Below are 52533 nucleotides of genomic sequence, written 5' to 3'. Positions count from 1 at the left end.
CAAATCTTTAGCGTTACGGTGAAGCCCAAGGTATTTAAGAAGTTGGAAGATGCACAGGCTAATTATCCGCAGTGGGTAGCGGCGATCGCTGGCAAGATGGGTGAAGCTACTGCGACAGGATTTGTTTTGCTTGAGCCAAATATTCAAGTATTTGAGAAAAAGCCCAAAGAAGCTAAACCTGTGGAGTAGTCATTGTGAAAAAAGCAATATCGTAAATATTGCTTTTTTGTAATCTAAAGGCTAAAAAAACTCTGATATAGTGAATTTACCTTGTAATGGGTTCTTCATGGCTGATATTTTAGAAGCAGGACAAATTGTTAGAGTGCGATCGCGCCAATATTTAGTCGAAGAAGTGACTGCGCCTGATCCTGCTCATCCGCAGGGAGATACCACAGTTAGACTCGCTTGCTTAGATGATGATGCTCAGGGGCAAGAATTACAGGTATTTTGGGATAGGGAGATTGATGCTGAGGTCATAGGAGCATCGACATGGGATATTGTGGCGCGTCGGGGTTTTGATGAAGCGAAAAAATTCTCGGCATATCTGCATACATTGCGTTGGAATTGTGTGACATCGACTGACCCGAAATTATTTCAAGCGCCCTATCGTGCGGGTATAGAGGTGAAGTCCTATCAGCTTGAGCCACTACGCAAGGCTCTGTTAATGCCCCGCGTGTCTCTTTTTATTGCCGATGATGTCGGCTTGGGCAAAACCATTGAAGCAGGTTTGATTTTGCGTGAGATGCTGATGCGTCAGAAGGTACGCCGAGTCGTGATTGCTTGTCCGCCTTCGGTGGTGTTGCAGTGGCAAGAAGAAATGGAAAAGCGCTTTGGTCTAATCTTTACGGTTTACGATCGCGATTTTGTGGCAACGAAGCGGCGGGAACGCGGCTATGGGATTAATCCTTGGCAATTGCATAATCGGTTTATTATTTCCCATTCTTTGCTGCGGGATGAAAACTATACGATGGGCTTGCGGGAGTGGTTGGGGGATTTTAACCCAGCGAGCATGTTGATTTTGGATGAAGCGCATAATGTGGCTCCTGCTAGTAGCTCTCGCTATGCGATCGACTCACAACTTACAAAAGTATTGCGTGATATTGCTCCCCGTTTTGAGCATAAGTTGTTTTTATCAGCAACGCCCCATAATGGTCACTCCAATAGTTTTGCGGCACTTTTAGAAATGCTCGATCCACAGCGTTTTTGTCGAGGTGTGTCGGTTAGTGGTAAAAGCGGCAAAAAGTTACTGGATGCAGTGATGGTACGGCGGCTAAAAAAAGATCTGCGTGAAATTGGCGAAACTGATTTCCCAAAGCGTCATGTACTGCCGATCGCTGTGGATAATTTGCCAGAGAATGCGCCAGAATTAGAGCTATCGCGTTTGTTGCAGGAATATCGGACTTGTCGCGAACAAAGGCTCAAGGATGCCAAGAAGTCAGAACAGCGATCGGCAATGCTGGTGATGATCTCGTTGCAAAAGCGGTTACTGTCTTCGATTGAGGCTTTTGCGCGGACGCTCAAAGTACATCGGCAAGGCATTGAGAAAAGTATTGAGAAAAGGGCATCTAAGAAAAGTTCATTGAATGATGATTTTTCGTTGCTTGGTGATTCGCTGAATTATGATGATGATCGCGCTGAACTATCAGAAACAGAAGTGATGGCGGAAGAAGATGCTCAAATGTTGGCGGCGACCGCGATCGCCATTGCAGATAATATTTCGGCACGAGAATTAGAATTACTCGATCGCATGACTGCTATTGCCGAGCGAGAGCGCTATGAGCCTGATGGCAGAATTAAAAAATTAATTGCTTGGATACGCGATAATCTCTGTCCTGATCTGGGACAAGCAGGGGCAAAGTGGAACAATTGCCGCGTTTTAATCTTTACGGAATATACGGATACAAAGCGCTATTTAGAGGAACAGATTAGGTCGGCGATCGATGGCTCCGATCTTGCTCATAAAAGAGTTGATACTTTTCATGGCGGTATGGGTGACGATCGCCGCGAAGCGATAAAAGCAGCTTTCAATCATGATCCTGCCGATGCTCCTTTGCGAATTTTGATTGCCACTGATGCGGCTAGAGAAGGGATTAATTTACAGAACTACTGTGCAGATTTATTCCATTTTGATATTCCTTGGAATCCGAGTCGGATGGAGCAGCGCAATGGGCGGATCGATCGCAAATTGCAACGGGAAGCTGAGGTGCGTTGTCATTATTTTGTACTGCCCCAACGTCCTGAAGATCGGGTTTTAGCGGTGCTAGTCCAAAAAACGGAGACAATCCAAGCTGAATTGGGTAGCCTATCGCCTGTGATTGAAAAAAATATTTCTAAGCTCTTAGAAGGTGGGATTTGGACAAAGGATGCTAAAGCTGAAACCTCGATTAAAGAGGCGATCGCTAAGGCAGATAGTAGTGATGAGCAGAGTCAAACTAAAAAAGCTGCCATTATTGAAGAGTTAGAAATTAGTCGTCCTGAGTTGCAACAACTACGCCAGCAAAAGGAAGATTTAGAAAATATGCTCAAAAAAGCGCGAGAATGGCTGACTCTCGATGATCGCCATTTTCGCGAAACCCTATCCGCATCTTTAGAAATATTGGGCGCACAGCCGCTAGGCGCAGTTAATGCCGAAGATGCGCTCAAGTCGCCTGATACTGCCCGTTGGTATTTTCCTGAAGATGCTGCCAATGCTGACCCTACATGGTTAGCAGCTTTAGATAGTTTGCGATCGCCACGTCAAAAAGGACAAAAACTCTGGGAATGGCGCAATGAGTCACCAATCCGCCCGATTGTGTTCCGCGATCCGCAATCCCTTGATGGTGAGGTGGTGCATTTGCATCTAGAGCATCGACTGGTACAGCGTTTGCTAGGGCGATTCCTATCCCAAGGATTTTTGCATGATGAGTTAACTCGCGCTTGTGTTTGCCATACCAGAGAGACAATTCCCAAAGTGATTGCGCTTGGTCGGTTGTCGCTTTATGGCGATCGCGCCACGAGGCTCCATGATGAAATTGTGGCAGTGGCGGCGGAATGGAATGATCCTGCTCTGCGCGGTCGGGCAAAGTTGCGCCCGCTTGGAGAAAGCGATAAAAAGGATGTTTTGCGAGAACTTGAGGATGTTTTAGCCACACCTTCGTTATGTAATGTTTCGCAGTCTCATCAAGATCAATTCAAGGCTTATGCGGCGAGAGATGTGGAAGAGTTAATTCCTCATCTAGAAAATCGTGCTGAGACTTTGACGGATAGGGCAAAGCGGCTCTTAACGAAACGTGGTGACGATGAGGCGGCGGATATGCAGAAATTGTTAGAAGAACAACGCGATCGCATCCTCATGCAACAGTCTCAATACAAAACTCAGCAGCTTTCGCTATTTAGTGCGGAGGAACAGAGACAACTGGATGCTGATTTGAAGCATTGGCAAAAGCGATTGCTGCAATTAGAGCAGGAAATCATTGCTGAACCGCAACGGATTCAAAAAGTCTATGAGGTGAAAGCGAGTCGCATTGAGCCTGTGGGCTTGGTTTATTTGTATCCAATAACAAGTTAATTTTGAGTTGTATGATTTTTGATTAAGAGGATTTATGAATAATGTTGTTTTCTCAGATCATGCTCGAAAGGAAATGCTGAGAAGAAATATTACCCAGTTACAAATTGAGGAGGTTTTGCAAAGTCCTGAGCAAATAATATCTGTAAATGAGGAACGGAATATTTATCAATCTCGGTTTGAGCTTAACCAGAAACAATATTTATTGAGGGTAGTTGGAGATATTCGAGGTGATTTGCTGACTGTGGTTACAATATACAAAACTAGTAAAGTCAAAAAATATTGGAGTGAACAATGAAAGTAATTTACGATCCTGTGGTTGATGTTCTGCGAATCTTATTGTCAGAAGTTCCGATTGAAGAGAGTGATGAACAGAGTGAGGGTGTAATTTTAGATTTTGATGTGGCAGGAAAGGTTGTTGGTATTGAGATTTTAGATGCCTCTAAACGTACTGATAATCCCTTTTCCTTAGAATTTTTGATTGATCAACCAGTGGCAGTATAAAACCGTAAAAACATGACAGACGATCTCGAATTATTTGTACATAGGGAATGGTTGGGGCTGATTCAGCCTGTGGGGTTGGTGGTGACGGCGCGATCGCTGGCTAGGGCAGAGGCGACACCAGATCGGGCGGATGGCACAAGGTTGCAGCCGATTTTGCGGGAGTTATTGGATAAAGATGGATTGCTGTCGGACTTGCGGGCTTTGATGGAGCAGATTTTGGAGTGGGATGCTCAAGATTTAGTAGCTGCGCCTGAAGGGGTTGAGTATTATTTAGAGAACTATGGCGAGACTTTGAAGCCTAGCTATGTTGTGATAAACAGAGATGAATTAGGGGTGGAAAATTACGAATTAGGAATTACGAATTACGAGTCAGGATCGCCAATTCGTAATTCGCAATTCGTAATTATGATGTTGGTGCAGGAAGTCGAGGCAGGAACGGGGCTAGATGATAAGGCTAGTTCGCAGGGGTGGGAGGTGACACCGCAGCAAAAGTTTGAGCGATTATTGCGCGGGCTAAAAATCCCGATGGGATTGCTGACCAATGGTAAGGAATTACGGCTAGTCTATGCGCCAGAGGGTGAGTCTTCGGGATATTTGACTTTTTCTTTTGCGGCGATGGCGGAGGTGGCGGGGCGATCGCTACTGAGTGCTTTTTATATGTTGCTGTCTAGTTATCGCGTCTTTCAGGCAAATGTGATGGGGGACGATCGCCGCCTGTGTAAAATCCTTGAGAATAGCCGTCTGTCACAAAATGAGGTGTCTGAGCGTTTAGCCGATCAGGTTTTGGATGCTCTCTGGGAATTGTTAGCAGGATTTCAAGCGGCGGATGCTGCCGTCAATGGCAAGATTCTTACTCCCCTCTCCCCCACTGGGAGAGGGGCTGGGGGTGAGGGTCTTATGCAGCATATTTATGGCGGATTGGTAACGGTTCTAATGCGGTTGGTGTTTCTGCTTTATGCCGAAGAACGGGACGTGATGCCTGATGATGCGATGTATCAGGGTAACTATGCAGTAACGGGGCTTTATGACAGGTTGCGGGATGATGCGAGTAACTATCCCGACACGATGGAGCAGCGTTTTGGGGCTTGGGCTTGGTTGTTGAGTTTGTTTCGCCTTGTCTATGATGGCGGTGGGGCGACTGAGGACTATTTACCCGCTAGAAAAGGGCAGTTATTCAAACCTGATGAATATCCATTTCTAGAGGGGTATGGTGAGGGCGTTCCCCGTGTGTCTGATGGGACGATTTTTCGGGTTTTAGATAAATTATTGATTTTGGAGGGCGATCGCCTGTCCTATCGATCGCTAGATGTGGAAAATATTGGCTCGGTCTATGAGGGCATCATGGGCTATCGGGTGGAACGGGCTGAGAGTGTGTCCCTCGGTGTGACTAGCAAGCCGAAAGGCTCTAAGATTTCGACTACGGTGGTGGTTGATATGCAGGCTTTGTTGGTGGCGAAGGGGAGCGATCGCGCTGGTTTGTTAAAGACTTGGGCGAATTGTGAGGTGACGGGAAATGCTTTAAAGGAACTGAAGGAGGCGAAGACTTTAGAGGGAATTGCGGCGGCTTTGGGGCGTAAGGTGTCGCATCGGACGCAAAATCTTTTGGCGGTGGGGGCTTTGTTTTTGCAACCGACGGAGGAACGGCGGCGCAGTGGGTCGCACTATACGCCGCGCAAGTTGACGGAACCGATTGTGCGGAAGACTTTGGAGCCAATTTTTGCGGGTTTGGGGTCAGCACCGACTGCGGCGCAAGTTTTGAGCTTAAAGGTGTGCGATCTGGCAATGGGTTCGGGGGCGTTTTTGGTGGAGGCTTGTCGGCAGTTGGCGGATGCGGTGGTGGCTGCATGGGAACGGGACGGGATGCCTGATGATTTACCGAAGTCGGAGGAGCCGATTTTGATTGCGCGGCGGTTGGTGGCGCAGCGTTGCATTTATGGTGTGGATAAGAATCCCTTTGCGGTGAATTTGGCAAAGTTGTCGCTGTGGTTGGCAACTTTAGCGAAAAATTACCCTTTTACGTTTATTGACCATGCTTTGAAATGTGGTGATTCTTTAGTGGGTTTGACTAGTCGTGAGATTGGGGCGTTTGAGAGCAATACGCAATTATCACTATTTCGCCCGATCGCCGATCTCGTTAAGGATGTTGTTAGTAAGCGTTTAGAGATTCAGTCACAGGATACCCTGAGCGATCGCGATGCGGATGTGAAGCATGATAAGTTAATGGCGATCGATGCGGATTTGTCACCGAGTCGGCGGTCGGCGGATGCTAAGATTGCGGCGTTTTTTGATGGTAAAAATGCGAAGGATCGGACTAATCGGGAGCAGGAATATAAGCAACTATTAGCCCAAGGGACTAAGGAAGAATTAGAGAAGTTATCCCAAAATTTACGCAGTGGCGATCGCGGCATCATTCCCTTTAACTGGGAAATCGAATTTCCCGAAGTCTTTACTCGCCAGAATAGCGGCTTTGATGCGATCGTTGGTAATCCTCCATTTTTGGGTGGTAAACGAATTAGTACTGTTTTGGGTGATGAGTATCGGTATTGGTTGCCAGAGATTCATCCTGAAACTCATAGCAATGGCGATTTGGTTGCTCATTTCTTTAGACGTGCTTTTAATTTATTGAGAAAGAATGGAACTTTTGGACTTATTGCGACAAATAGCATTGCTCAAGGTGATACTCGTACAACAGGATTACGCTTTATTTGTGAAAACGGCGGCACGATTTACAATGCTCAAAAACGGGTGAAGTGGGCAGGTGATGCGGCAGTTATTGTCAGTGTTTTAAATGTAATTAAAGGTGTTTATACAGGAATAAAAAAACTAGATGGAAAAGACGTTCCACTTATTTCAGCATTCCTCTTTTATAAAGGTGGAAATCAAGACCCAAAGCGCCTACTGGCAAACTCAGGAAAAAGTTTTCAGGGCAGCATTGTATTAGGTATGGGGTTTACATTTGATGATTCTAATCCTGATGCGACAAGTATCGAAGAGATGCACCGCTTGATCGAAAAAGATCCTAAAAATTCTGAGAGAATCTTTCCCTATATTGGCGGCGAAGAAGTAAATACTAGCCCAACCCATTCCCATCATCGTTATGTGATTAACTTTGGGGAAATGACTGAACAAGAGGCTAAAGATTATCCTGATTTATACAAAATAGTTAGAGATAAAGTATATCCTGACCGAAAAGATAAGCCAGGCAGTTATAGCAGACAATGGTGGCTTTTTGGTAGACGAAATCAAGAGGGGACAAAAGCGATCGCCCCCCTAGAGCGAGTATTGGTTATCTCGCGTATAAGCAAATCATGTGCATTTACTTTTCTCCCTAAAGGAATGGTATATAACGAGAAAATAGTAGTTTTTACCTTTGATAAATATTCAGCATTTTTAGTTTTGCAATCCCGCATTCATGAGATATGGACAAGATTCTTTAGCTCCACACTAAAAGATGATTTGCAATACACTCCCTCAGATTGTTTTGAAACCTTCCCCTTCCCAACAAACTGGGAAAACAACCCACAACTAGAAGCCATAGGAAAAGAATATTACGAATACCGCGCTCAGTTAATGATTTCCAACAATCAAGGACTCACCGCCACCTACAACCGCTTCCACGATCCCGACGAATACGATCAAGACATTCTCAAACTGCGCGACCTCCATAATCAAATGGATAGAGCCGTCCTCGATGCTTACGGCTGGACAGACCTTCAGCCCACTTGTGAGTTTCTGCTCGATTATGAAGACGAAGAAGAAACCCTCACCCCCGACCCCTCTCCCACAGGGCGAGGGGAGAAAAGGCAAAAGAAAAAGCCCTATCGTTATCGTTGGGCAGACGAGATCCGCGATGAAGTCCTAGCGCGACTCCTTGCCCTCAATGAAGAGCGTTATCAAGAAGAAGTGCTGCGGGGCGACAGGTCGGAAGGAAAAAGTAAAAAGGCAAAAGGAAAAACCAAGGGTAAGCAATCTGCGGCGAATAATCCAGAATTGCCCTTTGCGTAGGGGCATAGCATTCCCGCCCCAATCTCTAAATTCTAAGACGCGCTCAAAATGGTAATGCTTTGCCCAGACACTAAAAGCGATCAATGATTTTCTGCCAACCGAGGCAAGGGTTCAGCATTTGCCAATAGAAATTTTGTTGAGGAGGCGATCGGCGATCGCGCAAATGCTAAACCCCTACAAAATCTACAAAATCAATATGGACTGTAACTGATAACTATTCTCAGTCTACAAATTTAGCTGTGCAAGAGTTTGATTTGTCCAATCCTCAAGATCATTTTCTTTAAGGACTATTGCTCCTAAGTCTTCATACTTTTCAATAGCAGTTTCATAAGCTTTTGTTAATTCTCTTAACTCTCTTTTAGGGGGTAATAGCAGTACACCAAAAGGCAAGCCTTGATAGGAATTTTTAACATCAACAATTGCCCACGACAAAGCATCCAGAACACTCTTAGGAGAATGCACTTCAAATGATAATCCATGAACCGCAAGATAAGGTTTACCGTTAGCTACGACTGCATCTAATTTATGACCTTCATGTTTGCCTGCTAGAGAAGTTTTAAAATATTCTTGTGCCTGTTCACCTTTCAGTTCTTTTAAGACCTGTTTAACTGTTTTGTTTGCTATTTTCGATGCAACCTTTCGATCTCGCGGGAATATTTTTTTAGGCAAATTATCTTCAATATTCTCAATCTCTATAAGATAAGTCTCAGCAGCATCTTCCAAAAGGCTATCCACATCTAATAAAGAGCCACAAGGTTCTGTGAACTGGATACTATTCATCCAGCCTCGCGCAACCTTAATGATTTGCTGATGTTTAGGAATATCCTTCGAGACATCCTCTAAAAAGAAACTACCCCTCGCAGCACTTTCTTCCATGCGATCGGCAAACTCACGTAAAAAGCTAACATCTTCATTGCCAAACTGCTTTACACGCTTCCAGTTCTGTAAAAAATGTACACGCACAACCTGATCGTTAAAAGCAAGCACACCAATATTTATCCGTTCGTCTGCGATCGGATTTGGGACATACTGAATTACGCTGTATTGGCTAGCCATAGACAATGCTTTTAACACAAATTTGTAAAAACTGCCATTATTTGTTTTTGCCTACTCATCAAGTATTCAACCAGAGCGAGGCGATCGTCAATAGTCAGCCCCCAATCAGTCGGTGGTGCAGCCACTGCCTCTAAAATTTGCGCTTCTGTCACAGCAAGACAAGCATTGACAGCAGACTCAAGTTCTTGGCACGTCAGCTTACAAGTCTCAAGCAATAAGCGATCAAGTTGTACATCAGTTGTCCTAGTCAGACGCTCGATATTCCAGTCGGGTCCACCTATAAAAAAATGACCATGATCCACAGAATGGACTAGATTCGGCTTCAACTTCCTGTAAATAAACTGGTGATCTCTCGCGTAAACCCAACCATATAAAACACAGAGAAGCGCAAAGCGATCGCGATTAGCAGGTTCCTTGGTATGTAAAAACAACTCGCGATCGTCAGAGCAGTCTTTAATAAATTCAGTAGCATGGGCAGTCCCAGCAAAAATGTATGAGTGCAGTGGTGATAGCTCAATTAAGTCAGTTGATATTTCAACCAGAGATGGCTTGGCTACTGGAGCATTCATCATGACCCCAAGCCTAGCAACAACCTGATCGTTGACCATTTGCCGCTCAATATTCCGATCTGCCTGTCGAGCTTTCACAACATACTCGCACTGATCAGCCCCTCTAGCTATAAAAGGACGAGATGCCGAAGGCCATATTTTCGGTCTTAAAGTCAAAATTAGTGTTGGTTCAATCGGTTCAGCTAATAATGCTTCGAGAGATTCTCGCCATCTTGTTTTAGTAACATCATCGAACCCTAGATTATTCACACAGCAATGGTAGAATTTCGGTAATTGATCATAGACTATATACTTTTAACAGAGTAATGCAAAGAGATCAATCTATTGAGAAGTTGACTCCGCGATCGCCTTACGCAGTAATCACTATTTCGTTTATTGCGTTTAATATGTTAAACTTTGAGCAAAATTCAAACAATATCAAGCAATCTAAACACAAAACTATCTGAGGTTGCCCAATGATTGCCCTAACCCAGTCTCTACATATTCCCACCGAAGAAGAAACCGAAATTTCTAAAGAAAGCAGCCGTATTTTCGCCTCGCATATTAGCGAAGGTGTCCGTCATCTCAAAATCGTAGAAGCCGATGGCAGTGAAGAGATAGCCGCAATCCCTGCCGCCGCCTATCGCCTATTTATAGACATTTTAACCCAGATGTCCCAAGGCAACGCCGTAACGATCATCCCCATCCATGCCGAACTCACCACCCAAGAAGCCGCAGACTTAATCAACGTCTCGCGTCCCTTCCTAATCAAACAATTAGAAGAAGGCATAATTCCCTATTACAAAGTTGGTAAGCATCGCCGCATCCGCTTTACCGACTTAATGGAATATAAAACTAACATTGATGCCGCCAGAAGCAAAGTTTTGGATGAATTGGTTGAAGAGTCACAAAAATTAGGGTTTTATGATTAATGGCTAGTCAACCAACTATTTTGTATGACGCTTGCGTTCTTTATCCTGCTCCACTGCGAGATTTATTAGTTCAGATTGCAACTTCTGATATTTGCAAAGCACGATGGACTAATTTAATTCACGATGAATGGATACGCAATGTCCTTAAAAATCGTCCTGATTTGACTCTGGAACAACTTACAAGAACCAGAGATAAGATGAATAGTCATGTTAGAGGCTGCTTAGTTACCGATTTTGAATGGTTAGTACCCTCTCTCGAACTTCCCGATTTGGACGATCGCCATATTCTCGCAGCCGCGATCGCTTGCGAAGCTAGTCAAATCATTACGTTTAATCTTAGAGACTTCCCTAAAACTATTCTTGATAGTTACAAAATTGTAGCTTTGCATCCTGATGAATTTATTGCCAGCCTGATCGAGCTAAAGCCGATCACAATGCTTTACCAAGTAGAAACAGTCAGAAAACGCCTGTTATATCCGCCCAAAAATTTTGATGAATACCTAGAAATTTTGTTAAAGCAGGGGCTACCGCTTTCGGTGTCAATGCTAAAAGAACTCCAAAACGCTCAAAACATCATGTAAGCAAGTTGTTAAAAACCCTGTAAAAAACAAGGAAATACTATGACATCAACCTCCGCCGAAGTGCGATCGCAACTCATCAAAGCCCTAGAAATGGATCTCATCGGTGCAAAGCCTGATGAAATCCTGCCCGAAGCGCCGACAAAATGGTATTTGTCAGGATTTCTCGCGCCCTATGGTGTGCCACAAAGCGATCGCTCCGATGACTTTGGCGATGATGAAATAGATGAAGCCAGTCGCACGGGTGCAGGTGATGATGAGAAAGCCCCTGAAGCTGCGGCAGCCCGTAAAGCATTTTTCCCATCTTCAATGGGCGTAAGTTTCCTGATTGCCGATGGAGTGACCAAATTAAAGGCGATCGCCTCATGGGGCGACTACGAAATCATTCCCGAAGAAGAAACTAATGCTGAAGGTAAAACCAAACAAAAGAGCGCCAGTCAATGTAAATGGCAACGCCTACCCCAACAGCAAACCCTAGAAATCAACCTTGCCGAAATTACCAAATCTTCTCAACAAATCCCCATACCCCATAGCAACGGACTATTTCTATCGATTTCCCTTCGCAACATTACCGACTCACAACTAAAAGCGATATTACCCATCGGCACAAGAGCTATATCAATCTTCTTAGTCAACGATCGCGCCCCTGCTGCTGACTCCGAACGCGATCGCGCCTTCATCTTCCAAGCCAATTTAGAGATTCAATCTGAAATTCCATTTGTTCCTCGTCCAGATCCGCGAATCAGTAACAATGACCCAGACGAAAGACTTGCAGACTTGCAATATCGCCATGATTTTGAATATGCCACAGGGCATAACGTCTCAGCAGATTATGAACTCGATGAATCGGGACAATGTAAAAGGCTATTCACCACATGGATACCCAAAACCGATGTTGAGAAAGTGATTGCCAGTCAAGTGGCAGGGGAATATGCGATCGAGACATTAGCTCAAGCCTCTGATGTCAGCAGTTTAAAATCAATGCTCGATCCGATGGTCGATGCTTATCAAAATTGGATTTTGCAACAAAAAACTGCTCTTACTACCCTCTCTCTAGGAGGTGAAGGCAGTCAACGTAATGATACCGCTAATACCTTATTACATAATGCGGATAAGACTAATGAACGCATTCGCAAAGGTATCAATGCGATGGATGATCCACAAGTATTTCAAGCTTTTAAACTTGCCAATCAAGCGATCGCCATTTCCATCCGTCAAAGAAATTCCCACAATAGCGAGAAAACACCCCAAGAAGTTGAAGCTCCCAAATGGCGACCTTTCCAGCTTGCCTTTATTTTGAACAATATTGCGGGTATTGCTAACCCATTAGACGGCGATCGCGAAATCGTCGATCTGCTCTTCTTCCCCACAGGTGGCGGTAAAACTGAGGCATATTTAGGCTTAGCCGCTTTTACATTAATTTTGCGCCGTCTGCGTGACCCCAAAGCCGAAGGCAGTGCAGGGCTATCGGTATTGATGCGCTATACCTTGCGCCTACTCACCCTTGACCAACTCGGACGCGCCGCCACACTCATCTGCGCCCTCGAAACTATCCGTCAAGAGAATGTCAATATTCTAGGCAAACATCGCTTTGAGATCGGTTTATGGGTCGGACAAACTGCCACACCAAACCGTATGGGAGCGAAGGGTGATAAAAATCCTGACTCAGCCCGTCAAAGAACGATTAATTTTAAAACAGACAGTAATCGCTTCCCTTCGCCAATTCCCCTCGAAAACTGTCCTTGGTGCGGGGAAAGATTTGATAAAAATTCCTTCAGTCTTTACCCTAGTGCGGATAATCCCACCGATTTAGTCATCACTTGCAATAACCGTAAAACCTATAGCGATCGCAAGCCCGTTTGTACTTTTAAAGGAGCTAATCCTTTACCAATTATTGCAGTAGATGACCAGATCTATCGCAAGTTACCCGCCTTCATGATTGCAACCGTTGATAAATTTGCCAACCTGCCTTGGGTGGGAGAGACAGGCAAACTCTTCGGCAAAGTGTCTCACTATGACGACAAAACTGGAAACTTTTATAGCGAAGCTGACCAACATAAGGCAGGTAAAGCACTTCAGAACTATTTACCACCACCTGATTTAATCATTCAAGATGAACTGCACTTAATTTCGGGTCCTCTCGGTACGATGGTCGGGCTATATGAAACAGCGATCGCTGCCCTTTGTAGTAGAACCCTCACCCCCAGCCCCTCTCCCATTGAGGGCGAGGGGAGCAAGATAGTTAGACCCAAAATTGTCGCATCTACTGCAACTGTGCGCCGCGCCACACAGCAAATTAAAGCCCTATTTGCCCGTGAAAATGTCCATATCTTCCCGCCGCCAAGTCCCGATCGCCGTGATTCTTTTTTTGCAAAGACCGTCACCACCAGCGAAGCCAATGGGCGAACCTATCTGGGCATTGCCGCGCAAGGGAGAAGTTTAAAAGTTGTGTTGTTAAGAACTTATCTAGCCCTATTATCAGCCGCTCAAAGGGAATGGAAAGCCAATGGCGGCAAGGATAATCCCAAAAATCCTGCTGACCCCTATATGACTCTGCTGGGCTATTTCAACTCATTACGCGAACTGGGCGGCAGTCGGCGCATTGTTGAAGATGAAGTTAGCACCAAGTTACAGAAATTTAGCGATCGCCGCCGCATTAGTGACAGCGATAAGTCTCGCAATCAAGACTTTAGCGATCGCACAATCCGCGCCCCTTTAGAACTAACTTCGCGGGTGAGTACCAGTGAGGTTGCCGATACTAAGCGCCGCTTAGAGTTAGGCTTTGCTGAAAAAGACAGTAAGGATAGCGTCGATGTTGCCCTTGCTACGAATATGATTTCCGTTGGTTTAGACATCACCCGCCTCGGTTTGATGGTTGTCCTCGGTCAGCCCAAAACCGCCGCCGAATATATCCAAGCTACTAGCCGTGTTGGTCGTGATGACAAGCGCCCTGGGTTGGTAATTACTTTGCTCAATGTGCATCGACCTCGCGATCGTTCCCATTACGAACGCTTCAAGCATTGGCATACCATCTTCTATCGGGCAGTTGAAGCCACCAGTGTTACACCTTTTTCACCCCGCGCCGTTGATCGCGGACTCGCTGGCATTACCGTCGCCTTAGCCAGACATCACTATAAAGATCTGACAACACCTTTAGGAGCTTTCAAGATTCTTAATCACAATCATGATGATTTGGATTTTGTGATTGATACGATTTCTCAACGAGCTGAGTGTCATGGCAATTTCCCTAGTGATGAAGCGGAGGCAATGCGTAAAAAGTTGCGCGATCGCATAGTGGATTTACTCGATACATGGAAAGTAATAGCTAATGAACGCGGTAATTTGCAATATCAAAAGGAAGAGGGAGTAGCGCCAAGGTTGCTTTACGATCCACTCGATCCTGATTTGATGCGCCAAAAGCCTAATTACCGTAAGTTCAAAGCACAGCGCAGCTTACGCGATGTGGAGAAGTCGGTGAATCTGTGGATTCGTAATCCTGATGGTATTGATGTAGAGGATGAATAATTATGAACCCTAAGAAAAAAATTCCACCCGCAGGCGAAATTCGTCAAAGCCAAATCATCACCACCTTTGGTGCAGGCTCAATGGTCGATCTACCCAATAAATCCGTCATCATCGGCGGACTCAATCATTGGACAGAAAAAGACTGCAAAACTATTAAGGAAGAAAGACTCGCCCAATATGTCCAAAAAGTCCTCGGCGTTGCCTCCATTCAACTCAAAACTCCACCCATTGACGAAGAAGAAATAGGCGATCGCCGCATCGGTATCACAGCTTTCACCTTTCCCCATTGGTTTCTCGCGCAGGTCGATCAAACCATCGAAATTCATGGCAAAAAATATCGCACCCGTCCGCTTATACCTTGGGGACAACTCGTTAAAGGTAAATATCTCAACGAAGATCGCAAATCTATCGCTGTTGTGCCTGTGCGCTTTGTCCAAGCCTGTCCCAATGGTCATATCAGCGACATAAACTGGCATGGCTTTGTAAGGCACGAACTAAGCTGCACTAACAAAACAGGAAGACTCTGGTTTGATGAAGGTACGGCAAGTAATGACTTCTCAGAAATATACGTGCGATGTGATCGCTGCTACGCTCGCCGCCAACTCAAAGATGCCACGATCCCCAACGCGAGAAATCTTGGATATTGCGAAGGTCATCGTCCTTGGCTCGGTTTAGATGCAATTACCCAAGAGCAATGTGTATCGCTAAAAGAGCATTCTCAAGGGAACCCTGAAGCTAATCGCCTCTTAGTGCGATCGGCAAGTAATGCTTACTTCGCCCAAGTTGTTAGTGCTATCTCCATTCCTGATAGTGATGAGAAGTTGCGTACTGCCGTCGATGAAATCTATGAGGACTTCTTGCAATATGCCGAAGATGTCGATGATATCAAACGCGATCGGCGCAAACAAAAAGTTGCCAATGCCCTTGAAGGGTTTAACGATGAAATAGTTTGGCAAGAAGTTCAACGCCGCAAAAGTGATCAATCTGTTGCAGATAAAAGTCTCAAGCAACTTGAAATCGAAACTCTGTTAGCACAACCCGAAGGCGATATTGACGGCGATCTGCCTGATTCAGATTTCTATGCTCGTGCGCGGAATCTTGATCAGCTTGCCCCAATTTATCAAGAAATTTTCGGTGATTGCATTGATCGGATTGTCCTAGTCCATCGCCTCCGCGAAGTAGTTGCCCAAGTTGGATTTACGCGCTTTGAGCCAACCCTAATTACCACTGACGGTGAACTCGACTTAGGGGTTAATCTTGCGCCTCTCGGTCTAGAAACTGATTGGGTTCCCGCCTACGAAAATCGAGGTGAAGGCGTATTTATCTCTTTTAAACCTGAAGCGATCGCAACATGGCTGCAAAAAACTACCGTCAAAAAAAGAGGTCAAGAACTTCTACTTGGCTATGACAAATGGAAAAAGCATAAAGGCATCAAGAGTGACTGGCTCCCATCTTTACCTTACATCATGCTGCATTCCCTCTCCCATCTATTAATTACCGCCATCTCCCTAGAATGCGGCTATTCCGCTAGTGCAATTCGCGAACGTATTTATGCCAGCGAAGCAGGTTATGGCATCCTTCTTCATACTGGCTCATCTGGCTCAGAAGGAACCTTAGGTGGACTAATCGAAGTTGGCAAACAGATTGAGCGCTATCTTAAAACTGCCTTAGAAATGGGACACCTATGCTCTAATGATCCTGTTTGTTCTCAACACAAGCCCGCCGATAGTCAAGAAGATCGCTATCTGCATGGTGCGGCTTGTCACGGATGCCTTCTGATTGCTGAGACTTCCTGTGAACGCAGAAATGAACTTCTCGATCGGGCATTAGTTGTTAGAACTGTAGATGCGATCGGTGCAGAATTTTTCCTTGATCTCACAACCCTATGACCTCAGTCCTTAGACAATTGAGTTTGCCCAATTTGATTAGCTTAGCCAATGCGATCGCTGATAGTAGATTTGCGTTACCTCTGACGAATATGGCTCTAATTGGTCATGTACCTGACACCCTAGCCAATGCCATCAATTCAGAAGTAAATCAACTACTGATGAGTGGATTTACCTCTTCGCAAATTGCTTATACTTTAAGACTCCTTGCCGAAGAACGCGCTGAATCTCAAAAATTACGCGATCGCGTCGATCTGGTGTGGACTGGACAAGAGTTTGTCGGCTCAACTAGCCGTGATACGCATATTGTCGTCCAAGAGCTATTTGCCGCCGCTAAACATAGTGTGCTGATATCCAGTTATGCCCTAGATAAATCACCTTCCACTCGTGCTTTGTTTCAAACTCTCGCCCAGCAAATGTCAACTTTTCCAGACTTGCAAGTGCAGATCTTTGTCAATGTTCATCGATTGTATCAAGACAAAACCCCAGATAGTGTTCTATTGCGGCAACTTGCTGAGTCATTCCGCAAAGAGATTTGGACTGGCAAAAAAATGCCTGAGTTATTTCACGATCCGCGATCGCTATCTATGGAAATAAATAAGAAAGCTTGTCTCCATGCCAAATGTGTTGTTGTTGATCAAGAAAAAGTATTAGTCACTTCCGCCAACTTCACCGAAGCTGCCCATGAGCGAAATATTGAGGCAGGCATTTTCGTAACAGACACGGCGATCGCCCATGCAATTATTAATCAATTTCATACATTAACCAAACGCGGTATTTTGTGCCAAATTGCTTTATAATCTCCCATCAATCAATATGATGAACATAACTCAACCACCCTTCCCCAAACCCCAACTAGAGCCGACTGGCATCAACTTCGAGCAGTACGACGAATTTACGCCCCAAAAACTAGAACTATGGGACGGGTTCTATAACTATGGCGATCAAGACATGACAGGCTTTCACCTTGCAGTATTAACCAATATGGGGCTACGCGCCGCCGTTAGCCATGTGCCAATGTCCCAATGGTTAGCCGCCATTCAAGAGGTCGCCTTGCAAAATCCCAAGCTTGATGATGCCCAGCGCGATCGCTTATTGAAGGCAATGGACGAGTTGAATGCCGTGGCAGAGTGCTTGGAGGACTAAAAATGAAATTACTGTTTAATTTGATTGGCACAATCTTGAAGCTGGGAATCTATGCTTGTATTTATGCCACACCCGTTCTAGGAGTCTGGCTTGCATCGTCCCTTGCCGCATTCTCTAACCGTTCCACCTTGCTATCAGTCATCGCAGGAGTGTTTCTGTTTCCAGTCTTGCCTCTACTATGGGAGCTATGGTCAAGCTACAAACGGCGCAAATTGGGTAAGTTAGGAGAAGAAACATTAACTTGGGGCGATCGCCTAACTCTACGGACTCTGCTCATCAACCTAATCGCAATCATAGGACTATTGGCATGGCAACCAAGTAATAGCTTCATAGCCCTTTCCACAAGAGGGGATTGGATGCTAGAAGGAATGCAGGGAGAAGCCGCAGAAGTCACCCGCCAAAGCCTCTTCAAAATCGCAGGGGGATTAGAAGGGCTTTACAACGCCTTCAACAAAAATCCTTTTGAACAGTATGACGATGGCAGTTCCAAAATTAGACCAGATCCACAACCTGAAAGAATTGCCAGAAATCCTTTTGAAGAACTACCTAAGCCAACTAATAGTTCTAGCACTACAAAACCTCAACCCTCGGCAAAACCTCAAGCAAATACTGCAAAGCCCAAGCCCACTACTGAGAAACCAAAACCAGCCGAATCAAAGCCAATCAAAAATGCATGGGCATGGGAAGGACAGGGATTACACCCAGCGATCGCCAATATGCCAGCCAATGTCGAAACAAGCATTGAGTCTGTCGCCAAATACATTGTCAGTAAAGAATCTAATCCTGTTTTGCGAGTGAAAGCCTTACATGACTACGTTGCTGATCGCATTGCCTATGATGCCGAGTCATACTTTGCTGGTGCATATCCACCACAGGATGCCGAGACAGTGTTTCGCACTCGTAAAGCAGTTTGTGCGGGTTATGCCAAGTTACTAGAGGCATTAGGCAAAGAAGCAGAAATAGAGATTGTTTATGTGTCAGGTAAATCTCGCTCTCAGGTCAGTGAGTTAAGTGGTCGAGGTCATGCTTGGAATGGAGTCAAGGTTAATGGTCAATGGCACTTAATCGATCCGACTTGGGATAGTGGCTATGTTAACGATCCGCAATCTGGGTTTGTTAAAAGATATAGTACTGAATATCTAATGCCTCCACCAGAAGTAATTGGCATCTCTCATTTTCCAAAAGATCCAGCGTGGCAATTACGCTCTAATCCAATTGATCAAGGTGAGTTTCTACGTCAGCCGATGATGCGACCTAAATTCTTTGCTGATGGACTGTCATTGATTAGTCCGCAGCGATCGCAAGTTGATACTAGTAACAACGCGGTGATTAACCTTGCTAACCCTCAGAAACAGTGGATCTTGGCTAGTTACAGTCCTAAAGGTAGCAATAGTTCTCAGAACTGCGGTCAGCCTGTGCAAGATAGCCAAATTTCTTGCCCACTTCCTAGCTCTGGAAGTTATGAAGTAAGTTTATTTACCTCATCTGAAGGTCAAGGAAATTTTGATTACGTTGGGAGATTAGAGTTCAATAAAACTTAGAAATAGCAAAAATATTTCTCAACCTTAATCTACTCAATCTAACTGACGCTCGCGCTAGTAGAACAATGATAAGCATATAGACTTACCTGTAAAACCAAATGACCGACAATCGCCAATATGCCCCCGCTACCCAGCGTAACCGAGAAGTAATCCTAGAAACACTTCTGCAAATATTGCCACCCCAAGGCACAGTATTAGAGATCGCCAGTGGCACAGGCGAACACTCAGTATATTTCGCCCCACACCTCCAACCGCGCCAGTGGATACCATCAGATCCAAACCCAAGCGCGATCGCCAGCATTACCGACTGGCAAAAGTATCATCCATCAAACAACCTAGCCGCTCCCCTACAGATTGACGTAACCGCAGCAGATTGGCATCAGCACTTAGTTAACCAAGATATACAGGCGATCGTCAACATCAACATGATTCATATTGCCCCATGGCAAGCTTGCTTAGGTCTAATGACAGGAGCCAGAAAACTATTACCAGCCCAAGGAATCTTATATTTGTATGGACCATTCAAGCGCAACGGCAAACACACCAGCGAAAGCAACGCCGAATTTGATGCAAATTTGCGCTATCAAAACCCTGAGTGGGGAGTAAGAGATTTGGAGGATGTGATTGCGATCGCCACTGCTCAAAATCTAATACTCAAAGAAATTAAATCCATGCCAGCCAACAACCTATCCATCATTTTCGAGGTAGAGGCTCAATAGCCTTGAACTGCCACAGTGATCATGCATTAGTAAAATTTCATAAACGACACCAGTAAAACTAGCGCAATTAACTAACTTGTCATAGAAACATCTTAGGACAAATAATGATCATTTATATGCCATTAGATTTAAACGAATAAGTATTTATGCTTAGTACAGCTAACGTGTTTTCAAGGTTTTAGGGCTTTGCTCCGCGCGTTGCGTTATATTGAAGGGGTATCTGCCTGTTAGTTAGTTGTCGTTATGTAAACGGGATACTCGTAAAAAACTGTAAGACAGCCGCTAAAGCTATATGTAGAGCTGTTTTAACATATTTTGCTGCTGCTTCAACGAAGCCAGAGAATTAGCCAAAATCTCGCCACTGGCGGCAACCGCAGGTAAGCCGATACCAGGAAAAGTGGAATCACCACAACAATACAAACTTGATAAGGGAGTATTTGCATTTGGAAATATCCCCTGTCCTGCGGCGATCGCTGGACCATAACTGCCGCGATCTCTTCTCAGGAATCTGGCATGGGTTAGGGGCGTGCCAATTAGGGTAACTTCGCAACGAGTTCTCACATCGGGAATATAACGCTCTATGCCTTGCCATAGGACTTCGGCTCGTTCTAGTTTCAATTGGTGATAAGCTTCAGACTTACGGTCTAAGCCTGACCATAGCTCAAAGGGTTCCGTTGCAGGTGTATAGGCATGAATTGTATGCTTGCCTGCTGGCGAGAGAGATGGATCTAAGACGGAAGGCATGGATACGGCAACTACATTTTGTGGGGCTGCCACTCCGATTTCCCAGTCATTTACAACTAGCCAGTGACAGGGTAAATCTTTGGGTAAATCCGATGCTTCTATGCCTAGGTGTAAATGCATAAAGCTGGGACAGGCGGCGATGTCCTGCCGCTCTTTATGTAATTGATGCAGTTTTTTAGGCGATCGCTCGGTTAGGGGTAATAATTTTAAGGTGTCCCAAATCGATGCTCCTGAGACTACGGCTCGCGCTTGGATTGTCTCCCCGTTGGTTAACCTCACTCCAACCGCTTTTTCTCCATTGAGGATAATTTCCTGTACATGGGTATTGAGCCGTAATGATCCTCCATGCTTTTGGAATCCCCTTACCAATGCATCGACTACGGTTCCGACGCCACCTTTGGGATAGTCAAGTTGGACATCAGGGCGATACCAATCGGCAAACATAAAGGCAATTTCGGCGGTGAGAGTACCATTGGCGGGTAGTCCAGACAGCATGAAGCAAAGTAAGTTCATCCAGTTCCAGATAAATGGGTCGCTCACTTCTGCTTCTAGGATCTTGGAAAAGGGCTGGGTCAGCTTTGGGAGTTGTGGTAATTCTCTCAGCATTTTCCAGAGGTATTTACCTGCTGATAGGGCTACCTGCCAGTCATTACGCAGAGCGATCGGCGGTAAAGCGGTAGCGGCTTTCCCCAGTGGCAACATGACTTTTTGTAATCTTTGCCATTCTTGAACTGCCTGTTTGCTTCTCAGGTTGGTCAAGATTTCGCTAAATGAGTCGTTACCAACGGCGGCAAAAAATTGACCTTCGGGCATGGCACAGCCCCAGCCATCGTAGGTTAACCAATCAACTTTCTCTTCTAAAGCATCAAGTACATGGGTTAGGGGATTAGTGGAAGGACGGGTGGACATTCCTGAAAACAGTGATGGACCTGAATCGAAGGTATAACCTTGGCGACTAAAGCTATGGGCGGCTCCTCCTGCGATGCTATGGCTTTCACAAATGATGACTTTGTGTCCATATTTCGCCAATAGCCCCGCACAGCATAGCCCACCGATACCACTGCCTATTACTACTATGTCTGTTTCTTGATTCATGGTTGCGATTGGTTAATCAAGGCTTTATTGCTTGGGCTATCTGGAGGCCTATGTAATCAGGATACGAGTAAAACAATGGCACGAAATGTTGAAGCATACGGAGAAAGCCCCTAGTTACTTTTTTGACGAAGTAGTTCGATTTCCTCTTTGGTTAATGACCAACCCAACGCTCCAGCGTTTTGTTTCGCTTGATTTGCATTCTTTGCCCCAGGGATCGGAATCACGTTTCCTTGAGATATTAACCAATTCAAAGAAATTTGGGCAGGGGTTTTGTCGTATTTTTCCGAAAGCTCTTTTAAGGTTGAGAATAGAGGCTCAAGCTTTTGTAAACCTTGGGGACTAAATCGGGGATCAATACGCCGCGCACCTTGCAAGGTCTTCAAGTTCTCTGGCGTATATTTACCAGTGAGTAAACCTTGAGCAAGGGGACTATAGGCGAGAATCGTTATACCCAATTGTTGCGATTTTTGGAGAACTCCATTTTGTTCAATTTGTTTGTTTAGGAGAGAATAGGGAACTTGATTTACCGCGAGAGGAATTCCCTTTTCAGAGAGATATTGATGGGCAAGAGTCATCTGTGCTGCGGAGTAATTACTTACACCTACTGATTGGATGCGTCCTTTTTTAACTTCATCAGCTAAGACTTCCATAAAGTCTTTGGTCTTGAGGATAAATTCTAAGGGCCAGTGGATTTGATAAAGACTAATTTGTGAAGTCTGTAAGCGCTCTAGGCTAGAGGTCAGAGCGTCAACTATTGAAGACCTACTCCAGCGCCAAGGCAGGGGGAAATATTTAGTCGCGATTTGGAGCGGTTGTGAAGTTTGCTTACTAAACTTGCCGATCAAACGTTCTGATTCCCCTAAGCCATAAACTTCAGCAGTATCAAAAAAAGTGACTCCTGCATCTATTGAAGCTTGAAAAGCCTCCTCTACATCCTTTGCGCCAAAGTCTTTGCCATAAGCCCAAAAGAGGGTATCTCCCCATGCCCATGTTCCCACGCCCAGCGCTGTTACAGTTGGTCCATTGGAACCTAGTTTAGTGGTTTGCATTTTTTTTACTAAATCTTTTTTGTCCATTATAGCTATACCCGATTGCGATTGTGTACAACCTTCCTACCCAAAACGCCGCACTGCTGAGTTTTAGAGTAAGATTTTGCTTCTATGGTATAAACCAGTTAGCCCTGTGAAATTTGATCCGACTAATGCAAAACCTTGAACAACTAATCGCCCAAGAACTTTCGCTACGCCCTGAGCAGATCAAAAATGCCCTAGAGCTATTTGCCGAAGGTGCAACTATACCTTTTGTCGCTCGCTATCGCAAAGAACGCACGGGTGAAATGAACGAGATTCAATTAAGGGATTTGCAAGATCGTTATGCCTATCTCACAGAACTGCGCGATCGCCAAGCTGTCATCTTGCAAGCGATCGCGGATCAAGGCAAACTAACCGATGTTCTCAAAGCTAAAATTGAAGCCAGCACTCAAAAAACAGAATTAGAAGATCTATATCTGCCCTATCGTCCTAAGCGGAGAACGAGAGCGGCGATCGCTAGAGAGAAAGGGCTAGAGCCACTTGCTGAAGCCATAAAATCTTTTAATCAACCACATATTCATACCGCATCATTGACCGAGGCAGCCAGCAAATATTTATCGGAACAGGTAAAAACAGTTGAAGAAGCGATCAAGGGCGCGTCAGATATTCTCGCGGAAGAAGTTGGTGAAAATGCCGAATATCGCGCCTATATTCGCGATTATTTGATGCATTCGGGAGCCTTTGGCTCACAAATTAAAGCGACCCATGCCATTGGTACAACTAAGTTTGAGATGTATCGCGACTATCAAGCCAAAGTGAAGGCGATCGCCCCTCACAATCTGTTGGCTCTGTTGCGGGGTGAAGCCGATGATGTTCTCGTTTTAACTCTCCATTTTGATGAAACCCTTGTGTTAAGTTACTTGGAATCGCAGCAAATTCGAGCAAAAGACTTAACTATTAAGCAATTTTACCAAAATATGCTCAAAGATGCCTTTAGCCGTTTGATCAAAGCTTCAGCGATCGCCTCGGTAATTGCAGATAAGAAAGCTTGGGCAGATGCGGAGTCGATCAAAACCTTTGAAACTAACCTACGCGACCTATTGCTATCGGCTCCCGCAGGCATGAAGCCCACCCTTGCGATCGACCCTGGTTTTCGGACAGGTTGTAAAACGGCGGTAATTAGTGAGACGGGCAAGTTTCTAGAATATCAAACCATCTTTCCGCATCAGGCGATCGCCCAAAGAGAACAGGCTGCGGTTACGGTGAGACATTTGATCAAAAAGTATCAGATTCAATTAATTGCGATCGGCAATGGCACGGCAGGAAGGGAAACCGATGCTTTTGTGATGGAAGTAATCCAAGGGCTAGACAAACCACCGATCAAAGTCATGGTCAATGAGTCGGGCGCTTCGGTGTATTCGGCTAGTGAAGTTGCTATCAGCGAGTTTCCCGAATTGGACTTGACGGTGCGTGGTGCAATCAGCATTGGGAGACGACTGCAAGATCCCCTAGCGGAACTAGTCAAAATCGATCCTAAGTCCATTGGTGTGGGACAGTATCAGCATGATGTCGATCAGAAATTGCTGAAGAAGAAGCTCGAAGAAACCGTGGAAAGTTGCGTTAATTTCGTCGGTGTTGATTTGAACACGGCTTCCAAAGAACTGCTAACTTTTGTGTCAGGGCTGAGTGCCACTGTCGCCAATAATATCATTACCTATCGCAATCAAAATGGTGCTTTTCGCGATCGCCGCCATTTGCTAAAAGTACCTAAATTAGGGGCTAAAGCCTTTGAGCAAGCCGCAGGATTTTTACGGATTCGGGGTGGCGATCATCCCTTAGACAATACTGCCGTGCATCCTGAAAGCTATAAAGTGGTCGAAGCGATCGCCCGTGATTTAGATGTGCCACTATCAGAAATTTCGCAAGCGGCGGATAAGCTGAAAACAGTCAATCTCAAGCAATATGTGACCAGTGCGATCGGTGAGCCAACCCTGCGTGACATCCTGCGGGAACTGGAAAAAGCAGGACGCGATCCTCGTGCAGAATTCAAATATGCTACCTTTAGCGATGCGATTCAGAAGATATCCGATCTAGAAGTGGGTATGGAGATAGAAGGAATTATTACCAATGTGGCTAATTTTGGGGCATTTGTCGATATTGGTGTGCATCAAGATGGGTTAATCCATATTTCCCAATTAGCCGATCGCTTTGTCAGTGATCCGAAGCAAATTGTTAAGGTTGGGCAGGTGGTAAAGGTGCGTGTTTTGGAAGTAAATGCATCTCTAAAACGGATTAGTTTATCGATGCGACGATGAACGTGGAACCCTCACCCCCCAGCCCCCTCTCCCATTAAGGGCGAGGGGGAGTAAGACTAATTTCTTGTTCCCCTCGCCCCTTTTGGGAGAGGGGCTAGGGGTGAGGGTCTTGCAAACTTTCGCGCAGTTTGGGCATATTTCCTGACCGTTTCATAGGGCATATCCAGATCGATCGCGATCGCCTTTAAGCTTTCGCCTAGTTCGTACCGCGCTAAGATGGTTGCCCAGAGGGTGGCGGTGTTTTGAGCGCGATCGCCGCCTTGTCGCTTTTTGGTTTGCAGAAATAGAGCCGTTAGTTCCGCAATTCTCTTAATTAGGTGTTCTTGAATTGGGGTTGTGGGAATTATCGGCTCTTCATTCTTCCTATTTCTCACTTCATTTTCGCTAATCAGTCTTGTTTGTCCTAAGCCAAAGGTGGTTTTATGTCCTGTGCTGCAATAGGGAGCGAGTTGGACGAGAGCTTGTAATAGTCTTTCAAAGTCTGCATTGTGGCGGGATTGGCGATCGATTCCAAATTCAACTTTACCGATGAAGCCAGTAACATATCCCTGTTTGGCAACTGCTACTTTGGTGCAGCTAAGTTGGTAGTCTGTGACATAGACAATTTTTTCAATCCATTCTAGAAATTCATCTAGAGGAAATGCTTCGGGGGCAAAGTTATTCCATCGGCGCAGATAACTATGGAAGATGTTTTTGGGGATTGGTAGGGGTAGATGATGCTGTTGTTGGCGAAATGAGGTGGGTGTGAGAAAGATGAGGCTAAAGTTGGCTGTGGGCAAAGGCGAGGCTGACCAAAGGGCGTTGTAGTTGGTGGCGGGAATGGTGATGGCTATCTGGGCGATCGCTAGTTTACCTGAGTAAAGATCGAGGGTGGCAGGTGGGCGAGCGCACCATGTTTTTAGCCAGTTACATAATGGTTTGGAGAGGGCGGTGATTGTCCATGTGTATTCGTGGTTGGCTTTGGCGATGAGGTTTTGATTTTGGGGTTCGAGTTTGCCGTTGAGGGGGGAGATGGTAAAGGCTTTTTCGGTTTGTTCGTCATGGAGGTGTTTGGAGAGTGCGGGGTTGCTGTCTCTAACTTGATGTAAGAACCATGCGTGCAGTCCTGTGGTGTAGTTGGGTTGCAGGGTGATGTCTGTGAGTGGTTTTAAGGTCAGGGTGATGCCGATTAGTTCGGTGTTGGCTGTCCAAGGTGTTGTGTTTTGGGGTGACATTCTTTGTTTACTTTGCCGATGGATGGCTAGACCTAAAATTCATAACCCTTGTCTACCCAATATTTCCAGTCGGCGATCGCGCCTGTTTTTTTGTTTGTTTTTTTCCATTTAGCAAGAAATGGGAAGCTGATTTTGTCTGCGAGGTAGTAGTACCAGCCAATTGCTCTTTCTTCTGCATCGTAAGCATCGACTACTATTTCATAGTCAATTCTCTTTTCTCTGATGGGGTCTTTTTCTTGTTTAGTCATGATTTTGTTTTTGGCAGTAATGGGATTGGCGACACTTTATGTTGATTTTAATTCACGCTTACACTGTCAATAATTCTTGCTTTGGTATGGGCTGAATATGACAATCCTTGGCTTCATCACTGGCGATGAATTTGTTATATGCTTCGCGATCGCCGCCAAACGAATCAAGGGAAACAATCCGTTTACCAAAGGCTTTCCATTCTGGGGTAATGGGATCATATTCACAAGAACAAACCACGATTTCATCGTAGATGTTGCCAACGGGGATGTCTGGTACAAATACGTCAACTTTGGTGACTACCCAATCACCGTCACGGTAATGTGTCGAGCCTTTACCATCTTCAGATTTATATTCTGATGGTCGATAACCAACTTCGGGCGGCTCTGAGCCTGTGCAATCGTAATGTGTGCAAAGAATATTAGTTAATGAGTTGGTGTGAGAAAATTTGCGCTCTTCCCATCCATGCTCATCACCTGCTGCCAAAAACATTACTAATCGTTTATTACTCATCGTTGTCACCATCGTAAAAGTTTTCTGGAAATTCTGTCTTGCCTTCAAATACGCAGTCAACCTTGAGAATTGCGGGATCACTGCCAATTATTTCTACATCTTTCAATCGCCATTTCTGGCGATTTGCCATTTTTTCGCAGTCTTTACGGTCTGCTGCTGCGTGGCGTGATTCATCCTTATCCTTGTCGTACCGTGGCTTTGCCATTGTTTGTTTTTATTTAATTTATCCTACTATACTTTTTGTTTTTTGCTTCCTGATGATTGATTACAGGAAACATAGTAAAGGCGATCGCCTATAAAAAAATCGTCACAAAAATCACTTCAAATGCTCAGCTATGCAATGTTTAAGCTTGAAACGGTCAAGGTCTATCTGCACTTTGCCCACAGCGATCGCGTTTTCAGTACTGCTCAGGCATTCGTCAGTATGTGTATGGTATGTCGTCAAAAAACAACCCTATGCGTTTCCGTCCCCTTGCGGGGTAAAGGTTGGGATGAACTCGGAATCATACACAGGCTAAAGTTAACAATGTCCTTTCCAATTTGGTTTAATCTATTTCTTACTTTAAACGCATTTGAATATCATTTTGAATAGCTTGCTCATCGTGAATAGTTGTCTTTTGATCGTTTCTCAAACTACCGTAATATAACCTTCCTAAATTAAGGCATAAGGTTTTAAGGTGTATGTGATAGGAGTTTGATTCCAAAAGTTCTAGTGCAATGTTATAAATTTGAGCATAGTCGTACCTGTGATAAGACTTTCCTGCCATTAATAACGATGGAATAATTCGTGCATATTCACTGTCACTAGGATTTTTGTACAAAGGATCTAGTATGTTTTCTGCACGATAACTATCTATTTTCTTAGCAGCTAAATATGATTGTAAAAATGCTAAAACGATTAATACTAAAATTATCCAAAACCAAATAATTGTCATAAGTATTTTTAATTTAATATTTGTCTTAGAGAAATTTAAAAAAGCTAGATGGTATGCCTTTTGTTAAATATACATGCATACTCATTGCACCACAGTACACAATGGGCGATCGCGTAATAGACTACTTTCTAAAAGCACGATGTCAAGCCCAGAATAAATTGCGTTAGCATCCTTTGAAATCACGGCTTTACATCAAGTGCTATACTCGCCAGTCATGTAAAGCGATCGCCTATAAAAAAATCGCGTAGTGTTGATCGTTTATGAGCCTATAGCGGTGTTTGAGCGGTCTTTCGATACTTGAGACTGTTTATTTTTGAGAGCAGACATATTTAAGTACGTCATAACCTATGGATCCTGGGGGATAAGAAATTAAATTTCGTGGTTTAAGATCTTGTTCTCCAGAAATTTGGTCGTAAAACCTCTGCCATCGGGATGCAATATTTACGCAATCTCCCGATTGATCTACAATATAATGCTCTTCGAGACGACCATCCGTACCGTAGAGAACCATTTCCTCTCTCCACCAAACAATATTTCTATTTTTACGGATTGAGTCTCTCCAAACATAAACTTTTGCTCCAGTGCGGGAACTCTCCGCTACTTCAACTAAATCTCTAGCAGATACTTCTAGGGGATAGGCGATCGCAATTAAGCCAAGCATTAGCAGTAATTTTTTCATGGTTAAGTTGTGTGAATTTAGAACTATTTTACAAGGCATCTCATAAATTTTATGATGACTAGTTATTTAAGTTGACTCGGATCTTGGAGAATAATCTGTGGATTACCTTTGTACTCATTGACAATTCCAGAGATTTGAACAGTCTCCCCTATCAGTTTTTCTAAATCACCAAACTGACTGCGATCGTCTGCAAATATCACTGCTGAAAAAGGGCATGAGCGATAATCCTTGCAAAAATTGATGAAGGTCGTGTTTGTTTTGGAGACAAAAATATGATTGACCTTACCTGAAATAATAACTTGCTCACCGATGTGATTAGGCGCATCGGTGTAGTTAATCGAGTTGCTTTGGGCGATCGCAGACTGTTGAGATAGGTTAGAACTTCTATTTATTTCAGGAGATGGAGCAAAGCAACTGGTACAAAACAACAAAATGCCAGTGCTTACGATAATTGGTGTAAGTTTCATAAAAAGTATTCCTTGTAAAGTTTTCGTCCCCCTACGGAATTAAACAGCTAACCCTCGCGGGCGCTCAACTGCTAGTTTCCGTCCCCTTGCGGGGTAAAGGTTGTGGCTAATTCGCCGCAGAGATTGACGACATCGCAGAGATCATCAAGTTTCCGTCCCCTTGCGGGGTAAAGGTTGTGGCTAATCCGCCCAGGGGCAAACCTTGATTATTTTCGCTTTGTGTTTCCATCCCCTTGCGGGGTAAAGGTTGTGGCTAATTCGCAAAATCGAAGATATCAAAGATTTGCTCATGGCGATTGACTTGTTTCCGTCCCCTTGCGGGGTAAAGGTTGTGGCTAATTGCAGAGTACGCTTGCATCCCAATGCCATTAGTGGCAGTTTCCGTCCCCTTGCGGGGTAAAGGTTGTGGCAAATGACAATACTCGCAAGCGCTTTTTGAGCGTCCGTATCGGTGTTTCCGTCCCCTTGCGGGGTAAAGGTTGTGGCAAATAAACATAAACCGCATCATAAGCTTTACTCACAACAGGAGTTTCCGTCCCCTTGCGGGGTAAAGGTTGTGGCTAATGATTGGGTTCACAATGTTTTACATTGGCTATTACCTAAGGTTTCCGTCCCCTTGCGGGGTAAAGGTTGTGGCTAATCAAGATTTTGAAGATGTGTTCTACACACTTGATGCTGCAAGTTTCCGTCCCCTTGCGGGGTAAAGGTTGTGGCTAATGAACAAGAATGGCAACAATGGCTGGACAATAGTAAGTCTTTTGGTTTCCGTCCCCTTGCGGGGTAAAGGTTGTGGCTAATAAAGCCACATTATTGACCTTCTACCACTTGCGTTGGGGTTTCCGTCCCCTTGCGGGGTAAAGGTTGTGGCTAATTTAACAACATATACACTTAAAGCCCAAGGTGCTTTTTGTTTCCGTCCCCTTGCGGGGTAAAGGTTGTGGCTAATAGTTCGCGCTGGTGAGGACTTGCACCAAACCAATGCGTTTCCGTCCCCTTGCGGGGTAAAGGTTGTGGCTAATATCCAAGGGCTAAGAAGATGGCGATCGCTGCTAATCGTTTCCGTCCCCTTGCGGGGTAAAGGTTGTGGCTAATTAGTACTAGAGGATCATCTACTGTAGTTGTAACTAATATGTTTCCGTCCCCTTGCGGGGTAAAGGTTGTGGCTAATATTGAAACTCCTCTTCAGAAAGTGGCTGCAAAGTCCAGTTTCCGTCCCCTTGCGGGGTAAAGGTTGTGGCTAATTACCTCATCCCAGTACATAACAAGACTACCTATAGTAGGTTTCCGTCCCCTTGCGGGGTAAAGGTTGTGGCTAATACCCAACCACTAGCAATAAAATCAGCCGCCAATAATGTTTCCGTCCCCTTGCGGGGTAAAGGTTGTGGCTAATCAGAATGAGTTCGATCCGCAAACGGGGCGGGTGATACTGTTTCCGTCCCCTTGCGGGGTAAAGGTTGTGGCTAATCTTGGGAAAAACTAGAAGAATGGATGCAAGCATCTAGATGTTTCCGTCCCCTTGCGGGGTAAAGGTTGTGGCTAATGCTGCGTTAGGCGCTGATTATCAGGGTGCAGGGGTGCTTTGTTTCCGTCCCCTTGCGGGGTAAAGGTTGTGGCTAATACATGTTTATTGTGCTTGACCACAGCCCAAAATTGGTTGGGTTTCCGTCCCCTTGCGGGGTAAAGGTTGTGGCTAATCTCTCTGAACCTACCCGTTATGGATGGGACAGTGAGGTGGTTTCCGTCCCCTTGCGGGGTAAAGGTTGTGGCTAATTTTTGGTGTGGTTCTGGACTTGATGACATCACACGTCAACTGTTTCCGTCCCCTTGCGGGGTAAAGGTTGTGGCTAATGTTGTGTTTCACGCGCTGACAAAGGCTCATCAACAGTGTTTCCGTCCCCTTGCGGGGTAAAGGTTGTGGCTAATAGGTATTTTATTACGTGCTGTCCGCGCCTCGCTTAAACAGTTTCCGTCCCCTTGCGGGGTAAAGGTTGTGGCTAATCCAGTGCGTTGCCATTGATGGCAACGTGGCACATTTGTTTCCGTCCCCTTGCGGGGTAAAGGTTGTGGCTAATGGTAAAGGAGTGATTGGCTCTGAATCTGGCAATACCTGGTTTCCGTCCCCTTGCGGGGTAAAGGTTGTGGCTAATATTAGTAAGAGCTAGTTGTACTACCTGTGCCTTAGTGTTTCCGTCCCCTTGCGGGGTAAAGGTTGTGGCTAATCATGACTACTACTGTTACCACCACCAAGGGCCAAGCTGTTTCCGTCCCCTTGCGGGGTAAAGGTTGTGGCTAATTTACTAGAGAGCTATTAATATTTAATTGGGCCTATTCTGTTTCCGTCCCCTTGCGGGGTAAAGGTTGTGGCTAATGATGCTAAAGCTGCTGAAGACAAGAAATTGTCTGATGCGTTTCCGTCCCCTTGCGGGGTAAAGGTTGTGGCTAATTCACTGTGGTATCATTCAGGAGGCCTACTCTGATGCATGTTTCCGTCCCCTTGCGGGGTAAAGGTTGTGGCTAATGCAAAGAGGATGCGTGGAAGCTAGATACTTCCATGGTTTCCGTCCCCTTGCGGGGTAAAGGTTGTGGCTAATTTAGTAAGTATTAAAGTTATTAGAGCTACAACAAGAGTTTCCGTCCCCTTGCGGGGTAAAGGTTGTGGCTAATAAGTAGTTTTTCTTCAATCTACATTGGATGGATGAGTTTCCGTCCCCTTGCGGGGTAAAGGTTGTGGCTAATATCATCAATAAACTGCCAACATTCAATCTCTTCAACTGCGTTTCCGTCCCCTTGCGGGGTAAAGGTTGTGGCTAATCTTTTGCTAACGCTAGTTGGTTTAGCTACCACAAACAAGTTTCCGTCCCCTTGCGGGGTAAAGGTTGTGGCTAATACATAATATGATTCCAATAATACAAGAAGATGTAACTACGTTTCCGTCCCCTTGCGGGGTAAAGGTTGTGGCTAATAACAGAGATCATATTACACACTACATTGAACTTATTGACGTTTCCGTCCCCTTGCGGGGTAAAGGTTGTGGCTAATCTTAGAGTTGTTAAAGATAATAATACTAACTTACATGACGTTTCCGTCCCCTTGCGGGGTAAAGGTTGTGGCTAATTGGGAGTTACCCCTCACTACTTACAGTTTGAATGCTTGTAAGTGTTTCCGTCCCCTTGCGGGGTAAAGGTTGTGGCTAATGTAGATTGTGTGGAGTATAAAGCAGCCCATTCTGCTGCTTCGTTTCCGTCCCCTTGCGGGGTAAAGGTTGTGGCTAATTAGCATCAGCCTCAGCTTTTACAGCAGCAACCTTAGCTTCTTGGTTTCCGTCCCCTTGCGGGGTAAAGGTTGTGGCTAATAAAATCATGTCTACACTAACACCTGCTGCTCTTCTTGTTTCCGTCCCCTTGCGGGGTAAAGGTTGTGGCTAATCATTATTGGAATCAAAGTGGTGAAGCACCACCATTCCATAGCTGGAGTTTCCGTCCCCTTGCGGGGTAAAGGTTGTGGCTAATGATTAACACCCTCACCGCGTTCGCCACTGAGTTCGCCGGTTTCCGTCCCCTTGCGGGGTAAAGGTTGTGGCTAATCAGGTAGGATGTCTAGTAGTAGTAATATTATAGTTGGTGAGTTTCCGTCCCCTTGCGGGGTAAAGGTTGTGGCTAATATAAATGTTATCACCTCTTATACTTATAACTAAGTATATCGTTTCCGTCCCCTTGCGGGGTAAAGGTTGTGGCTAATAACAATACTAATACACAATCACAACAACCTCAATATAGTTTCCGTCCCCTTGCGGGGTAAAGGTTGTGGCTAATACTGGTGACAAGTATTTATTAAAGTTCTTTGCTGGTAAGTTTCCGTCCCCTTGCGGGGTAAAGGTTGTGGCTAATACAAGTTGCTAAGTCTTGGGGCGTTGACTTACCTAATACAGTTTCCGTCCCCTTGCGGGGTAAAGGTTGTGGCTAATCTCTAGCAGCAGAACAGCTTGAACTTGAAAAGGTTCAAGAAAGTTTCCGTCCCCTTGCGGGGTAAAGGTTGTGGCTAATATGAAATGGGCCAATACAGTAAACTCCCTAGTAGTGTTTCCGTCCCCTTGCGGGGTAAAGGTTGTGGCTAATGAGACAATATACTACTAACTGATCACAGTCCGAGGAGAGTTTCCGTCCCCTTGCGGGGTAAAGGTTGTGGCTAATTATTTGGAGATTGTTATGTGGAATGTAATTAGTCCTGGTTTCCGTCCCCTTGCGGGGTAAAGGTTGTGGCTAATGTAGTTAATCATCCTACTAATGGTTTTTCAAAAGAATTTAATGATTTAGGTTTCCGTCCCCTTGCGGGGTAAAGGTTGTGGCTAATTTCATCCAAAGCTGCCTTGACATCATCCATGTCAACCTTCGTTTCCGTCCCCTTGCGGGGTAAAGGTTGTGGCTAATAATGGTGATGTTTTTATACATACTTCTACTGTTGTAGTTTCCGTCCCCTTGCGGGGTAAAGGTTGTGGCTAATTCTGCACCAGCAGCTATTCAGCTTATGACCAATACTGTTTCCGTCCCCTTGCGGGGTAAAGGTTGTGGCTAATTAAATTTAGGGAGCGCCTTAAATAGTAATTCTATTAGTTTCCGTCCCCTTGCGGGGTAAAGGTTGTGGCTAATCTTTGTCCTCAATCATCCAATCAATTGCTGCTTTAATTATAGTTTCCGTCCCCTTGCGGGGTAAAGGTTGTGGCTAATTGCAGGTCTTGTTGTTAGTCTTATAGGTAACATGAAGTTTCCGTCCCCTTGCGGGGTAAAGGTTGTGGCTAATCTTCTGAGTAGCTACCAATTGATCTACCAGGTGCTGTAGGTTTCCGTCCCCTTGCGGGGTAAAGGTTGTGGCTAATATCAAAGTGCCAAAAACCTTGGTTGGTTTCTACAATTCGGTTTCCGTCCCCTTGCGGGGTAAAGGTTGTGGCTAATACATTATTACCAACTACATTATCTATTGTTTTCCAAGTAGTTTCCGTCCCCTTGCGGGGTAAAGGTTGTGGCTAATTATTAACTTAGCCCTTTTATTTAGGAGCAGGGTAATACCTTGTTTCCGTCCCCTTGCGGGGTAAAGGTTGTGGCTAATAATGTAACATCAAGTAACAACATTGTTACTCTATAGTTATGTTTCCGTCCCCTTGCGGGGTAAAGGTTGTGGCTAATTGCTTTCAACTACAAACACTTCAGCATCAGCCTTAGCCTTGTTTCCGTCCCCTTGCGGGGTAAAGGTTGTGGCTAATAACTAAACTCTGCTGCTGTTGTGTCTAACACTATTGGGTTTCCGTCCCCTTGCGGGGTAAAGGTTGTGGCTAATTTTATATACTATTAAGACATAAATAAAAGGGGCTTATTGTTTCCGTCCCCTTGCGGGGTAAAGGTTGTGGCTAATTTATTTAGTTATTTGGTTATTAAGTATGTCTATAAGTTTCCGTCCCCTTGCGGGGTAAAGGTTGTGGCTAATTGCCAATAATCCTCATGATCTTCTGACCAATCAGGAGTTTCCGTCCCCTTGCGGGGTAAAGGTTGTGGCTAATACAATTACAGTTCTTAGCAATGTCTAACATTGTTTTGGTTTCCGTCCCCTTGCGGGGTAAAGGTTGTGGCTAATTAAAAATAGCAAACAGGAGACTCGAACTCCTTCCCAAGTTTCCGTCCCCTTGCGGGGTAAAGGTTGTGGCTAATATAGTAATAAACCCATATATTATTTAACAATAACTAATGTTTCCGTCCCCTTGCGGGGTAAAGGTTGTGGCTAATAATATTAATACAGGACTATATAAATGAGTTTGTATCGTTTCCGTCCCCTTGCGGGGTAAAGGTTGTGGCTAATTTTTAGGTTCAGAAGGTGGATACCAATTAGGAGTAATTTGGTTTCCGTCCCCTTGCGGGGTAAAGGTTGTGGCTAATTTGTAAGATCCTAAAGACATTCTAATACCCCAAACCTGGTTTCCGTCCCCTTGCGGGGTAAAGGTTGTGGCTAATAAGTGAATACCCGTAACACCAACATCAAAGGTTACAAGTGTTTCCGTCCCCTTGCGGGGTAAAGGTTGTGGCTAATCTCTTGTAACTCTTCATTAGTAGTAATGTAGGAATAGTTAGTTTCCGTCCCCTTGCGGGGTAAAGGTTGTGGCTAATTCTCTAATAAATAAAGGGGTCAATTAAGACCCTTTTATTTAGTTTCCGTCCCCTTGCGGGGTAAAGGTTGTGGCTAATAGTTTGAATAGCTTGACTTAAACTATTACCAGTCCAGTTTCCGTCCCCTTGCGGGGTAAAGGTTGTGGCTAATCTTAGGAAGGAAGGCGAGTCTGGCAAGGCTGAGTTGGGTTTCCGTCCCCTTGCGGGGTAAAGGTTGTGGCTAATGCGCGTGTTCTTCAAGTCAGTTAGCGCTGACCTCAAGGGTTTCCGTCCCCTTGCGGGGTAAAGGTTGTGGCTAATAGTAATAATCATCATCACTATCCTCATATGAATAATCTTCAGTTTCCGTCCCCTTGCGGGGTAAAGGTTGTGGCTAATCCATACTTAGAAGACCATTCAATGTTAAATTGTTCAGGTTTCCGTCCCCTTGCGGGGTAAAGGTTGTGGCTAATAAACATCTTTACAAGGCCAGGTAAAAGACAATGACAGTATCGTTTCCGTCCCCTTGCGGGGTAAAGGTTGTGGCTAATAAAGGAAGTCAAGTGGTTAAGAAAAGCCACTTGTAAAGTTTCCGTCCCCTTGCGGGGTAAAGGTTGTGGCTAATTATCTACAATGTTAACCAGCCCTCTAACAGAGAATCAACTGTTTCCGTCCCCTTGCGGGGTAAAGGTTGTGGCTAATCTTGTTTGGCTTGAGAAAGAGAAAGGCTTAACAATTGATGTATTAGGTTTCCGTCCCCTTGCGGGGTAAAGGTTGTGGCTAATGACCATCCCTGTAGTGATGGATGTCCTCTTTCGGTTTAGGGTTTCCGTCCCCTTGCGGGGTAAAGGTTGTGGCTAATTCACATATCCATTATGCTGTACAACAGATACAATACCGTTTCCGTCCCCTTGCGGGGTAAAGGTTGTGGCTAATACAACATCCTTCAACAACTCCACTCTCAGCGTGATGGTGTTTCCGTCCCCTTGCGGGGTAAAGGTTGTGGCTAATGCCTTTAGGCAAGGAACCCACACGCAATATATCTGTTGGTTTCCGTCCCCTTGCGGGGTAAAGGTTGTGGCTAATTTGGGGTCCTATCTCATGGGCTGATGTTGAAGCCTATGTTTCCGTCCCCTTGCGGGGTAAAGGTTGTGGCTAATGCTGTTAAACCAAGAAGAGAACATTAATCCATCTTGACCTAGTTTCCGTCCCCTTGCGGGGTAAAGGTTGTGGCTAATATTAGTTAAGAGGCTCCCTAAGTTTATAAATATGTATATGTTTCCGTCCCCTTGCGGGGTAAAGGTTGTGGCTAATCACCCTAGCAAGAGTTACGAGCAGCTTCAAATGGGGTATGTTTCCGTCCCCTTGCGGGGTAAAGGTTGTGGCTAATTCCATTACTCGTTACTTCAAGCAACTAGTGGAGCTAAGTTTCCGTCCCCTTGCGGGGTAAAGGTTGTGGCTAATCTTCCATTGTACGCTGGAATTTCTCATTAACAAACTGTTTCCGTCCCCTTGCGGGGTAAAGGTTGTGGCTAATTTCTAAGGGCAAAACCTATGTAACTATCTTCCTAAGTGGAGGTTTCCGTCCCCTTGCGGGGTAAAGGTTGTGGCTAATATTCTCCTAAGTTGTTTTGGAAGCATGGACAATGGCAGTTTCCGTCCCCTTGCGGGGTAAAGGTTGTGGCTAATAGCTCTTAGCCTAGGTGAGTCCTTACTTGCCTAGGCTTTGTTTCCGTCCCCTTGCGGGGTAAAGGTTGTGGCTAATATGGTTCAATTGCTATTGAATTGCCTGATAACACAAGAAGTTTCCGTCCCCTTGCGGGGTAAAGGTTGTGGCTAATAACTTTATTGACTAACAAATATATAGTTTTATCATTGTTTCCGTCCCCTTGCGGGGTAAAGGTTGTGGCTAATGGTGGTAGTGCAACTCATACTCATACTATTACAGGTAGTTTCCGTCCCCTTGCGGGGTAAAGGTTGTGGCTAATGAAAGTATGCTTTAATAGATGCTCTTAAACAACTTAAGTGTTTCCGTCCCCTTGCGGGGTAAAGGTTGTGGCTAATTTATGTATACATTGCCTTTTATAACAATTGCTAGTCCTGTTTCCGTCCCCTTGCGGGGTAAAGGTTGTGGCTAATGCTTTTGTATTAATACACCTTTAAAATCAAACTTATGTTTCCGTCCCCTTGCGGGGTAAAGGTTGTGGCTAATAATTTGGCCCTTTTTATTAGGAGTACTGCATAAACAGTTTCCGTCCCCTTGCGGGGTAAAGGTTGTGGCTAATTCTTCTAAGTATGGCCAAGAAGTAACCATCAATGGGTATACAGTGTTTCCGTCCCCTTGCGGGGTAAAGGTTGTGGCTAATGATGGTGTCCATTACTCGTTACTTCAAGCGACATCAGGGTTTCCGTCCCCTTGCGGGGTAAAGGTTGTGGCTAATTGATTTTGTAGATGAGGAAGAGGAGGTTTTTATTAATGCGTTTCCGTCCCCTTGCGGGGTAAAGGTTGTGGCTAATGGTCGCCATCAAAATCCATCGTACACAACGATGCAGTCTGGTTTCCGTCCCCTTGCGGGGTAAAGGTTGTGGCTAATTCTTCCATGAACAGAAACGCACTTTGGAGATGTTTCCTGGTTTCCGTCCCCTTGCGGGGTAAAGGTTGTGGCTAATTATTGATCATTGCAGCCTTTTTAGCCAACTCTTGCAGTTTCCGTCCCCTTGCGGGGTAAAGGTTGTGGCTAATAGAGTGGTGCATGATGCCACTCAACATGTAAAGGCATGTTTCCGTCCCCTTGCGGGGTAAAGGTTGTGGCTAATCCTTTCATTATTTAGCTACAGGAGTAGTGACCTCCCTTGTTTCCGTCCCCTTGCGGGGTAAAGGTTGTGGCTAATTTGAAAGAATATACCGTTCCATTTGTTTTAGCTCCTGGTTTCCGTCCCCTTGCGGGGTAAAGGTTGTGGCTAATGTGCATAGGCCCCCCTACCCTATGTGTGAAAAAGTTTTTGTTTCCGTCCCCTTGCGGGGTAAAGGTTGTGGCTAATCCTGTGTATGAAACTATCTCCACATGGGAAGATGCGTTTCCGTCCCCTTGCGGGGTAAAGGTTGTGGCTAATGAGAAGCGATACATAGGATTAGAGTATTAGTAATAGCTCGTTTCCGTCCCCTTGCGGGGTAAAGGTTGTGGCTAATCAGCAAGACCTGAATCTTCTAACAACTGATCCTCTGCTGCTGTTTCCGTCCCCTTGCGGGGTAAAGGTTGTGGCTAATACCTATAAGTATTATATACATTTGGCCCTGTAAAGTAGTTTCCGTCCCCTTGCGGGGTAAAGGTTGTGGCTAATCTGTTGCATATCAAGATGGATTTCTCTTAATTCATGATGACATGGTTTCCGTCCCCTTGCGGGGTAAAGGTTGTGGCTAATAAGTCTAGCTACCATCTCCTCTAAGGTTCTTAGTGTGTTGGTTTCCGTCCCCTTGCGGGGTAAAGGTTGTGGCTAATCGTGTGCAATAGTAAGCCATAGTCATCCTCTCTAGCAGGTTTCCGTCCCCTTGCGGGGTAAAGGTTGTGGCTAATAGAATACCTAGAAGCTACAGGAGACTCTGATAACTTACCGCGTTTCCGTCCCCTTGCGGGGTAAAGGTTGTGGCTAATCAAGCAACCAGTGGGGCTAAGACCTCTGCATCAATGTTGGTTTCCGTCCCCTTGCGGGGTAAAGGTTGTGGCTAATACCCGTAAGCCATAAGGGCTTTAAGCGCAGATGTACGGTGTTTCCGTCCCCTTGCGGGGTAAAGGTTGTGGCTAATAGAGAACAGGGACTACTAGATTCCCTGATTGGTATAAATAGTTTCCGTCCCCTTGCGGGGTAAAGGTTGTGGCTAATCATTCCATATATTGACTTAGATGGCGCTCATGAGATGTTTCCGTCCCCTTGCGGGGTAAAGGTTGTGGCTAATGACTCCTGAACAGATTAAAAATGAGGCAGATAGACTTAGTTTCCGTCCCCTTGCGGGGTAAAGGTTGTGGCTAATAGGAATCCTATGATCAAATTGAGGCCCAATTGATTGACGTTTCCGTCCCCTTGCGGGGTAAAGGTTGTGGCTAATGTGAAAACTATAGTGGTAAGCATAATTTGTGATATGAGTTTCCGTCCCCTTGCGGGGTAAAGGTTGTGGCTAATTTAGCAACATAATCAATGTTAGATGAGACTAAACCAAGCACTGTTTCCGTCCCCTTGCGGGGTAAAGGTTGTGGCTAATAATGAGCAAGGGAGTCCTCGAGGTTGCGAAGCCTCGTTTCCGTCCCCTTGCGGGGTAAAGGTTGTGGCTAATTAGATAAAACTCTTAACCAAATTGAAGGGACTAGCGAACGTTTCCGTCCCCTTGCGGGGTAAAGGTTGTGGCTAATTTGACGGTGATAGGAACACCGTCCTTACTTGGATTCCTAAGTTTCCGTCCCCTTGCGGGGTAAAGGTTGTGGCTAATACTGCTACAGCCTTTAGATTGTTCTGTACCCATGAGTTTCCGTCCCCTTGCGGGGTAAAGGTTGTGGCTAATCCTCAAATGAAACGGAATTAACTTTGTACTGACTAAAATGAGTTTCCGTCCCCTTGCGGGGTAAAGGTTGTGGCTAATAGCGATGCTATCTATGCTTACGATAACATAACTTTCTGGTTTCCGTCCCCTTGCGGGGTAAAGGTTGTGGCTAATTCTGAGATGTTAGCACAGCACGGGTATCCACCCTCAGTTTCCGTCCCCTTGCGGGGTAAAGGTTGTGGCTAATACTATAAACTGCTTTCCTCATAGATTCCTGTGTAGTCAGTTTCCGTCCCCTTGCGGGGTAAAGGTTGTGGCTAATTAGACAAAGAGACTGCTATTCAGTTCAAAGCTAGTCTCAAGTTTCCGTCCCCTTGCGGGGTAAAGGTTGTGGCTAATTTAGGATACTGCAATGACTGAACGAGAAATTATTATCGTTTCCGTCCCCTTGCGGGGTAAAGGTTGTGGCTAATCTTGAGCTGTCGGATGGTTAAGGAACTTAAGTCATCGTTTCCGTCCCCTTGCGGGGTAAAGGTTGTGGCTAATTTTCCAGGATTACCTCCGCTCCTGGTTGGTATAGAAGGGTTTCCGTCCCCTTGCGGGGTAAAGGTTGTGGCTAATCCTGAAATGGCAATGGCTTATTACTCTTCTTCTTCTGGTTTCCGTCCCCTTGCGGGGTAAAGGTTGTGGCTAATTAGAGTATATATAATAGTTATAAAGACAACAACTATGATTGTTTCCGTCCCCTTGCGGGGTAAAGGTTGTGGCTAATGCTAGGCTCTTTTTCTGTTTTAGCATCTTCAACTGCTAAAGTTTCCGTCCCCTTGCGGGGTAAAGGTTGTGGCTAATAATGATTTAAACTCTTCAATATAAGTTGGAGGTGTTACTAAGTTTCCGTCCCCTTGCGGGGTAAAGGTTGTGGCTAATACTCAAATACCTTTTGAATTGGTTGGCAATAACCGTATTGCTGTTTCCGTCCCCTTGCGGGGTAAAGGTTGTGGCTAATCCTGAATCTAAAGGATTGCCTATAGGTTCTATTGTTGGGTTTCCGTCCCCTTGCGGGGTAAAGGTTGTGGCTAATACTGCCACTCAGAAACATATACACTATGTGGTTTTCAAGGTTCGTAAAATGCAGCCCGCTTAACAATCGTTTACAAACGAACCAGAAAAACAGGAAAAAACTAAAAAAGGCTTTTAAAACTGCAATATTCACAAAATAACTCAAAATCACCAACAAGTCAACCCAAAAACCAGCCCAAACATCCCACAAACACCAGAAAACACCAAAAAACTAACCATAGCAACCCGCGACAAAAAGCACACCAACTTTACATAACTTAAAACTCATAAAATCACAAAATCAGGCGGCTCATAGGGACGCGCACCACCAAACACCCGCGATCGCCGCTTCGCCGTTTCATCTAAAGGATAGACCCGCAAATTATCCTCATCCAGCTTCAACAAAGGCAACCAATACTTTTGTAAATTTTTATCCAACACCGCCTCACTCAAAGGACACTCAAAAACCGATCGCTGCACCCTCTGACAACGCTGCTCCAGCCGCTTCGCCAACTTTAGGCGGCGGCGATCGTCCGTCACATCATAACAAACCAACCACAGCATATTTTGATCCATAAATTGAGAACAGAGAGAGTGGCGCAATGCGCCACTCTCTCTATTTAATGACATAGGGCTGATAATCCAGCGATCGCTCCAGCAAACAACGTCCCAGCGATCGCGCCTGTTCCAACAGAATTTGGCTAAGGCGCAACTTGCGATTTTGGGGCGGATAGAGCAGAGAACTATTAAACTGACGTTCAAGCTGGGCAAGGAAAAGTTTTTTGGCGATCGCCCCCAACCAAATACCAGCACCATCGGGCGAAGGCTCAAAATCTTCAGGAGTTAACAAACTTGACTGAACAATGGCAATCACCGCCGCATCCACCACCACAGGGCGAAACTCCTCCATCAAATCCAAAGCCAGATTTGGGCGATAGGGCTGCGTCACATGAAAGAATCCCAAATAGGGATCTAGCCCCGCCAAAACCGCCGCCGCAAAAATCCTTGCCAATAAGACCCCATAACCCCAACTCAACAACGCATTAATCGGATCGAGCGGTGGCTGACGATTGCGCCCCTGAAACTGCCATTCAGAGGGGAAATAATGGCGCAAAGCCTGATAGTAATACCGCGCACAGATGCCCTCTAATCCCATCAAACTATCGCGACTAAAAGGCACATCATGATTACGCACCTGCAAAATATAGGTCGACAGCAAATCGATCGCCTCCGACATCTCCGCGATCGCTCCCTTAGTCGCCCGATTGCGCCTTTGCAAAATTGCCCTTTGATTGCGAATCTTGCCCTCAATTAACCTTTGGGCGATCACCGTACCGAAAGTAGAATTTACAGCTTGATATTGCGCCAACCGCAGCGCAGGATTAGTCTGAAAACTGCCCTGCAACCTGCCGCGAAACTGTCCATCCTGCCGCAAAAAAATCGTCTCAATGCCGCGATCCATCAACTCCGCCATCACCACACTGGTTAGCTGCACACCCGTATGCACCACCAGCAAAGAGATCTCCGCCAATCGAAAAGACTGGCGATCGCCCCTTCGACTAATCACTAGTGATTCATTTTTAAAATTCACCACCGTTCCCGCCTCAGTCAAATAAATTGCCGTCATGATCCCTTCATCAAACTTGTATCTAAAAAATAAGCACTAGTCCCATCAAATCCACTATAACTAGTCAATTGAATAGCCATCTTCAATCGGGTGACATAATCAAGCAGTTCACTTGCCTTAAAAATCATGTCCCCATCCTTTCTCAAAAAAATTGTGCGCGATCGCACGATCATCACCGCGATCGCCAATGCCGCCGTCACTTGGATCATCCTGATTATCGCGCCCCTCGGACTATTCGCCGTGATTACCTGCACCTTGGGTGTCTTCATCAGCAGTGTGGTCATCGGCAACCTCAGCGATCGGGCTTTGCTCTTTTTGGTTGGCAGTGGCGATCGGCAAACCCTCAATTCTCAAGCCTCTGCGCCCATCACTGCTAACGATCGTGACCCTGAGAACTCCTTACTTCAAGACCAAATCAAAAAACTCCTTAAATAACTTCTCAAATAACTTCATTTATTCTCCATTGCCATGCCATGAATCCTAAAACTGTTCTGTGGAGCTTATTAGCCGTCATTGTGATCGCACCTAGCCATTGAAGCCGTTAAAATTGGTGCAAAACCTCGCAATACTGCCAAAGAATGGAACGAAGCCTATGCCAAATGGCATCTGTAACTACGTTTGGGATCGATTATAACTAGGCACTTTTTTGAGTGATTTTTGAACATTAAGTTGAATAGGCATCTTCAATCTAATGCAATAATTTGAGACGTTGAAATTAAAAAAAAGGGAATAACTTCGATGGAATTATTAATGGTTGCGATTTGGGGGTTCTGTGGTTGGGCTTGTTACTCGATCGCTGAATCGAAAAAGAGAAATAAAGAGCTTTGGGCAATTTTAGGCGTATTATTTGGCTTTATCGCCGTGATTATCATCTCCGTATTACCTGCTATTAGTTAAATAAAGGCTATATCGTCTTCTTTGATGGCGATATAGCTTTCATAAAGTTTTATAAAACCTGCGGAAACTGCCTTGCTCCTGACTTCAATTTAGCGGGAATCACCGCCGCAATTCCTTCACGAATAAACTCTCCAATCACCTGATTAACATGCCGATAATCACTTTCGCTAATTGGTTGAAATCCATGGGCAAATAGTGAATTATTGCGAATTTCCAAGGAATTAAAAATACGATCCTTGTACTTCAAGAACAACTGTCCAAGGGGATCGTTATCAAACTTAGACAGCAAATCATAGCTCTGAAATAGGGCAATTTGGACTTTCTTCTTGCCATGACTAGCCTTTCTTGCTTCATATTCGGGCTGCAAACTTTCAGGCAACTTCGCCACATCCACATCGCCCGTCAAAATGCCATATTGCTTAAACAGGCGCACCTGCTCCAATAACTCGATCGCCCGATAGAGTCGCCCCACTGCGTCATCATATCGCCTTTGACTAGCACGGCGATCAGCATTCAGCAGCAAGTCTTCCACCACTTCATAGCCATGACCCATCATCCCGTTACTGGTATCAAATTTCGTGTCTAATAACCCTCGACTAGCGATCGCCTTTTTGAGAAACAGTCCATAGGGCTGAATATTTGCCTGTTTCATATAGGGCTGCAAGCGCGACAAAGCCACCCGATGATCAAAGCGATCCCATGCATCAAACCCCTCACATTGATCGAGCAGTTCATCAATCTGCCGCGTTTGTGCAGCACTTAGCTCTGTGCTTTGGATCAGATTTTGTAAATCCGCGATCGCTGCCGTGTAATTATAATTCTGTAAGTATACAGGCAAAGCCTTTTCCACAGTGCGCGTTACCAGCAATCCTGTTGTTGTCGCCTTACGCGATCGCTCTCCCGACTCCACCTTGATCAAGTTTTGCCGCGTGGTATTAGTGGTAATGAATAGCAAAATCTCGTTGTCCAGCGATGCGGTTGCTAGAGCCACAGACATCGTTTTTGTGCCACCTGTATAGTCCGCTACGATCTCCGCGCTGGGACTTTCCTGCTTAATTTCACGGATCTTTTGATTGATTTTGTCATAGCATTCCGACAGATTATCTGGCTCCTGAATCAGTACCAAATCTCTTTCAGCATCAAAGCGATCGCCTAGCTCTAACTGTGTGGGAATATTTGGCAAAGATTCAATTACCTCGGTTCCCTTCCTAACTTCGCAGGGCTTACCATCACCAATCACCTGGGATTTGCTGCCCCTCGCACCATCGGAGCAGATAAAGACTACGCGATCGGGCTTTTGGCTTTTGATAGAAGTAGCGATCGGCTGATGCGATCCACCAACTGTGATAAATAAAATTTTCGGCATATTTCTAATCCTCAATTTCTAAGTTAACGTATTGACTAAACGAGCCTAGATCATAGGTTTCACCAGATGCCGCTTGCTCAAGTCCTCTTTCTAATGAAGCAAGTGTTTGAGGGTTGTCCCAAAGCCATTGTTCTTGTTCAGGAATGTTTTTAAGGCGATCGCCACTCGCGAACTTTCTAAACCTAATCCACGCGCTTAAACTTTTTGGGAATGCCATCATCAATCTCATTAATTTGAACTTTGACAATTTGATCAATCTCTAATTTGTCAAACATTTTTGGCTCTTTGATAGTGTTCCTGATGCTTGTACCCACTATCTCATAGGTAACTTTATTGCCACTAGTTTTGTTGACAACCTTTGCATCAACGATTTTCCCCAATTCAAAGACTTGAGATTTTACTGATGCCTTAATTTCTGCTAGGCGTTGAGCTTGATTGTCAGCGATCGCCGCTTTTTCTTGCAACTTGGCATCTCGTTCGGCGATCGGTGCGGTTTTGTAATAGCGCATCAGCCGCGAAGTCCAACCTAAAATCTGCAACATCACTTGAGGATTGTCTTGATCGCTGAGGTATTCCTTATAGGCAGCAGCAATATTGCGATAATATTCGACAGTCTTTTTGCTATGTCCGATTTGATTGCCACTGCTAACTAGAGTGCTGATGTACTTAAAAAATCTAGAAATAGCATCAGGGCGATCGCTCATTGATCGCAAGTATGAATTAGCCTTACTAACTTCATTGGGATCGGTTTCGCTTTTGATCAGCTCGATCGCAATTTTATGGGCAGATTGCCATTGAGATTCGGTGAGAGTATCGTTCATTAGTACATTCCCGATGGTGGTTGTTTGGTGGATGGATAGGCAAGAATTGCCGCTAGTTGGGTTAGTTGTTCTTTTTGAATGAGGCTAGATTGGGCAATGTTAATTTGTTTTTGCATAAATTCTTGCAGCTTAGTACCAGTAAGTTGATCGGACTCAGTGGCTTCATAACTGGAATAGCGATCGCGCAAATTACTAGACTGTTCAATCTTATCAACCGTGACCGTCATCGTTCCCATGCCGATGGGCTTACCGCCACCGATTTTCAGAGCGATCGGATAGTTTGGATCTTGTCCCAAAATGATTAACAGCACTCCCAACTGTTCAGGCTTGAGATTTTTAAAATGAATCTCTGTTATAAAGGTAAAGTCCTTAGATGCTTGTTGGACAGGGATTCCTTGATTTTGTCCTTTGTCAATAGATTTGGCAAAGTTGTAATAAAACTTACGTCCCTTTGCCATACCTCTAGGATTGTAATAGTCTCTACGGGCAGGGCGCGGTGAATAGAGAGAAGGCATAAACCCCGTACTAGGATTGTTATTAGTGCATCGAGCATCACTAAACTCGATCAATCCTTGCCAATCTAAAGCACCGAAAACTTGACTAGCTGGACATAGCTCTTCTTTGTTACGACAGGGTTGTCTTTCTCTTGGCACTTTGTCCGCAGAGCGTGAATTGACAGCTAAAGTACTATTTGTAATTGCTTCATAAACGGCTCTAATGCAGCCTTTGAGCGAACTGCCTTGAATCACCAACTTTTTGTTAGTATCAACAGTCATCGTTTTGATTAGAGGTACACGCGCATTAACATCTGCACCTAGTGCCACTACACCTGTTGAGACATGGAGAGGAGTCTGCACGTTGAGCGTGAGGAATAATGTGCCGTGAATGTGTTTGTCTAAATATTTGTGATGTCCCGCAGGTCTGGCTTTAGGCGGCGGCGTTGTCGGAAAAGTGACCATTGCATAGGGCTTTGGTGCAGCATCATCATTGTTATTACTATGGTTAGGAGTTGGTCTTGCGGGTGGTTTGTAAGTCATGGGTTAAGCCTCCTTTGGATCTAAGATAGTAAGAGCAACAAAATGAACGATACCTGTATCTTGGTCTTTGAAATAGCGCTGACCGAAGTTTAGCTTTTCGGGATAAATAAATTCCTTAGGAAATCGAGTTTCAGTTGCAGTATAGAATTTGGCATTACGGGTTTCGGCTTGCCATGTTTGAGGAAAGCGATCAAAGCCATTAAACTCTGGATAATCATTGTCATATTCACTCAAGAGCAGCACATTATACTTGTCGCCCTTTCGCTTCCACCTAATTTCTAGATCGGCATTAAACATCTGACCTTCAGGACTCAGTGAATCAGGCAAATTTTCAATCACTCCACTAACCCTATCTGCCCAACGCAAAAAATAATAGCTGTGATTACCTTGATATTGTTGCAGAAGATGATTGAGTTCAGATTCAGAAAGATTTTCTCTAGTTCCCACAAATGCCTTTTTAACAAATGATTTAGCTAAAGTCATGCGGCTGTCCTCCCTACCTTTAGCACTTCACTCCACGATCGCACAGCACATTGAAATAAATTGGGAACACCCGTTTCATCATCACCTTGCCATACCATCTGCACACCAAAGCCTAAGTTCATCGGTATTGCGGTGATCCGCGTTGTTTGATGATCAGGCTTTGTAAAACCATAGGGATTATCAGCCTCTAAAAATTCGCCTGCACCTAATAGAATATCAGGCGATCCAAGTTCAGCTTGTTGTCCAAAGGAATAAATTTTTCCATCCCTAAGCTCACAGCTAGGATACTGCACCACAGCCTCATTTAGCTTGACCTTGACTGTTCCCAACCCGCGAGATTTGGCAAAACCAATACCAAACCAGCCATCATTGAGATCGCGTAAAACTAGACCGATTAAACCCAGTTGAGCAAGGCTAAAATTCTTGAGATGAATCTTAGTTTGAAATTCGCCTGCGGTGCAGACTTGATAGTTAAAAGGTCCCACGGCAACTGAGCCAAATACACGATCAATAGCAACACCATTGCGTTCTTCAGTTTTTACAGGCTTGGCTGGATCGGGATAAGCATCTTCGATTCGTAAGCGACTGGCTAGGGATGTGTTACCAAATAGGCGATCGGTAAAGGATGAAAGTTTGTAAATATCCGTAGAAGATTTATTTTTTAGATAATCATACTTATCGTTTAAAGGGTCATTTGCCCATAGTTGCGATGGATTAGAAGGCGGGCGATCGCTGCCCACTGTCCTCACAATTCTTTCTGCATGGGCGCGAATCGCACCCTTGAGGCTACTGCCTGGTAAATAAATAGTTTTACTACCGCCGTGATAAGTTTCAACAAATTCCATATCTGGCTTAGTTGGATCGGCTCCTTCTTTGCCTGATTTAATCAAAATTGGTCCATCAGGAATTAGGCTTAGATTGATGGTGCAGTGATTGACTAGTCGTTTGTGCATGATTGATTAAGTTCCTTAATATATAAATTTAGGATAAATTTAGGCGGCGGCTCTGTCTAAATAGGTTGTCAATTGCATCTCGCATTGCTGAAAGATATAGTTGACAGCACCAAATAGTTTTTCTAGATCAAAGATGCTGATTGGTTCTGGGTTGTGGGTAAAGCAAGCCCCCTCTAGTTTGCCAAATTCCCAAGTCACACCATTGGAGACAATGCCGAAAATGGCGATCGCTGCCGATCCATGTAACCGATTAGCAGCAATCATCTCCGCGAGACACTGCCCCCAACCCCAATCAAAGTTGTCCTGTTTTGCCTCCACTAAAAGTAAATAGGGTTTGTCGAATACGATTTTGCCAAAGGGCGATCGCCTTGCCAGAATGTACTCAGGAAAGCCCGTGAGGTTGTCATCACAGGTCAATAACTGGTGACTCCAGAGGGTGAATTTATCGCTATAGAATTTCCAAATTTCTTTGAGAATGGGATAAATCATATTTTCGCAGATAGCAAATTCGGAATTATTGACCACACCTTCGCGCATCACAAATTCTAAGTCTTGCCGAAAATAATTTGATACTGGGAATGATGCGTTTGCTAAGAAATGCGCTTCTTTGTAAGTAACTTGTAGTTCCTTGACTGTTGATCCGAGACTTTTGAAATTACTGAAAGACATAGTTACCTCATTAATTTGTTGATGTGGAAGCTAGAGGGCGATCGCTTACTTTGCCTCTCAAATGTGCAATCAAAGCTGCTGTCCAATGAGGTTTCAGGTTTTCACCATTGACATAGGCTGTGCTGTCTCCATCTACGAGTTTTTTGAGGTAATCAATCAAGCGATGAGGATTATCTTCGACATCAAACCAGCGCAATTGATTGATATCTAAGCGCACAACGCCTAAACCACGCGATCGCCCACCTCCAAGGGGAATTTGTTCTGTCTCAAACTGATGCAAGCCAATCATCAGTAAACCTAATTCCCATTGTTCGGCATTCTCAATTACTGCTTTAAATTCAAAGGGAGTTCCCGCAGGCACAACTTGAAAGTCATAGAGTTTACCATCGGCGGCTGTCTCTGTATCGCGGTCAATGGCTACGCCATCACGTTCTTGGTACTGTCCAAACCAAGTATCAGGCAAAACTGTTAGGTCGCGCACTTGAAATTTACTGGCAAGCCAAGGTGAGCCGAAAAGGTGGGAAGGTAGATCGGTATGTTCTAAAATCACTCTAGTGAGTTCTTGATCATCCGCGTAGTCTTGTTTAAACTTTTTAATTTCATCTTTCTTGATTGACCATTCTTCTTCGATCGCAGGATTGGCAACTAACTTGCGATCATCGCCTAGCACACCACGCAAGAAACTCTCAAGGCGCGATCGCAATGCCCCTTTAAAACTTGATCCTGGAATCAAAGGTCGACCAAAAGCATCTTTGATCACTGGTAAATCTGTGCCAATTGGCTCAGTTGATCGCCCTGCACTGATGCGTAAGGCGGTAATTGTGGTGAGAGTGCCAGTGATTTCTAAGCGATTTTTAAATACATCAAACATTTTGTGGTTCTCCTAATTAATTTAACTAGATATTTAAAATTTATTTAAAACAGATTGAATTGGCTGTAATAATATTCCTAAGATTTTGTCTAGCTCCGTGATGTAATACTCCACTGCATCAATGTAAACAGTACTTTCATAAAGGGTTAAAAATCGCCAGTTGGTTCCGCTAGTAACAACTCCATAGATTGTCCTGATCGTGTTTCCTGCCTGTTGATTAAAAATTTGCGCTGCCACCATTTCGGCAATACATTGACCAAATCCACCGATTAGATTTTCATTTTTTGCTTCCACAATTGTGGTCACAGGGGCGCTGATATATAGCTGTTCTTTGGATTGACTGAGCAGAAAGTCACAGTAACCTGTCAGCCCTTTGCCACTATCCACATTAAATTCTTTGCCAGAAAATAATGAGATTTGATGATTAGAAAGTTTTTTGACTTCGGCAAGTACAGGGGCAATGATAAATTCTGAGCGTGATTTTTTGCTATTGATGGCGATCGCTAAGGTCAAATATTCTTTCAAGATCATCTGCAATAGTTCGGAAGGCTGTATGCGATCGCTATTGGCAAACAAGTCTTTTTCTTCTTCTAATACTAGATTAAAAGTTGCTCTCACTTTAGAAAGTGTAAAATTACTGTATAACATAATTTAATAAGATAAAAGCTTATTTCTACAAGATCAGAGATTAGTTAAGCATTTTCAACTAATTCAATTCCCATAACTTAGCAATTACCTTTAGCTCTCTAATGACTATTTCCAGTTGCTGAATTACAGCATCAGCATTCCTTGAATTTCTTCTAAATCCTGCATGAAGAACGTCATTTCGCAAGTTAGCTAAATTGATGCCACCTCCCCATAACCTTGTAAGTGGAGTACGTTTATCATTGGGAACTGCAAGCCACTGTTCCCTATATGGTGATTGCTTAATAATTTCATTAGTTACTCTATCTTTTAACATACCACTAGATGAAAGTAAGAATTCCATCTCTGAGCGATTTGGATTTTCAATCAAAGGATCAAGATCAAAATGATGACAAAGTAAAGAGGGCAACCATTCTCTAGCAAGAGATAGGGCTTGGACAACTTGTCCTTTACTTGAATACCATTCAATGATTTCCACTTGCCTAGCCAAAGCCAACTTAGAATTGGTTTGATAATCACTAGGATTATTTAAACCGAATTTTCCATAGTCATCTTGTACACGTTTTAACAAAGTAGCAAAAGGTGGAATCGTTTTAGAAATGCTTTTTGTTGCTTCTTTAATTCTATCTGGCAGTAAAGATGATTCCTGCATTACATCCATTGGTCTTAGCAGTTGCAATCCTTTGGAGATAGCATTAATACTATCGCCTAGATTTTGAGTTGATGTTTCACCACCTTTTAACAAACTTGCTAAAACTTGTCCATTTCCTGTTTTGATAAACTGATCTGTAGCTGTTGTCCATTGCAATAAACCTACAATTGGGAGTAAATCAAAAGTTGGAGTCTCATTAGTTTCTTTGTTTTTAGCATCAAATGCACCGTAGATTAAACCAACAATCTTGACATTACGAACTACACGCAAATAGCTGACTGCAATTAAAGCTAGTACAGGCAATGAACGAAATCCATGAGTTATGTCAAACAAAACCTCATCATCTTGCTCAATAAAACTTGTCAACTTTTCAAAAAGCTGCCAAATATCTTCAGTAGTGTGTCCTTCGGGAATATTTTCTATAGAATGAAGATCGACCTTACCTTCTAAACTTTTTTTCAAGGTTTCCCATGTTGATTCAGTCGCATTGTTCGATATACCTTCTTTTGCAGTTTTTGTAAGTAATACATAAACTGCATCAGGCTTGTAGAAATCAACTATAGCCTCTTGAAAAATAGCAGTCTTAAACTTTTTAGTTTTATCAGGATTGACATATGTGGTCTCTGTATAACCATACTGATTAAATCCGAGAAAAGATATTACTTTCATATTTTTACCTAAATAAACTCAATGAGATCGTAGATTTCGGGGAGGGGGATTTGGAGGGCGATCGCCTCTAAACTCAAAACTGCATCTAAGGACTCATACTCAGTCAAAAGCCAACCCGCGCCAGTCTTTTTGTACTGAGCAACATAGGGGCGATACTGCTCAACGAGAATATATTCCTTGAACTCAGGAATAGATCTATAGTAATCAAACTTCTCTCCTTTGTCATAGTTTTTAGTCGAATTTGACAAAACTTCAATGATTAGAGACGGATTGATAACTGTAGTGCGGTTATCGCCCTCAAATATCGGTTTGCCCTCAATCAACAGCACATCAGGATAGGTATATTCTCGATAGCGCGGTATCCATAGACGCATATCATTCATATATACGCGATAGTTTTGACCCCGCAACTGCGATCGCAAATACGTCACCAAATTAATCGCAATCTGGTTATGCTCGGCCGTGCCGCCCGTCATCGGAACAATTTCTCCATCATGATATTCGCTCCTAAATGTGGCTAATTCTTCTAGTACTAGATACTCAGAGGGGCTGAAGTATCGAGATTTAGTTTGAGTGGACATAGAGATTACCTCTAGATGTTTGATTGTTTCTTATTTGCCTTTATCAACGAGATTTAGGGCTTTTTGACTGAGGTTTTACTGAATGTGTATTGCTTGCATCAGATTGATTTTTTGATTCTTGTTTGCCCTCAGCGTTGTTTTTTTGAATTCCTTCAAGACCACAATGTTCTCTAACAAGATATCCTAAATAAAGTTGAGTCAAACGCAAATGAAGGGGAGCATCCCAAGTTTGCGGTAAGTAAATATACTTATGTACAAGCAAGGAAGAAATAGGAAGAATAAAGAGGAATAAAAATAGTAACAAGAAAATGCAGT

The 52533-nt window shown here is 44.5% G+C and carries 40 protein-coding genes, 1 pseudogene and 1 CRISPR repeat array; of the genes and pseudogenes, 16 read left to right on the top strand and 25 right to left on the bottom strand.

The window, feature by feature from the left end; translation table 11 throughout:
- The 5 genes and pseudogenes from H6F44_RS09925 to H6F44_RS09905 form a co-directional block, all read left to right on the top strand.
- Positions 1-189, top strand: a pseudogene (locus tag H6F44_RS09925) (fertility inhibition FinO-like protein); the annotation flags it as partial.
- Between the two features lie 97 nt (positions 190-286).
- Positions 287-3547, top strand: a complete 3261-nt coding sequence (gene drmD, locus H6F44_RS09920; RefSeq protein WP_190350799.1) for a DISARM system SNF2-like helicase DrmD — start codon at positions 287-289, stop codon at positions 3545-3547.
- Between the two features lie 34 nt (positions 3548-3581).
- Positions 3582-3842 carry a DUF4258 domain-containing protein gene (locus H6F44_RS09915; protein ID WP_190350798.1) on the top strand — a complete coding sequence of 87 codons (261 nt, stop codon included), beginning with the start codon at positions 3582-3584 and terminating at the stop codon, positions 3840-3842.
- Positions 3839-4048 (top strand): DUF2283 domain-containing protein, encoded by a 210-nt coding sequence (locus H6F44_RS09910; protein WP_190350797.1) that lies wholly within the window; start codon positions 3839-3841, stop codon positions 4046-4048. Before H6F44_RS09915 ends, H6F44_RS09910 begins: the two co-directional genes overlap by 4 nt.
- Positions 4049-4060: 12 nt before the next feature.
- Positions 4061-8053 carry an Eco57I restriction-modification methylase domain-containing protein gene (locus tag H6F44_RS09905; RefSeq protein ID WP_190350796.1) on the top strand — a complete coding sequence of 1331 codons (3993 nt, stop codon included), beginning with the start codon at positions 4061-4063 and terminating at the stop codon, positions 8051-8053.
- A gap of 225 nt (positions 8054-8278) precedes the next feature.
- Here the strand turns inward: H6F44_RS09905 and H6F44_RS09900 are convergent, their stop codons facing one another.
- Positions 8279-9109: a DUF3037 domain-containing protein gene (locus H6F44_RS09900; protein ID WP_190350795.1), complete on the bottom strand. Its 831-nt coding sequence runs from the start codon at positions 9107-9109 to the stop codon at positions 8279-8281.
- Between the two features lie 11 nt (positions 9110-9120).
- Positions 9121-9927 carry a HipA family kinase gene (locus H6F44_RS09895; protein WP_206754453.1) on the bottom strand — a complete coding sequence of 269 codons (807 nt, stop codon included), beginning with the start codon at positions 9925-9927 and terminating at the stop codon, positions 9121-9123.
- A gap of 206 nt (positions 9928-10133) precedes the next feature.
- Between H6F44_RS09895 and H6F44_RS09890 the strand changes: the two genes are divergently transcribed.
- The 8 genes from H6F44_RS09890 (at position 10134) to H6F44_RS09855 (ending at position 19984) form a co-directional block, all read left to right on the top strand.
- A complete protein-coding gene (locus H6F44_RS09890; RefSeq protein ID WP_190350793.1) occupies positions 10134-10589 on the top strand; it encodes a helix-turn-helix domain-containing protein in 456 nt (151 codons plus the stop codon).
- Positions 10589-11170 carry a PIN domain-containing protein gene (locus H6F44_RS09885; protein WP_190350792.1) on the top strand — a complete coding sequence of 194 codons (582 nt, stop codon included), beginning with the start codon at positions 10589-10591 and terminating at the stop codon, positions 11168-11170. The genes H6F44_RS09890 and H6F44_RS09885 overlap by 1 nt, the downstream gene beginning before the upstream one ends.
- Positions 11171-11209: 39 nt before the next feature.
- Positions 11210-14692: a DISARM system helicase DrmA gene (drmA, locus tag H6F44_RS09880; protein ID WP_190350791.1), complete on the top strand. Its 3483-nt coding sequence runs from the start codon at positions 11210-11212 to the stop codon at positions 14690-14692.
- 2 nt (positions 14693-14694) lie between these two features.
- A complete protein-coding gene (drmB, locus tag H6F44_RS09875) occupies positions 14695-16581 on the top strand; it encodes a DUF1998 domain-containing protein (protein WP_190350790.1) in 1887 nt (628 codons plus the stop codon).
- Positions 16578-17378 carry a DISARM system phospholipase D-like protein DrmC gene (drmC, locus tag H6F44_RS09870; protein WP_190350789.1) on the top strand — a complete coding sequence of 267 codons (801 nt, stop codon included), beginning with the start codon at positions 16578-16580 and terminating at the stop codon, positions 17376-17378. Before drmB ends, drmC begins: the two co-directional genes overlap by 4 nt.
- A 25-nt stretch (positions 17379-17403) precedes the next feature.
- Complete coding sequence (locus H6F44_RS09865; RefSeq protein ID WP_190350801.1) at positions 17404-17724, top strand: hypothetical protein; 321 nt, start codon at positions 17404-17406, stop codon at positions 17722-17724.
- A 2-nt stretch (positions 17725-17726) separates the two neighbouring features.
- Complete coding sequence (locus H6F44_RS09860; RefSeq protein ID WP_190350788.1) at positions 17727-19265, top strand: transglutaminase domain-containing protein; 1539 nt, start codon at positions 17727-17729, stop codon at positions 19263-19265.
- 98 nt (positions 19266-19363) lie between these two features.
- Positions 19364-19984 carry a DUF938 domain-containing protein gene (locus H6F44_RS09855; protein ID WP_190350787.1) on the top strand — a complete coding sequence of 207 codons (621 nt, stop codon included), beginning with the start codon at positions 19364-19366 and terminating at the stop codon, positions 19982-19984.
- A gap of 288 nt (positions 19985-20272) precedes the next feature.
- On the opposite strand, the gene H6F44_RS09850 is transcribed toward H6F44_RS09855, so the two are convergent.
- Together H6F44_RS09850 and H6F44_RS09845 are read right to left on the bottom strand one after the other, a co-directional pair.
- Positions 20273-21823: a phytoene desaturase family protein gene (locus H6F44_RS09850; protein ID WP_190350786.1), complete on the bottom strand. Its 1551-nt coding sequence runs from the start codon at positions 21821-21823 to the stop codon at positions 20273-20275.
- Between the two features lie 110 nt (positions 21824-21933).
- Positions 21934-22872, bottom strand: coding sequence for an aldo/keto reductase (locus H6F44_RS09845; protein WP_190350785.1), 939 nt, complete (start codon positions 22870-22872; stop codon positions 21934-21936).
- Between the two features lie 152 nt (positions 22873-23024).
- Between H6F44_RS09845 and H6F44_RS09840 the strand changes: the two genes are divergently transcribed.
- Entirely contained in the window at positions 23025-25169 is a 2145-nt protein-coding gene (locus tag H6F44_RS09840) for a Tex family protein (protein WP_190350784.1), read from the top strand.
- A 56-nt stretch (positions 25170-25225) separates the two neighbouring features.
- Here the strand turns inward: H6F44_RS09840 and cas6 are convergent, their stop codons facing one another.
- The 9 genes from cas6 to cas1 form a co-directional block, all read right to left on the bottom strand.
- On the bottom strand, positions 25226-26383 hold the full coding sequence (cas6, locus tag H6F44_RS09835) for a CRISPR-associated endoribonuclease Cas6 (RefSeq protein ID WP_190350783.1): 1158 nt from the start codon (positions 26381-26383) through the stop codon (positions 25226-25228).
- Between the two features lie 32 nt (positions 26384-26415).
- Positions 26416-26631, bottom strand: a complete 216-nt coding sequence (locus H6F44_RS09830) for a calcium-binding protein (protein WP_190350782.1) — start codon at positions 26629-26631, stop codon at positions 26416-26418.
- A gap of 58 nt (positions 26632-26689) precedes the next feature.
- On the bottom strand, positions 26690-27142 hold the full coding sequence (locus H6F44_RS09825; RefSeq protein ID WP_190350781.1) for a hypothetical protein: 453 nt from the start codon (positions 27140-27142) through the stop codon (positions 26690-26692).
- Complete coding sequence (locus H6F44_RS09820) at positions 27135-27347, bottom strand: hypothetical protein (protein ID WP_190350780.1); 213 nt, start codon at positions 27345-27347, stop codon at positions 27135-27137. Before H6F44_RS09820 ends, H6F44_RS09825 begins: the two co-directional genes overlap by 8 nt.
- A gap of 352 nt (positions 27348-27699) precedes the next feature.
- On the bottom strand, positions 27700-28077 hold the full coding sequence (locus H6F44_RS09815) for a hypothetical protein (protein WP_190350779.1): 378 nt from the start codon (positions 28075-28077) through the stop codon (positions 27700-27702).
- Between the two features lie 307 nt (positions 28078-28384).
- Positions 28385-28756 (bottom strand): hypothetical protein, encoded by a 372-nt coding sequence (locus tag H6F44_RS09810; RefSeq protein WP_190350778.1) that lies wholly within the window; start codon positions 28754-28756, stop codon positions 28385-28387.
- A gap of 62 nt (positions 28757-28818) precedes the next feature.
- Positions 28819-29223 carry a hypothetical protein gene (locus tag H6F44_RS09805; protein WP_190350777.1) on the bottom strand — a complete coding sequence of 135 codons (405 nt, stop codon included), beginning with the start codon at positions 29221-29223 and terminating at the stop codon, positions 28819-28821.
- Positions 29224-29297: 74 nt separating this feature from the next.
- Positions 29298-40969: direct repeats of the CRISPR family, unit length 37 nt; unit sequence GTTTCCGTCCCCTTGCGGGGTAAAGGTTGTGGCTAAT.
- A gap of 263 nt (positions 40970-41232) precedes the next feature.
- Positions 41233-41511 (bottom strand): CRISPR-associated endonuclease Cas2, encoded by a 279-nt coding sequence (cas2, locus tag H6F44_RS09800; protein WP_407681868.1) that lies wholly within the window; start codon positions 41509-41511, stop codon positions 41233-41235.
- Between the two features lie 52 nt (positions 41512-41563).
- Positions 41564-42574 carry a CRISPR-associated endonuclease Cas1 gene (gene cas1 / locus H6F44_RS09795; RefSeq protein ID WP_190350776.1) on the bottom strand — a complete coding sequence of 337 codons (1011 nt, stop codon included), beginning with the start codon at positions 42572-42574 and terminating at the stop codon, positions 41564-41566.
- 126 nt (positions 42575-42700) lie between these two features.
- Here cas1 and csx18 point away from each other — a divergent pair, with 126 nt between their 5' ends.
- Together csx18 and H6F44_RS09785 are read left to right on the top strand one after the other, a co-directional pair.
- On the top strand, positions 42701-43009 hold the full coding sequence (gene csx18, locus H6F44_RS09790) for a CRISPR-associated protein Csx18 (RefSeq protein WP_190350775.1): 309 nt from the start codon (positions 42701-42703) through the stop codon (positions 43007-43009).
- A gap of 315 nt (positions 43010-43324) precedes the next feature.
- The gene (locus tag H6F44_RS09785) at positions 43325-43471 is read left to right on the top strand and encodes a hypothetical protein (RefSeq protein WP_190350774.1); all 147 of its coding nucleotides are present in this window, start codon (positions 43325-43327) and stop codon (positions 43469-43471) included.
- A gap of 49 nt (positions 43472-43520) precedes the next feature.
- On the opposite strand, the gene H6F44_RS09780 is transcribed toward H6F44_RS09785, so the two are convergent.
- The 12 genes from H6F44_RS09780 to H6F44_RS22965 all read right to left on the bottom strand — a co-directional run.
- Positions 43521-44837 carry a TIGR02710 family CRISPR-associated CARF protein gene (locus H6F44_RS09780; RefSeq protein ID WP_190350773.1) on the bottom strand — a complete coding sequence of 439 codons (1317 nt, stop codon included), beginning with the start codon at positions 44835-44837 and terminating at the stop codon, positions 43521-43523.
- Between the two features lie 4 nt (positions 44838-44841).
- The gene (locus H6F44_RS09775) at positions 44842-45054 is read right to left on the bottom strand and encodes a hypothetical protein (protein ID WP_190350772.1); all 213 of its coding nucleotides are present in this window, start codon (positions 45052-45054) and stop codon (positions 44842-44844) included.
- Positions 45020-45658 (bottom strand): hypothetical protein, encoded by a 639-nt coding sequence (locus H6F44_RS09770; protein WP_190350771.1) that lies wholly within the window; start codon positions 45656-45658, stop codon positions 45020-45022. Before H6F44_RS09770 ends, H6F44_RS09775 begins: the two co-directional genes overlap by 35 nt.
- Positions 45658-46695 carry an RAMP superfamily CRISPR-associated protein gene (locus tag H6F44_RS09765; RefSeq protein WP_190350770.1) on the bottom strand — a complete coding sequence of 346 codons (1038 nt, stop codon included), beginning with the start codon at positions 46693-46695 and terminating at the stop codon, positions 45658-45660. Before H6F44_RS09765 ends, H6F44_RS09770 begins: the two co-directional genes overlap by 1 nt.
- Positions 46696-46698: 3 nt before the next feature.
- Positions 46699-47178 carry a hypothetical protein gene (locus tag H6F44_RS09760; RefSeq protein ID WP_190350769.1) on the bottom strand — a complete coding sequence of 160 codons (480 nt, stop codon included), beginning with the start codon at positions 47176-47178 and terminating at the stop codon, positions 46699-46701.
- On the bottom strand, positions 47175-48131 hold the full coding sequence (locus tag H6F44_RS09755; RefSeq protein ID WP_190350768.1) for an RAMP superfamily CRISPR-associated protein: 957 nt from the start codon (positions 48129-48131) through the stop codon (positions 47175-47177). The genes H6F44_RS09760 and H6F44_RS09755 overlap by 4 nt, the downstream gene beginning before the upstream one ends.
- Positions 48132-48170: 39 nt before the next feature.
- The gene (locus tag H6F44_RS09750) at positions 48171-48800 is read right to left on the bottom strand and encodes a hypothetical protein (RefSeq protein ID WP_190350767.1); all 630 of its coding nucleotides are present in this window, start codon (positions 48798-48800) and stop codon (positions 48171-48173) included.
- A gap of 10 nt (positions 48801-48810) precedes the next feature.
- Positions 48811-49671 carry a type III CRISPR-associated RAMP protein Csx7 gene (gene csx7, locus H6F44_RS09745; protein WP_190350766.1) on the bottom strand — a complete coding sequence of 287 codons (861 nt, stop codon included), beginning with the start codon at positions 49669-49671 and terminating at the stop codon, positions 48811-48813.
- Positions 49672-49704: 33 nt separating this feature from the next.
- A complete protein-coding gene (locus H6F44_RS09740; RefSeq protein WP_190350765.1) occupies positions 49705-50319 on the bottom strand; it encodes a hypothetical protein in 615 nt (204 codons plus the stop codon).
- 58 nt (positions 50320-50377) lie between these two features.
- Positions 50378-51637, bottom strand: a complete 1260-nt coding sequence (csx2, locus tag H6F44_RS09735) for a TIGR02221 family CRISPR-associated protein (protein WP_190350764.1) — start codon at positions 51635-51637, stop codon at positions 50378-50380.
- 8 nt (positions 51638-51645) lie between these two features.
- Positions 51646-52218, bottom strand: coding sequence for a Uma2 family endonuclease (locus H6F44_RS09730; RefSeq protein ID WP_190350763.1), 573 nt, complete (start codon positions 52216-52218; stop codon positions 51646-51648).
- Between the two features lie 43 nt (positions 52219-52261).
- On the bottom strand, positions 52262-52533 hold a 272-nt coding region (locus H6F44_RS22965; protein ID WP_206754452.1), incomplete at its 5' end, for a hypothetical protein.

This window comes from Pseudanabaena cinerea FACHB-1277, assembly GCF_014696345.1.
GTDB classification, from domain to species: domain Bacteria; phylum Cyanobacteriota; class Cyanobacteriia; order Pseudanabaenales; family Pseudanabaenaceae; genus Pseudanabaena; species Pseudanabaena cinerea.
This window is presented reverse-complemented; position numbering and strand designations above follow the sequence as displayed.

Bases quoted from the DNA above. Each gene is read 5' to 3' on its own strand.
- drmD (WP_190350799.1), top strand. From the start codon at position 287: ATGGCTGATATTTTAGAAGCAGGACAAATTGTTAGAGTGCGATCGCGC.
- H6F44_RS09915 (WP_190350798.1), top strand. From the start codon at position 3,582: ATGAATAATGTTGTTTTCTCAGATCATGCTCGAAAGGAAATGCTGAGA.
- H6F44_RS09910 (WP_190350797.1), top strand. From the start codon at position 3,839: ATGAAAGTAATTTACGATCCTGTGGTTGATGTTCTGCGAATCTTATTG.
- H6F44_RS09905 (WP_190350796.1), top strand. From the start codon at position 4,061: ATGACAGACGATCTCGAATTATTTGTACATAGGGAATGGTTGGGGCTG.
- H6F44_RS09900 (WP_190350795.1), bottom strand. From the start codon at position 9,109: ATGGCTAGCCAATACAGCGTAATTCAGTATGTCCCAAATCCGATCGCA.
- H6F44_RS09890 (WP_190350793.1), top strand. From the start codon at position 10,134: ATGATTGCCCTAACCCAGTCTCTACATATTCCCACCGAAGAAGAAACC.
- H6F44_RS09885 (WP_190350792.1), top strand. From the start codon at position 10,589: ATGGCTAGTCAACCAACTATTTTGTATGACGCTTGCGTTCTTTATCCT.
- drmA (WP_190350791.1), top strand. From the start codon at position 11,210: ATGACATCAACCTCCGCCGAAGTGCGATCGCAACTCATCAAAGCCCTA.
- drmB (WP_190350790.1), top strand. From the start codon at position 14,695: ATGAACCCTAAGAAAAAAATTCCACCCGCAGGCGAAATTCGTCAAAGC.
- drmC (WP_190350789.1), top strand. From the start codon at position 16,578: ATGACCTCAGTCCTTAGACAATTGAGTTTGCCCAATTTGATTAGCTTA.
- H6F44_RS09860 (WP_190350788.1), top strand. From the start codon at position 17,727: ATGAAATTACTGTTTAATTTGATTGGCACAATCTTGAAGCTGGGAATC.
- H6F44_RS09855 (WP_190350787.1), top strand. From the start codon at position 19,364: ATGACCGACAATCGCCAATATGCCCCCGCTACCCAGCGTAACCGAGAA.
- H6F44_RS09850 (WP_190350786.1), bottom strand. From the start codon at position 21,823: ATGAATCAAGAAACAGACATAGTAGTAATAGGCAGTGGTATCGGTGGG.
- H6F44_RS09845 (WP_190350785.1), bottom strand. From the start codon at position 22,872: ATGCAAACCACTAAACTAGGTTCCAATGGACCAACTGTAACAGCGCTG.
- H6F44_RS09840 (WP_190350784.1), top strand. From the start codon at position 23,025: ATGCAAAACCTTGAACAACTAATCGCCCAAGAACTTTCGCTACGCCCT.
- cas6 (WP_190350783.1), bottom strand. From the start codon at position 26,383: ATGTCACCCCAAAACACAACACCTTGGACAGCCAACACCGAACTAATC.
- H6F44_RS09830 (WP_190350782.1), bottom strand. From the start codon at position 26,631: ATGACTAAACAAGAAAAAGACCCCATCAGAGAAAAGAGAATTGACTAT.
- H6F44_RS09825 (WP_190350781.1), bottom strand. From the start codon at position 27,142: ATGAGTAATAAACGATTAGTAATGTTTTTGGCAGCAGGTGATGAGCAT.
- H6F44_RS09820 (WP_190350780.1), bottom strand. From the start codon at position 27,347: ATGGCAAAGCCACGGTACGACAAGGATAAGGATGAATCACGCCACGCA.
- H6F44_RS09815 (WP_190350779.1), bottom strand. From the start codon at position 28,077: ATGACAATTATTTGGTTTTGGATAATTTTAGTATTAATCGTTTTAGCA.
- H6F44_RS09810 (WP_190350778.1), bottom strand. From the start codon at position 28,756: ATGAAAAAATTACTGCTAATGCTTGGCTTAATTGCGATCGCCTATCCC.
- H6F44_RS09805 (WP_190350777.1), bottom strand. From the start codon at position 29,223: ATGAAACTTACACCAATTATCGTAAGCACTGGCATTTTGTTGTTTTGT.
- cas2 (WP_407681868.1), bottom strand. From the start codon at position 41,511: ATGCTGTGGTTGGTTTGTTATGATGTGACGGACGATCGCCGCCGCCTA.
- cas1 (WP_190350776.1), bottom strand. From the start codon at position 42,574: ATGACGGCAATTTATTTGACTGAGGCGGGAACGGTGGTGAATTTTAAA.
- csx18 (WP_190350775.1), top strand. From the start codon at position 42,701: ATGTCCCCATCCTTTCTCAAAAAAATTGTGCGCGATCGCACGATCATC.
- H6F44_RS09785 (WP_190350774.1), top strand. From the start codon at position 43,325: ATGGTTGCGATTTGGGGGTTCTGTGGTTGGGCTTGTTACTCGATCGCT.
- H6F44_RS09780 (WP_190350773.1), bottom strand. From the start codon at position 44,837: ATGCCGAAAATTTTATTTATCACAGTTGGTGGATCGCATCAGCCGATC.
- H6F44_RS09775 (WP_190350772.1), bottom strand. From the start codon at position 45,054: ATGGCATTCCCAAAAAGTTTAAGCGCGTGGATTAGGTTTAGAAAGTTC.
- H6F44_RS09770 (WP_190350771.1), bottom strand. From the start codon at position 45,658: ATGAACGATACTCTCACCGAATCTCAATGGCAATCTGCCCATAAAATT.
- H6F44_RS09765 (WP_190350770.1), bottom strand. From the start codon at position 46,695: ATGACTTACAAACCACCCGCAAGACCAACTCCTAACCATAGTAATAAC.
- H6F44_RS09760 (WP_190350769.1), bottom strand. From the start codon at position 47,178: ATGACTTTAGCTAAATCATTTGTTAAAAAGGCATTTGTGGGAACTAGA.
- H6F44_RS09755 (WP_190350768.1), bottom strand. From the start codon at position 48,131: ATGCACAAACGACTAGTCAATCACTGCACCATCAATCTAAGCCTAATT.
- H6F44_RS09750 (WP_190350767.1), bottom strand. From the start codon at position 48,800: ATGTCTTTCAGTAATTTCAAAAGTCTCGGATCAACAGTCAAGGAACTA.
- csx7 (WP_190350766.1), bottom strand. From the start codon at position 49,671: ATGTTTGATGTATTTAAAAATCGCTTAGAAATCACTGGCACTCTCACC.
- H6F44_RS09740 (WP_190350765.1), bottom strand. From the start codon at position 50,319: ATGTTATACAGTAATTTTACACTTTCTAAAGTGAGAGCAACTTTTAAT.
- csx2 (WP_190350764.1), bottom strand. From the start codon at position 51,637: ATGAAAGTAATATCTTTTCTCGGATTTAATCAGTATGGTTATACAGAG.
- H6F44_RS09730 (WP_190350763.1), bottom strand. From the start codon at position 52,218: ATGTCCACTCAAACTAAATCTCGATACTTCAGCCCCTCTGAGTATCTA.